General features: G+C 65.3%; 53 protein-coding genes (2 of these 53 running past the window's edge). 41 read left to right on the top strand and 12 right to left on the bottom strand.

Annotated elements, in window-relative coordinates:
* The 20 genes from sdhA to FFS62_RS11810 form a co-directional block, all read left to right on the top strand.
* Positions 1-1,418: the 3' portion of a succinate dehydrogenase flavoprotein subunit gene (sdhA, locus tag FFS62_RS11715; protein WP_137972990.1), read on the top strand. Its footprint begins 358 nt before the window's first position; 1,418 of the gene's 1,776 nt are visible here — the last part of the coding sequence; the start codon falls outside the window, past its left edge; it ends in the stop codon at positions 1,416-1,418.
* A gap of 11 nt (positions 1,419-1,429) precedes the next feature.
* A complete protein-coding gene (locus FFS62_RS11720) occupies positions 1,430-2,149 on the top strand; it encodes a succinate dehydrogenase iron-sulfur subunit (protein WP_137972991.1) in 720 nt (239 codons plus the stop codon).
* A 244-nt stretch (positions 2,150-2,393) separates the two neighbouring features.
* Positions 2,394-5,225 (top strand): 2-oxoglutarate dehydrogenase E1 component, encoded by a 2,832-nt coding sequence (locus FFS62_RS11725; RefSeq protein ID WP_137972992.1) that lies wholly within the window; start codon positions 2,394-2,396, stop codon positions 5,223-5,225.
* A 72-nt stretch (positions 5,226-5,297) separates the two neighbouring features.
* Positions 5,298-6,518: a 2-oxoglutarate dehydrogenase complex dihydrolipoyllysine-residue succinyltransferase gene (odhB, locus tag FFS62_RS11730; protein ID WP_137972993.1), complete on the top strand. Its 1,221-nt coding sequence runs from the start codon at positions 5,298-5,300 to the stop codon at positions 6,516-6,518.
* A gap of 68 nt (positions 6,519-6,586) precedes the next feature.
* The gene (gene lpdA / locus FFS62_RS11735) at positions 6,587-8,023 is read left to right on the top strand and encodes a dihydrolipoyl dehydrogenase (RefSeq protein WP_137972994.1); all 1,437 of its coding nucleotides are present in this window, start codon (positions 6,587-6,589) and stop codon (positions 8,021-8,023) included.
* A gap of 187 nt (positions 8,024-8,210) precedes the next feature.
* Positions 8,211-9,377 (top strand): ADP-forming succinate--CoA ligase subunit beta, encoded by a 1,167-nt coding sequence (gene sucC / locus FFS62_RS11740; protein WP_137972995.1) that lies wholly within the window; start codon positions 8,211-8,213, stop codon positions 9,375-9,377.
* Complete coding sequence (gene sucD / locus FFS62_RS11745; protein ID WP_137972996.1) at positions 9,377-10,264, top strand: succinate--CoA ligase subunit alpha; 888 nt, start codon at positions 9,377-9,379, stop codon at positions 10,262-10,264. Before sucC ends, sucD begins: the two co-directional genes overlap by 1 nt.
* A gap of 287 nt (positions 10,265-10,551) precedes the next feature.
* Entirely contained in the window at positions 10,552-11,865 is a 1,314-nt protein-coding gene (gene brnQ, locus FFS62_RS11750) for a branched-chain amino acid transport system II carrier protein (protein ID WP_137972997.1), read from the top strand.
* A gap of 152 nt (positions 11,866-12,017) precedes the next feature.
* Positions 12,018-12,824, top strand: coding sequence for an alpha/beta fold hydrolase (locus FFS62_RS11755; protein WP_137972998.1), 807 nt, complete (start codon positions 12,018-12,020; stop codon positions 12,822-12,824).
* The gene (locus tag FFS62_RS11760; RefSeq protein WP_137972999.1) at positions 12,821-13,684 is read left to right on the top strand and encodes an alpha/beta hydrolase; all 864 of its coding nucleotides are present in this window, start codon (positions 12,821-12,823) and stop codon (positions 13,682-13,684) included. The genes FFS62_RS11755 and FFS62_RS11760 overlap by 4 nt, the downstream gene beginning before the upstream one ends.
* Positions 13,685-13,733: 49 nt before the next feature.
* Complete coding sequence (locus tag FFS62_RS11765) at positions 13,734-14,387, top strand: glutathione S-transferase family protein (protein ID WP_137973000.1); 654 nt, start codon at positions 13,734-13,736, stop codon at positions 14,385-14,387.
* Positions 14,388-14,395: 8 nt separating this feature from the next.
* A complete protein-coding gene (locus FFS62_RS11770; RefSeq protein ID WP_137973001.1) occupies positions 14,396-15,193 on the top strand; it encodes a DUF4892 domain-containing protein in 798 nt (265 codons plus the stop codon).
* Positions 15,194-15,245: 52 nt separating this feature from the next.
* On the top strand, positions 15,246-16,319 hold the full coding sequence (locus tag FFS62_RS11775) for an AI-2E family transporter (protein WP_137973002.1): 1,074 nt from the start codon (positions 15,246-15,248) through the stop codon (positions 16,317-16,319).
* 200 nt (positions 16,320-16,519) lie between these two features.
* Positions 16,520-18,109 (top strand): YdgA family protein, encoded by a 1,590-nt coding sequence (locus FFS62_RS11780; RefSeq protein ID WP_137973003.1) that lies wholly within the window; start codon positions 16,520-16,522, stop codon positions 18,107-18,109.
* A 244-nt stretch (positions 18,110-18,353) separates the two neighbouring features.
* On the top strand, positions 18,354-18,443 hold the full coding sequence (kdpF, locus tag FFS62_RS11785; protein WP_081963146.1) for a K(+)-transporting ATPase subunit F: 90 nt from the start codon (positions 18,354-18,356) through the stop codon (positions 18,441-18,443).
* Between the two features lie 8 nt (positions 18,444-18,451).
* Positions 18,452-20,140: a potassium-transporting ATPase subunit KdpA gene (gene kdpA, locus FFS62_RS11790; protein WP_137973004.1), complete on the top strand. Its 1,689-nt coding sequence runs from the start codon at positions 18,452-18,454 to the stop codon at positions 20,138-20,140.
* A 153-nt stretch (positions 20,141-20,293) separates the two neighbouring features.
* Entirely contained in the window at positions 20,294-22,339 is a 2,046-nt protein-coding gene (kdpB, locus tag FFS62_RS11795; protein WP_137973005.1) for a potassium-transporting ATPase subunit KdpB, read from the top strand.
* Positions 22,340-22,480: 141 nt separating this feature from the next.
* Positions 22,481-23,056 (top strand): potassium-transporting ATPase subunit KdpC, encoded by a 576-nt coding sequence (kdpC, locus tag FFS62_RS11800; RefSeq protein ID WP_137973006.1) that lies wholly within the window; start codon positions 22,481-22,483, stop codon positions 23,054-23,056.
* Positions 23,053-25,704 carry a sensor histidine kinase KdpD gene (locus FFS62_RS11805; protein ID WP_137973007.1) on the top strand — a complete coding sequence of 884 codons (2,652 nt, stop codon included), beginning with the start codon at positions 23,053-23,055 and terminating at the stop codon, positions 25,702-25,704. Before kdpC ends, FFS62_RS11805 begins: the two co-directional genes overlap by 4 nt.
* A 4-nt stretch (positions 25,705-25,708) precedes the next feature.
* The gene (locus tag FFS62_RS11810; protein ID WP_137973008.1) at positions 25,709-26,404 is read left to right on the top strand and encodes a response regulator; all 696 of its coding nucleotides are present in this window, start codon (positions 25,709-25,711) and stop codon (positions 26,402-26,404) included.
* Between the two features lie 7 nt (positions 26,405-26,411).
* On the opposite strand, the gene FFS62_RS11815 is transcribed toward FFS62_RS11810, so the two are convergent.
* Positions 26,412-27,416: a patatin-like phospholipase family protein gene (locus FFS62_RS11815; RefSeq protein ID WP_137973009.1), complete on the bottom strand. Its 1,005-nt coding sequence runs from the start codon at positions 27,414-27,416 to the stop codon at positions 26,412-26,414.
* A 210-nt stretch (positions 27,417-27,626) separates the two neighbouring features.
* On the opposite strand from FFS62_RS11815, the gene FFS62_RS11820 reads away from it, so the two are divergent.
* The 7 genes from FFS62_RS11820 to FFS62_RS11850 all read left to right on the top strand — a co-directional run bounded on the left by FFS62_RS11820 (position 27,627) and on the right by FFS62_RS11850 (position 34,286).
* A complete protein-coding gene (locus tag FFS62_RS11820) occupies positions 27,627-27,905 on the top strand; it encodes a lipoprotein (RefSeq protein WP_137973010.1) in 279 nt (92 codons plus the stop codon).
* 1 nt (position 27,906) lies between these two features.
* Positions 27,907-28,515: a flavin reductase family protein gene (locus FFS62_RS11825; protein ID WP_137973011.1), complete on the top strand. Its 609-nt coding sequence runs from the start codon at positions 27,907-27,909 to the stop codon at positions 28,513-28,515.
* Between the two features lie 233 nt (positions 28,516-28,748).
* On the top strand, positions 28,749-29,666 hold the full coding sequence (locus FFS62_RS11830; RefSeq protein WP_137973012.1) for a MoxR family ATPase: 918 nt from the start codon (positions 28,749-28,751) through the stop codon (positions 29,664-29,666).
* Positions 29,666-30,625, top strand: coding sequence for a DUF58 domain-containing protein (locus tag FFS62_RS11835; protein WP_371920123.1), 960 nt, complete (start codon positions 29,666-29,668; stop codon positions 30,623-30,625). Before FFS62_RS11830 ends, FFS62_RS11835 begins: the two co-directional genes overlap by 1 nt.
* Positions 30,622-32,610, top strand: coding sequence for a DUF3488 and transglutaminase-like domain-containing protein (locus tag FFS62_RS11840; RefSeq protein WP_137973013.1), 1,989 nt, complete (start codon positions 30,622-30,624; stop codon positions 32,608-32,610). The genes FFS62_RS11835 and FFS62_RS11840 overlap by 4 nt, the downstream gene beginning before the upstream one ends.
* Positions 32,611-32,612: 2 nt before the next feature.
* The gene (locus FFS62_RS11845) at positions 32,613-33,416 is read left to right on the top strand and encodes a CHAD domain-containing protein (protein ID WP_137973014.1); all 804 of its coding nucleotides are present in this window, start codon (positions 32,613-32,615) and stop codon (positions 33,414-33,416) included.
* 72 nt (positions 33,417-33,488) lie between these two features.
* Entirely contained in the window at positions 33,489-34,286 is a 798-nt protein-coding gene (locus FFS62_RS11850; protein ID WP_137973015.1) for an acyl-CoA thioesterase II, read from the top strand.
* Here FFS62_RS11850 and FFS62_RS11855 read toward each other — a convergent pair.
* Positions 34,283-35,086, bottom strand: coding sequence for a TatD family hydrolase (locus FFS62_RS11855; RefSeq protein WP_137973016.1), 804 nt, complete (start codon positions 35,084-35,086; stop codon positions 34,283-34,285). The two genes, FFS62_RS11850 and FFS62_RS11855, sit on opposite strands and share 4 nt — an antisense overlap.
* A 230-nt stretch (positions 35,087-35,316) precedes the next feature.
* Here FFS62_RS11855 and FFS62_RS11860 point away from each other — a divergent pair, with 230 nt between their 5' ends.
* Positions 35,317-36,735 carry a transglycosylase SLT domain-containing protein gene (locus tag FFS62_RS11860; protein WP_137973017.1) on the top strand — a complete coding sequence of 473 codons (1,419 nt, stop codon included), beginning with the start codon at positions 35,317-35,319 and terminating at the stop codon, positions 36,733-36,735.
* Between the two features lie 107 nt (positions 36,736-36,842).
* Positions 36,843-37,277, top strand: coding sequence for a DoxX family protein (locus FFS62_RS11865; protein WP_137973018.1), 435 nt, complete (start codon positions 36,843-36,845; stop codon positions 37,275-37,277).
* A gap of 46 nt (positions 37,278-37,323) precedes the next feature.
* Here FFS62_RS11865 and FFS62_RS11870 read toward each other — a convergent pair whose 3' ends face one another.
* The 3 genes from FFS62_RS11870 to thpR all read right to left on the bottom strand — a co-directional run bounded on the left by FFS62_RS11870 (position 37,324) and on the right by thpR (position 40,124).
* Positions 37,324-38,358 (bottom strand): lipase secretion chaperone, encoded by a 1,035-nt coding sequence (locus FFS62_RS11870; RefSeq protein WP_137973019.1) that lies wholly within the window; start codon positions 38,356-38,358, stop codon positions 37,324-37,326.
* Between the two features lie 55 nt (positions 38,359-38,413).
* Positions 38,414-39,355, bottom strand: a complete 942-nt coding sequence (locus FFS62_RS11875) for a triacylglycerol lipase (RefSeq protein WP_137973020.1) — start codon at positions 39,353-39,355, stop codon at positions 38,414-38,416.
* A 271-nt stretch (positions 39,356-39,626) separates the two neighbouring features.
* Positions 39,627-40,124, bottom strand: a complete 498-nt coding sequence (gene thpR / locus FFS62_RS11880) for an RNA 2',3'-cyclic phosphodiesterase (RefSeq protein ID WP_137973021.1) — start codon at positions 40,122-40,124, stop codon at positions 39,627-39,629.
* A 166-nt stretch (positions 40,125-40,290) separates the two neighbouring features.
* On the opposite strand from thpR, the gene FFS62_RS11885 reads away from it, so the two are divergent.
* Complete coding sequence (locus FFS62_RS11885) at positions 40,291-40,602, top strand: class I SAM-dependent methyltransferase (RefSeq protein WP_137973022.1); 312 nt, start codon at positions 40,291-40,293, stop codon at positions 40,600-40,602.
* Here FFS62_RS11885 and greB read toward each other — a convergent pair.
* Genes greB through FFS62_RS11900 form a run of 3 tightly spaced genes read right to left on the bottom strand, consistent with a single transcriptional unit; the run spans position 40,589 to position 44,317 of the window.
* Positions 40,589-41,101 carry a transcription elongation factor GreB gene (greB, locus tag FFS62_RS11890; protein WP_137973023.1) on the bottom strand — a complete coding sequence of 171 codons (513 nt, stop codon included), beginning with the start codon at positions 41,099-41,101 and terminating at the stop codon, positions 40,589-40,591. The two genes, FFS62_RS11885 and greB, sit on opposite strands and share 14 nt — an antisense overlap.
* A gap of 40 nt (positions 41,102-41,141) precedes the next feature.
* Complete coding sequence (locus tag FFS62_RS11895; protein ID WP_137973024.1) at positions 41,142-43,634, bottom strand: ABC transporter permease; 2,493 nt, start codon at positions 43,632-43,634, stop codon at positions 41,142-41,144.
* Positions 43,634-44,317 (bottom strand): ABC transporter ATP-binding protein, encoded by a 684-nt coding sequence (locus tag FFS62_RS11900; RefSeq protein WP_137973025.1) that lies wholly within the window; start codon positions 44,315-44,317, stop codon positions 43,634-43,636. Before FFS62_RS11900 ends, FFS62_RS11895 begins: the two co-directional genes overlap by 1 nt.
* 10 nt (positions 44,318-44,327) lie before the next feature.
* Here FFS62_RS11900 and FFS62_RS11905 point away from each other — a divergent pair, with 10 nt between their 5' ends.
* The 3 genes from FFS62_RS11905 to FFS62_RS11915 all read left to right on the top strand — a co-directional run bounded on the left by FFS62_RS11905 (position 44,328) and on the right by FFS62_RS11915 (position 46,305).
* Complete coding sequence (locus FFS62_RS11905; protein ID WP_171016317.1) at positions 44,328-44,933, top strand: arylesterase; 606 nt, start codon at positions 44,328-44,330, stop codon at positions 44,931-44,933.
* Between the two features lie 56 nt (positions 44,934-44,989).
* Positions 44,990-45,271, top strand: coding sequence for a hypothetical protein (locus FFS62_RS11910; protein ID WP_137973026.1), 282 nt, complete (start codon positions 44,990-44,992; stop codon positions 45,269-45,271).
* Between the two features lie 74 nt (positions 45,272-45,345).
* Complete coding sequence (locus FFS62_RS11915) at positions 45,346-46,305, top strand: L,D-transpeptidase family protein (RefSeq protein ID WP_137973027.1); 960 nt, start codon at positions 45,346-45,348, stop codon at positions 46,303-46,305.
* A gap of 124 nt (positions 46,306-46,429) precedes the next feature.
* Here FFS62_RS11915 and oprI read toward each other — a convergent pair whose 3' ends face one another.
* Complete coding sequence (oprI, locus tag FFS62_RS11920; RefSeq protein ID WP_003448337.1) at positions 46,430-46,681, bottom strand: outer membrane lipoprotei OprI; 252 nt, start codon at positions 46,679-46,681, stop codon at positions 46,430-46,432.
* 336 nt (positions 46,682-47,017) lie between these two features.
* On the opposite strand from oprI, the gene FFS62_RS11925 reads away from it, so the two are divergent.
* Entirely contained in the window at positions 47,018-48,280 is a 1,263-nt protein-coding gene (locus FFS62_RS11925) for a hypothetical protein (RefSeq protein WP_137973028.1), read from the top strand.
* 20 nt (positions 48,281-48,300) lie between these two features.
* Positions 48,301-48,582: a GNAT family N-acetyltransferase gene (locus tag FFS62_RS11930; protein WP_137973029.1), complete on the top strand. Its 282-nt coding sequence runs from the start codon at positions 48,301-48,303 to the stop codon at positions 48,580-48,582.
* A gap of 57 nt (positions 48,583-48,639) precedes the next feature.
* On the opposite strand, the gene FFS62_RS11935 is transcribed toward FFS62_RS11930, so the two are convergent.
* On the bottom strand, positions 48,640-49,716 hold the full coding sequence (locus tag FFS62_RS11935) for a 3-deoxy-7-phosphoheptulonate synthase (RefSeq protein ID WP_137973030.1): 1,077 nt from the start codon (positions 49,714-49,716) through the stop codon (positions 48,640-48,642).
* A 121-nt stretch (positions 49,717-49,837) separates the two neighbouring features.
* Positions 49,838-50,257, bottom strand: coding sequence for a PilZ domain-containing protein (locus FFS62_RS11940; protein ID WP_137973031.1), 420 nt, complete (start codon positions 50,255-50,257; stop codon positions 49,838-49,840).
* A gap of 49 nt (positions 50,258-50,306) precedes the next feature.
* On the opposite strand from FFS62_RS11940, the gene FFS62_RS11945 reads away from it, so the two are divergent.
* The 5 genes from FFS62_RS11945 (at position 50,307) to cysB (ending at position 54,158) form a co-directional block, all read left to right on the top strand.
* A complete protein-coding gene (locus FFS62_RS11945; protein ID WP_256662202.1) occupies positions 50,307-50,642 on the top strand; it encodes a thioredoxin in 336 nt (111 codons plus the stop codon).
* On the top strand, positions 50,642-51,589 hold the full coding sequence (locus tag FFS62_RS11950) for a putative 2-dehydropantoate 2-reductase (RefSeq protein ID WP_137973033.1): 948 nt from the start codon (positions 50,642-50,644) through the stop codon (positions 51,587-51,589). Before FFS62_RS11945 ends, FFS62_RS11950 begins: the two co-directional genes overlap by 1 nt.
* Before the next feature lie 7 nt (positions 51,590-51,596).
* Complete coding sequence (locus FFS62_RS11955; protein ID WP_137973034.1) at positions 51,597-52,502, top strand: 5'-nucleotidase; 906 nt, start codon at positions 51,597-51,599, stop codon at positions 52,500-52,502.
* Positions 52,503-52,560: 58 nt separating this feature from the next.
* Positions 52,561-53,046: a universal stress protein gene (locus FFS62_RS11960; RefSeq protein ID WP_137973035.1), complete on the top strand. Its 486-nt coding sequence runs from the start codon at positions 52,561-52,563 to the stop codon at positions 53,044-53,046.
* 137 nt (positions 53,047-53,183) lie between these two features.
* The gene (gene cysB, locus FFS62_RS11965) at positions 53,184-54,158 is read left to right on the top strand and encodes an HTH-type transcriptional regulator CysB (protein ID WP_137973036.1); all 975 of its coding nucleotides are present in this window, start codon (positions 53,184-53,186) and stop codon (positions 54,156-54,158) included.
* Positions 54,159-54,212: 54 nt separating this feature from the next.
* Here cysB and FFS62_RS11970 read toward each other — a convergent pair whose 3' ends face one another.
* Positions 54,213-54,833 carry a phosphoadenosine phosphosulfate reductase family protein gene (locus FFS62_RS11970; protein ID WP_137973037.1) on the bottom strand — a complete coding sequence of 207 codons (621 nt, stop codon included), beginning with the start codon at positions 54,831-54,833 and terminating at the stop codon, positions 54,213-54,215.
* A 148-nt stretch (positions 54,834-54,981) separates the two neighbouring features.
* Here FFS62_RS11970 and thrH point away from each other — a divergent pair, with 148 nt between their 5' ends.
* Positions 54,982-55,382, top strand: partial view of a bifunctional phosphoserine phosphatase/homoserine phosphotransferase ThrH gene (gene thrH / locus FFS62_RS11975; RefSeq protein WP_137973038.1) — the 5' portion only. The gene runs 217 nt beyond the window's last position; only the first 401 of its 618 coding nucleotides appear in the window; it begins with the start codon at positions 54,982-54,984; its stop codon lies off the right edge, out of view.

The following is a 55,382-nucleotide window of genomic DNA, read 5'->3' on the forward strand; positions in this document are numbered from 1 at the left end:
CGTTCGGTGGCCAGTCCAAGGGCCCGGACAATCCGTCCGTCCAGGCTGCCCGTACCTGCGCCGCGGCTGACCGTACCGGTCACGCTCTGCTGCACACCCTGTACCAGGCCAACCTGAAGGCCGGCACCTCGTTCCTCAACGAGTGGTACGCCGTCGACCTGGTGAAGAACCAGGACGGCGCCATCGTCGGCATCATCGCCATCTGCATCGAGACCGGCGAAACTGTCTACATCCGCTCCAAGGCCGTGGTTCTGGCCACTGGCGGTGCTGGCCGTATCTACGCCTCCACCACCAACGCCCTGATCAATACCGGCGACGGCGTGGGCATGGCCCTGCGTGCTGGCGTGCCGGTACAGGACATCGAGATGTGGCAGTTCCACCCGACCGGCATCGCCGGCGCCGGTGTACTGGTCACCGAAGGCTGCCGTGGTGAGGGTGGTTACCTGATCAACGCCCATGGCGAGCGCTTCATGGAGCGCTACGCACCGAATGCCAAAGACCTGGCCGGCCGCGACGTGGTCGCGCGCTCCATGGTCAAGGAAGTGATCGCCGGCAACGGCTGTGGCCCGGACAAGGACCACGTGCTGCTGAAGCTCGACCACCTCGGCGAAGAAGTGCTGCACAGCCGTCTGCCGGGCATCTGCGAACTGTCCAAGACCTTCGCTCACGTCGACCCGGTGCTCGCTCCGGTTCCGGTGATCCCCACCTGCCACTACATGATGGGCGGCGTTGCCACCAACATTCATGGCCAGGCCATCACCCAGGACATCAACGGCAACGACAAGATCATCGAAGGCCTGTTCGCCGTGGGTGAAGTCGCCTGCGTATCGGTGCACGGTGCCAACCGTCTGGGCGGCAACTCGCTGCTCGACCTGGTGGTATTCGGCCGCGCCGCTGGCCTGCACCTGGAAAAAGCGCTGAAGGAAGGCGTGGAAGTCCGTGGCGCCAGCGAAACCGACATCGAGGCTTCCCTGAAGCGTCTGTCCGGCGTCAACGAGCGCAGCAGCGGCGAAGACGTGGCTCCGCTGCGTAAAGAGCTGCAACAGTGCATGCAGAACTACTTCGGCGTATTCCGTACCGGCGAATACATGAAGAAGGGCATCACTCAGCTGGCCGATCTGCGCGAGCGCATCGCCAACGTCAAGATTGCCGACAAGAGCCAGGCCTTCAATACCGCGCGTATCGAAGCGCTGGAGCTGCAGAACCTGCTGGAAGTGGCCGAAGCCACTGCCATCGCCGCCGACACCCGTACCGAGTCCCGTGGCGCCCACGCCCGCGAAGACTACGAGGACCGCGACGACACCAACTGGCTGTGCCACTCCCTGTACTTCCCGGGTGAGAAACGTGTTGCCAAGCGCGCTGTGAACTTCGCGCCGAAGACCGTTCCTGCATTTGAACCCAAAGTACGTACTTATTAAGGGTGGCCACCATGTCTCTTGGTAACACTTTGCAAGTCAGCGTTTATCGCTACAACCCGGAAAAAGACGCCGCGCCGTTCATGCAGGATTTCACCGTGCAGATCGACGGCAAGGACCTGATGGTTCTCGACGTGCTGGCCCTGATCAAGGAACAGGACGAAGGCTTCTCCTACCGTCGCTCCTGCCGTGAAGGCGTGTGCGGTTCCGACGGCATGAACATCAGCGGCAAGAACGGCCTGGCCTGCATCACCCCGATCTCCACCGTGGTGAAGGGCAACAAGCTGGTCATCCGTCCGCTGCCGGGTCTGCCGGTCATTCGTGACCTGGTCGTCGACATGAGCATCTTCTACAAGCAGTACGAGAAGGTGCAGCCGTTCCTGCAGAACGATACGCCGGCTCCGGCCATCGAGCGTCTGCAGAGCCCGGAAGAGCGCGAGAAGCTGGATGGTCTGTACGAGTGCATCCTGTGCGCGTGCTGCTCCACCAGTTGCCCGTCCTTCTGGTGGAACCCGGACAAGTTCCTCGGTCCCGCCGCGCTGCTGCAGGCCTATCGCTTCCTGGCCGACAGCCGCGACACCAAGACCGCCGAGCGTCTGGCGTCCCTGGATGACCCGTTCAGCGTGTTCCGCTGCCGCGGCATCATGAACTGCGTGAACGTGTGCCCCAAGGGTCTGAACCCGACCAAGGCCATCGGTCACGTACGTAACATGCTGCTGCAGAGCGGTACCTGATTCAGCGTTTCACGTTACACCTGCGTCGGCGGAACGATTCGCCGGCGCAGTAAAGCCAGAGCCCCAGCTCACAAAGCCAGGGCTCTTATTTGAAAGAAAAATGACGACCAGCAGGGGCATCCGGGCTGGTACCCGGACTATCTGCGGGATCCGTAGTGGCTTACCAGGTCGCTGCTTCAGGACTATGAATGGCCCAGCTACGGCTTCCACGCCGGTGGTGTCCCCTTACCGAGGGTGACCAAGCATGCAAGAAAGCGTGATGCAGCGCATGTGGGACAGCGCCCACCTATCCGGTGGCAACGCGGCCTACGTGGAAGAGCTCTATGAGCTCTACCTGCACGATCCCAACGCTGTGCCCGAAGAGTGGCGCACCTACTTCCAGAAACTGCCGGCCGACGGGAATACCGTCACCGACGTTTCGCACTCCACTGTCCGCGATCATTTCGTGCTGCTGGCCAAGAACCAGCGCCGTGCTCAACCGGTTTCCGCCGGGAGCGTGAGCAGCGAGCACGAGAAGAAGCAGGTGGAAGTTCTGCGTCTGATCCAGGCATATCGCATGCGCGGCCATCAGGCCTCCACGCTCGACCCGCTGGGTCTGTGGCAGCGTCCTGCGCCAGCCGATCTGGCGGTCCATCACTATGGGCTGACCAACGCCGACCTCGACACCACCTTCCGTACCGGTGAGCTTTACATCGGCAAGGAGGAGGCGACTCTACGGGAAATCCACGAGTCGTTGCAGCAGACATATTGCCGCACCATCGGCGCCGAGTTCACCCACATCGTCGATTCCGAGCAGCGCAAGTGGTTCCAGCAGCGTCTGGAAAGCGTGCGCGGCCGCCCGGCCTACTCGGTCGAGGTGCAGAGCCATCTGCTCGAGCGCCTGACCGCCGCCGAAGGCCTGGAAAAGTACCTGGGCACCAAGTACCCGGGCACCAAGCGCTTCGGTCTGGAAGGCGGCGAGAGCCTGATCCCGCTGCTGGACGAGATCATCCAGCGCTGTGGCTCCTACGGCACCAAGGAAATCGTCATCGGCATGGCCCACCGCGGCCGTCTGAACGTACTGGTCAACACCTTCGGCAAGAACCCGCGCGACCTGTTCGACGAGTTCGAAGGCAAGCAGGTCGAAGGCCTGTCGTCCGGCGACGTGAAGTACCACCAGGGCTTCTCCTCCAACGTCATGACCTCGGGTGGCGAAGTGCACCTGGCGCTGGCGTTCAACCCTTCGCACCTGGAGATCGTCTCTCCGGTGGTCGAGGGTTCGGTGCGTGCCCGTCAGGACCGCCGTCAGGACTCGACCGGTGACAAGGTGCTGCCAATTTCCATCCACGGTGACGCGGCGTTCGCCGGTCAGGGTGTGGTCATGGAAACCTTCCAGATGTCGCAGACCCGTGCTTACAAGACCGGCGGCACCATCCACATCGTGATCAACAACCAGGTCGGCTTCACCACCAGCCGTGCCGACGACTCGCGCTCCACCGAGTACGCCACCGACGTGGCGAAGATGATCCAGGCGCCGATCCTGCACGTGAACGGCGACGACCCGGAAGCGGTGCTGTTCGTCACCCAGCTGGCCGTCGACTACCGCATGCAGTTCAAGCGTGACGTGGTCATCGACCTGGTCTGCTACCGTCGCCGTGGCCACAACGAGGCCGACGAGCCGAGCGGCACCCAGCCGCTGATGTACCAGCAGATCGCCAAGCAGCGCACCACCCGGGAGCTGTACGCCGAGCGTCTGGTGCAGTCCGGCCGTGTCGCCGAAGACGCGGTCAACGCCCGCATCGAGGAATACCGCAGCGCGCTGGACAACGGCCAGCACGTGGTCAAGAGCCTGGTCAAGGAGCCGAACAAGGAACTGTTCGTCGACTGGCGTCCGTACCTGGGGCATGCCTGGACCGCGCGTCACGACACCCGTTGCGATCTGAAGACCCTGCAGGACCTGGCCGGCAAGCTGCTGGAAATCCCGGAAGGCTTCGTGCTCCAGCGTCAGGTCTCCAAGGTGCTGGAAGACCGCGCCAAGATGACCGCCGGCGCCATGCCGATCAACTGGGGCTACGCCGAGAACCTGGCGTACGCGACCCTGCTGTTCGAAGGCCACCCGGTGCGCATGACCGGCCAGGACGTCGGCCGCGGCACCTTCTCGCACCGCCATGCGGCGCTGCACAACCAGAAGGACGCGACCACCTACCTGCCGCTGCAGAACCTCTACGAGGGTCAGCCGCGCTTCCAGCTGTACGACTCCTTCCTCTCGGAAGAAGCGGTACTGGCCTTCGAATATGGCTACTCCACCACCATGCCCAACGCGCTGGTGATCTGGGAAGCCCAGTTCGGCGACTTCGCCAACGGCGCCCAGGTGGTGTTCGACCAGTTCATCTCCAGCGGCGAGCACAAGTGGGGACGTCTGTGCGGCCTGACCATGCTGCTGCCGCACGGCTATGAAGGGCAGGGCCCGGAGCACAGCTCCGCGCGTCTGGAGCGTTACCTGCAGCTGTGCGCCGAGCACAACATGCAGGTCTGCGTGCCGACCACCCCGGCGCAGGTCTACCACATGCTGCGTCGCCAGGTGATCCGCCCGCTGCGCAAGCCGCTGGTGGTACTGACGCCGAAGTCGCTGCTGCGCCACCCGCTGGCCATCTCGACCCTGGAAGAACTGGCCGAAGGCTCGTTCCAGACCGCCATCGGCGAGATCGATCAGATCGATCCGAAGAAGGTCGAACGTCTCGTGCTGTGCAGCGGCAAGGTGTACTACGACCTGCTGGCCAAGCGCCGTGCAGAGGGTCGCGAGGACATCGCCATCGTGCGTATCGAGCAGCTCTATCCGTTCCCGGAAGACGATCTGGCCGAGATTCTGGCGCCGTACAAGAACCTCAAGCACATCGTCTGGTGTCAGGAAGAGCCGATGAACCAGGGCGCCTGGTATTGCAGCCAGCACCACATGCGTCGTGTCGCTTCCGCGCACAAGAAGGAGCTGTTCCTTCAGTACGCCGGCCGCGATGCCTCGGCTGCCCCGGCCTGTGGTTACGCTTCGATGCACGCCGAACAGCAGGAAAAACTGCTGAACGACGCCTTTACTGTTTAACGCCTTCGCGTATCGAGGTGGCGGCACGGGCCGCCACCTCCTTGAAGAAAACGAATTTAAGGAACACAGAGAATGGCTATCGAGATCAAAGCCCCAACCTTCCCGGAATCGGTTGCCGACGGCACCGTCGCTACCTGGCACAAGAAGCCGGGCGATGCGGTCAAGCGCGATGAGCTGATCGTCGACATCGAAACCGACAAGGTGGTGATGGAAGTACTCGCCGAAGCCGACGGCGTTCTCGCCGAAATCGTCAAGAACGAGGGCGACACCGTCCTCTCCGGCGAACTGCTGGGCAAACTGGGTGACGCCGGCGCTGCCGTCGTCGCTCCGGCCGCTGCTCCTGCTGCCGCACCGGCCGCCGCTGCCGCTCCGGCTGCTGCCGCCGATGACGACGCCATCCTGTCGCCGGCCGCGCGCAAGATCGCCGAAGAGGGCGGTATCGACCCCAACAGTATCACCGGCACCGGCAAGGGTGGTCGCGTGACCAAGGAAGACGCCGTCGCTGCCGTCGCCGCCAAGAAGTCCGCTCCGGCCGCTGCCGCCAAGCCGGCCGCTCCGGCTGCCGAGGCTCCGGTATTCTCCGCCGGCGACCGCGTCGAGAAGCGCGTACCGATGACCCGCCTGCGTGCCAAGGTTGCCGAGCGTCTGGTCGAAGCCCAGTCCACCATGGCCATGCTGACCACCTTCAACGAAGTGGACATGCACGAAGTCATGGCCCTGCGTTCGAAGTACAAGGACCTGTTCGAGAAGACCCACAACGGCGTGCGCCTGGGCTTCATGTCCTTCTTCGTCAAGGCAGCAGTCGAGGCGCTGAAGCGCTTCCCGGCGGTCAACGCCTCGATCGATGGCAACGACATCGTCTACCACGGCTACCAGGACATCGGCGTTGCCGTATCCAGCGACCGTGGCCTGGTGGTTCCGGTGCTGCGCAACGCCGAGCTGATGAGCCTGGCCGAAGTCGAGAACGGCATCGCCACCTTCGGCAAGAAGGCTCGCGACGGCAAGCTGTCGATCGAAGAGATGACCGGTGGCACCTTCACCATCACCAACGGCGGTACCTTCGGTTCGATGATGTCGACCCCGATCGTCAACCCGCCGCAGGCCGCGATCCTCGGCATGCACAACATCATCCAGCGTCCGGTGGCCATCAATGGTCAGGTCGTCATCCGCCCGATGATGTACCTGGCACTGTCCTACGATCACCGCCTGATCGATGGCAAGGAAGCGGTCAGCTTCCTGGTGACCATCAAGAATCTGCTGGAAGACCCGGCTCGCCTGCTGCTGGACATCTGATCCCACGGCTGCGCAACGCGGTGGCCCCCACAAGGGGCCACCCGGTTTTATTCGAGAAGGAATGAGTTATGACCCAGAAATTCGACGTGGTAGTGATTGGCGCTGGCCCCGGGGGCTACGTGGCCGCCATCAAGGCCGCGCAACTCGGTCTGAAGACCGCCTGCATCGAGAAGTACCAGGACAAGGATGGCAAGGTCGCCCTGGGCGGCACCTGCCTGAACGTCGGCTGCATTCCGTCCAAGGCGCTGCTGGACAGCTCCTACAAGTACCATGAGGCCCACGAGGGCTTCAAAGTCCATGGCATCGAGGCCAAGGGTGTCACCATCGACGTGCCGCAGATGGTCGCGCGCAAGAACACCATCATCAAGAACCTGACCGGCGGCGTCGCCGGCCTGTTCAAGTCCAACGGCGTGACCCTGCTGGAAGGCCACGGCAAGCTGCTGGCCGGCAAGAAGGTCGAAGTCACCGGCCTGGACGGCAAGACCCAGATCGTCGAGGCCGACAACGTGATCCTGGCTTCCGGCTCCCGCCCCGTCGACATCCCGCCGGCTCCGGTCGATCAGGACGTCATCGTCGACTCCACCGGCGCCCTGGAATTCCAGGCCGTGCCGAAGAAGCTGGGCGTGATCGGCGCCGGTGTCATCGGCCTGGAGCTGGGCTCGGTATGGGCCCGCCTGGGTGCTGAAGTCACCGTGCTGGAGGCCATGGACAAGTTCCTCGCTTCCGCCGACGAGCAGATATCCAAGGAAGCCCTGAAGATCCTCGGCAAGCAGGGGCTGGACATCCGCCTGGGCGCCCGCGTCACCGGCAGCGAAGTGAAGAAGAAGCAGGTTACTGTGACCTTCACCGACGCCACCGGCGAGCAGAAGCTGACCTTCGACAAGCTGATCGTCGCCGTCGGCCGTCGCCCGGTGACCACCGACCTGCTGGCCGCCGACAGTGGCGTGACCCTGGACGAGCGTGGCTTCATCTTCGTCAACGACCAGTGCGAAACCAGCGTACCGGGCGTCTACGCCATCGGTGACGTGGTGCGTGGCGCGATGCTCGCGCACAAGGCCTCGGAAGAGGGCGTGATGGTTGCCGAGCGCATCAAGGGCCACAAGGCCCAGATGAACTACGACCTGATCCCGTCGGTCATCTACACACACCCGGAAATCGCCTGGGTCGGCAAGACCGAGCAGCAGCTCAAGGCCGAAGGCGTCGAGATCAACGTCGGCACCTTCCCGTTCGCCGCCAGCGGCCGCGCCATGGCTGCCAACGACACCGCCGGTCTGGTCAAGGTCATCGCCGATGCCAAGACCGACCGCGTGCTGGGCGTGCATGTGATCGGCCCGAGCGCGGCCGAGCTGGTCCAGCAGGGCGCCATCGGCATGGAATTCGGCACCAGTGCCGAAGACCTGGGCATGATGGTGTTCTCGCACCCGACCCTGTCCGAGGCGCTTCACGAAGCGGCCCTGGCGGTGAATGGCCACGCCATCCACATCGCCAATCGCAAGAAGCGCTGATGCGTGCCGCGCCCCGCCTAAACGCGGGGCGCTTCAGGAAAGACCACGGCGGACGGCCCGTGGCGGTTCGCAAGAACCAGTCGCAGGAATGTCCGTCGGACTGCTAACCAGTGCAGTCACAGGTGGCGCGGCGCCTCGAGCGCAGCGCCGAAATGCGCAATACCTAAACGAAGAACGGTAGATAAGCATGAATCTTCACGAGTATCAGGGTAAGCAGCTGTTCGCTGAATACGGCCTGCCGGTTTCCACTGGCTTCGCCGTTGACACCCCGGAAGAAGCGGCTGCGGCCTGCGAAAAGATCGGTGGCAGCGAGTGGGTTGTCAAAGCCCAGGTGCACGCCGGTGGCCGCGGTAAAGCGGGCGGCGTCAAGCTGGTCAAGAACAAGGAAGACGCCAAGGCGTTCGCCGCCAACTGGCTGGGCAAGCGTCTGGTGACCTACCAGACAGACGCCAACGGTCAGCCGGTCAGCAAGATCCTGGTTGAGTCCTGCACCGACATCGACAAGGAGCTGTACCTCGGCGCCGTCGTCGACCGTTCCAGCCGCCGTATCGTGTTCATGGCTTCCACCGAAGGTGGCGTGGACATCGAGAAAGTCGCTCACGAGACTCCCGAGAAGATTCTCAAGGCCACCATCGACCCGCTGGTCGGCGCTCAGCCGTACCAGGGCCGCGAGCTGGCCTTCCAGCTGGGCCTGCAAGGCGACCAGATCAAGCAGTTCACCCACATCTTCGTCAACCTGGGCAAGCTGTTCCAGGACTACGACCTGGCGCTGCTGGAAGTGAACCCGCTGGTGATCAAGAAAGACGGCAACCTGCACTGCCTGGACGCCAAGATCAACATCGACGCCAACGCCATGTACCGTCAGCCCAAGCTGCGCGCCATGCACGACCCGTCCCAGGACGACGCTCGTGAAGCCCATGCGCAGAAGTGGGAACTGAACTACGTCGCGCTGGAAGGCAACATCGGTTGCATGGTCAACGGTGCCGGCCTGGCCATGGGCACCATGGACATCGTCAACCTGCACGGCGGCAAGCCGGCCAACTTCCTCGACGTCGGCGGCGGCGCTACCAAAGAGCGCGTGACCGAGGCCTTCAAGATCATCCTGTCCGACAGCAACGTGGCTGCCGTTCTGGTGAACATCTTCGGCGGCATCGTGCGCTGCGACATGATCGCCGAAGGCATCATCGGCGCCGTGAAAGAAGTCGGCGTGAAGATCCCGGTCGTGGTTCGTCTGGAAGGTAACAATGCCGAGCTGGGCGCCAAGGTCCTGGCCGACAGCGGTCTGAACATCATCGCGGCTACCAGCCTCACCGACGCTGCCCAGCAGGTCGTCAAAGCCGCGGAGGGCAAGTAATGAGCGTCCTGATCAATAAAGACACCAAAGTCATCTGCCAGGGCTTCACCGGCTCGCAGGGTACTTTCCACTCCGAACAAGCCATCGCCTACGGCACCAAGATGGTTGGCGGCGTGACCCCGGGCAAGGGTGGCACCACTCACCTGGGCCTGCCGGTGTTCAACACCGTCAAGGAAGCCGTTGACGCCACCGGCGCCACCGCTTCGGTGATCTACGTTCCGGCTCCGTTCTGCAAGGACTCGATCCTGGAAGCGGCCTACGGCGGCATCAAGCTGATCGTGTGCATCACCGAAGGCATCCCGACCCTTGACATGCTGGACGCCAAGGTCAAGTGCGACGAGCTGGGCGTACGCCTGATCGGCCCGAACTGCCCGGGCGTGATCACTCCCGGCGAGTGCAAGATCGGCATCATGCCGGGTCACATCCACCTGCCGGGCAAGGTAGGCATCGTGTCGCGTTCCGGCACCCTGACCTATGAAGCCGTGAAGCAGACCACCGACGCCGGCTTCGGCCAGTCCACCTGCGTGGGCATCGGTGGTGACCCGATCCCGGGCTCCAACTTCATCGACATCCTGAAGCTGTTCCAGGAAGACCCGAAGACCGAAGCGATCGTCATGATCGGTGAAATCGGCGGTTCCGCTGAAGAAGAAGCTGCTGCCTACATCAAGGCCAACGTCACCAAGCCTGTAGTTTCCTACATCGCTGGTGTGACCGCTCCGCCCGGCAAGCGCATGGGCCACGCCGGCGCCATCATCTCCGGTGGTAAAGGCACCGCGGACGAGAAGTTCGCTGCCCTGCAGGACGCCGGTGTGAAAACCGTGCGTTCGCTGGCCGACATCGGCAAGGCCCTGGCCGAGCTGACCGGTTGGGAAGTCAAGAAAGCCTGAGGCTGACTTGATCGGAAAGAGGCCACCTACGGGTGGCCTTTTTCATTGCTGTCCAGACGGCCAGAAAATTGCCGCCAGGCGACAGATTGTTTCCGCTGTTCGACAGCTCGACCGCTGTCCGCCGCGGCCGGCGAGAAATTTCGTTAGGCTTGCAACTATCTACCCGCTCGCACCTCACAAGGGCGCGCAGCAGGAGCTTCGGCGATCGACCCGGACCGGGCAGAGAGCCTATTCCTAATCCAAGGGAACCCTCTGCTTTCCTTCTACTGCCAGTGGTAATTCCTCCTATGACTCGCTTGAAAGGCCCGGACCTGTTGGCTCTGGGATTCATGACTTTTGCCCTGTTCGTCGGGGCCGGCAACATCATCTTCCCGCCTATCGTCGGCCTGCAGGCCGGCCCGAGCGTGTGGATCGCCGCCCTGGGCTTCCTGATCACCGCAGTCGGTCTGCCGGTGATCACCGTGATCGCCCTGGCCAAGGTCGGTGGCGCCATGGACAGCCTGAGCAGCCCGATCGGCAAGACCGCCGGCACCATCCTCGCCGCCGTCTGCTACCTCGCCGTGGGCCCGCTGTTCGCCACCCCACGCACCGCCACAGTGTCCTTCGAAGTCGGCCTGGCGCCGCTGACCGGCAACGCGCCGCTGCCGCTGTTCCTCTACAGCCTGGTGTACTTCGCCGTGGTGCTGGCCGTGTCGCTCTATCCGGGCCGCCTGCTCGATAGCGTCGGCCGCGTGCTGGCGCCGCTGAAGATCATCGCCCTGGCCATCCTCGGCGTGGCCGCGTTCATGCTGCCGCTGGGCGAGATCGGCGAGGCGACCCCGGCCTACCAGGCCGCACCGTTCTCCCAGGGCTTCATCAATGGCTACCTGACCATGGATACCCTCGGCGCCCTGGTATTCGGCATCGTCATCGTCAACGCCATCCGCTCGCGCGGTGTCGAGTCGCCGCGCCTGATCACCCGCTACGCCATCATCGCCGGGCTGATCGCCGGCGTCGGCCTGGCACTGGTCTATATCAGCCTGTTCCGCCTGGGAGCCGGCAGCCACGGCATCGCCGGTGACGCCACCAATGGCGCGGCGGTGCTGCATGCCTATGTGCAGCACACCTTCGGTGACCTCGGCAGTACCTTCCTCGCCGCGCTGATCTCGCTGGCCTGCCTGGTCACCGCCGTGGGCCTGACCTGCGCCTGCGCCGAGTACTTCAGCCGCCTGCTGTCGCTGTCCTACCGCACCCTGGTGTTGCTGCTGGCCGGCTTCTCGCTGCTGGTGTCCAACCTCGGCCTGTCGACCCTGATCCAGGTCTCGGTGCCCGTGCTGACCGCGATCTACCCGCCGTGCATCGTGCTGGTGGCGCTGAGCTTCTGCTGGAACCTGTGGAACTCGCCGGGTCGCGTGGTTGCGCCGGTGATGCTGGTGGCGCTGCTGTTCGGCCTGGTCGATGCGGTCAACGCCGCCGGTTTCGCTGCCCAGCTGCCGCTGCTGCTCAAGCACCTGCCGCTGGCCGAGCAGGGCCTCGGCTGGCTGGTGCCCTCGGTGCTGACCCTGATCGCCGCGCTGATCTTCGACCGCCTGCGCGGCGAGCCGGCGACCCAGACCGCCTGATCCAGGACTCGGGGCTGCGCAATGCAGCCCCTCTGGCGCGCACGTTTTGGCGCGCTGCACCTGTTGTTTGGCGCTTCTGGCATCTTCTGCCGATTGCCGCCCGGCCGGGTGTGCCGGACAATCGCCGGGAATCCTTTTGCAGTCCGTCCGCCATGTCGCAAACCATCTTCTTCGCCCACGCCAACGGCTTCCCCTCGGCCACCTACGGCAAGCTGTTCGCCGCCCTGGCGCCGGACTACCAGGTGCAGCACCTGGAGCAGCACGGCCATGATCCGCGCTTTCCGGTGGACGACAACTGGAACAACCTGGTCGACGAGCTGATCCTGCACCTGGAGCAGGGCGCCGAACCGGTATGGGGCGTAGGCCACTCCCTTGGTGGCGTGCTGCACTATCACGCCGCGCTGCGCCACCCCGAGCTGTACCGCGGTGTGGTGATGCTGGATTCGCCGCTGCTGACCGGCGTCGATCGCCTGGTGATCCGCGCGGCCAAGCGCTTCGGCTTTATCGACAAGATCACTCCGGCCGGGCGTACCGTCGGCCGCCGCGAGGCCTTCGGCAACTTCAGCGAGGCCCGCGACTACTTCGCCGGCAAGACCCTGTTCCGTCGTTTCGACCCCGATTGCCTGGACGCCTACGTGCGCCACGGCCTGCGTGAGGAGGGGCAGGGGCTGCGTCTGCGCTTCGATCCGGTCACCGAGATCACTATCTACCGCAGCGTGCCGCACACCGTACCGGGCCGCCCGCAGCAACTCGCCGTACCGCTGGCCGTGGTGCGTGGCCGGCACAGCAAGGTGGTACTGCCGCACCATGCGCGTCAGGTCAGCCGCATTCGTCAGGGCGAATACTTGAGCCTGCCCGGCGGGCACATGTTCCCGCTGGAGCGTCCGCAGGACACCGCACGCCTGCTGCGCGAGCTGTTCGGCCGCTGGCAGGGGCAGGGCATGGAGCGTTCGGCATGAGCCTGAGAGTCGAGGAAACCCGTTTCAGCCTGCCGCACGTGGAGCTGGCCGCGCACCTGTTCGGCCCCGAAGACGGCATCCCGGTCATCGCACTGCACGGCTGGCTGGACAATGCCATGACCTTCGCGCGCCTGGCGCCGAAGCTGGAAGGGCTGCGCATCGTCGCCCTGGATTTCCCCGGCCACGGCCATTCCGGGCACTACGCCAGCAACTCCAGCTACAGCATGTGGGAGTACCTGGAGGATGTGCTGCTGGTGGCCGAGCAGCTCGGCTGGGAGCGTTTCAATCTGCTCGGGCATTCCATGGGGGCGATCATTTCGACCCTGCTGGCGGCCGCGTTGCCGGAGCGGGTCGAGCGCCTGGCGCTGATCGACGGCCTGGTGCCGTACACGGCGGAGGCCGACAGTGCGCCCAAGCGCCTGGGCGATGCACTGCGTTCGCGCCTGGCGGTGCGCGACAAGCAGAAGCCGGTCTACCCGAACCTGGACAAGGCCGTCGAGGCGCGCATGCGTGGCGTGGTCGCGGTCAGCCGCGAGGCCGCCGAGCTGCTGGCCCAGCGCGGCCTGGAGCCTGTGCCGGGTGGCTACACCTGGCGCACCGATATCCGCCTGACCCTGCCGTCGGTGATGCGCCTGACCTTCGCCCATGTCGAGCAGTTCATCGGCGCCGTGCAGTGCCCGGTCAGCCTGATCCTCGCCGAGGGTGGGCAGATGAACGTCGAGCCGCGCCTGAAGAGCCTGGTCGAGGGCACCGCCTTCGAGACCCACATCCTGCCCGGCGGCCATCACCTGCACCTCAACGACGAGGCCGGTGCGCAGCAGGTCGCAGACTGTTTCAATCCATTCTTCCGCCGCGCTTGACGCGGCCCCGGCAACTGCCGAGGCTGTGCAGGTCGTATCGGAGATTGCCATGATCGATCTGTACACCGCCGCCACGCCGAACGGACACAAGGTGTCCATCGCGCTGGAGGAGCTGGGCCTGCCTTACCAGGTACACGCGCTGTCCTTCGACAAGAAGGAGCAGAAGGCCCCCGAGTTCCTGCGCATCAACCCCAACGGCCGCATCCCGGCCATCGTCGACGACGGCTTCGCCGTGTTCGAGTCCGGCGCCATCCTCATCTACCTGGCCGAGAAGACCGGCAAGCTGCTGCCCAGCGACGCCAAGGGCCGCTCGCTGGCGATCCAGTGGCTGATGCTCCAGATGGGCGGAGTAGGGCCCATGCAGGGCCAGGCCAACGTGTTCTTCCGCTATTTCCCGGAGAAGCTGCAGGGCGCCATCGACCGCTACCAGCACGAGACCCGCCGCCTCTACGAGGTGCTCGACAGTCGCCTGGGCGAGGCCGAGTACCTGGCCGGCGACTACGGTATCGCCGACATCGCCACCTATCCCTGGGTGCGTGTGCACGACTGGGCCGGTGTCTCGGTGGATGGCCTGGAGCATCTGCAGCGCTGGATGGCGGCGCTCGACGCGCGCCCGGCAGTGCAGCGCGGCCTGCTGATACCGGAGCGGGCCAAGGACGATGATCGCGTGGTGAAAACCGCGCAGAGCATGCTGACACGCTAAGGAGCCGAATGCGTTATTTCGCTTTCTGTCTGAGCCTGATCTGTACGCCACTGCTGGCCGCCGATGTGCCCGGTAGCCAGGATCTGGACAGCCTGCCGCGCTTCCCGCGCGCCGAGATCGTCGACTATCGCGATCAACCCAACGCGGAGAAGCGTTACCCGCAGGACAGCCTGCGCCGCATCAGCGGCCAGCTGCGTGCCACCGAAGTGCTGGCTGAGGGGCACCTGCGCGCGCTGACCTATCGCTTGCCGGAGGAGCACTCGCCGCGCGAGGCGCTGACGCTGGCGCGTGAGCACCTGCAAGGGCAAGGTGCCCAGTTGCTGTTCTGGTGCGAGGGCCGTGACTGCGGCTCCAGCAGCCTGTTCGCCAACGCCATCTTCGGCAACGCCAAGCTGTATGGTCCCGAGGAGCGGCAGAGCTACCTGCTGCTGCGCCTGGCCGCGCCGCGACAGGACAGCCTGCTGGCCCTGTACGGCATCACCCGCGGCAATCGCCGTTCCTATCTGCACGTGGAGCAGCTGGACGCCGGCGCGGCGCTGCCGGCACTGCTGCCCACCGCCGGCACCCTGCTGCGTCAGCTCAAGGGCAGTGGCGAGCTGAACCTGCCGCAGCTGGGCGCGCCGGACGAACAGTGGGGCGACCTGCTGGCCCGCATCCTGAGCCTGGACAGCACCCTGCGCGTCGGCCTGGCCGGTGCGCAAGCCGAGGCCTGGCGCGCGGAGCTGGAGCGTCGCGGCGTTCGCGGCAACCGTCTGCAGGTGGTGGCTGCCGAGGGCGCGGGCCTGCGTCTGCAACAACTACGCTGAACAATGAGGCGTGCCGGGCCGCTTTCCGCCCGGGTTCTGGGAATATCGAACCATGCTGAACAATGATCGCCTGCTGGTGCAGATCCTTCTGCTGGCGCTGCTCGGCGCCTGCGTCTGGGTGCTGGCACCGTTCTTCTCGGCGCTGTTCTGGGCCGCCGTGCTGGCCTTTGCCAGCTGGCCGCTGATGCGCCTGCTGACCCGCGCCCTCAATGGCCGGGAAAACACCGCCGCGGCCATTCTCACCGCCGGCTGGATGGTGCTGGTGGCGGTGCCGCTGGTGTGGCTGGGCTTCAACCTGGCCGACCATATCCGCGACGCCACCGAGCTGTTCAAGGACTTCCAGGGCGACGGCCTGCCGGACCCGCCCAGCTGGCTGGGCGGCCTGCCGCTGGTGGGCGATCGCCTGGTCAACCTATGGATGCGCATCGACGAGGAGGGCGCGGCCCTGCTCGCCACCGTGCGGCCTTATCTGGGCCAGGTCGGAAACTGGCTGCTGGCGCGCAGCGCACAGATCGGTGGCGGCATGCTGGAATTGGCCCTGAGCCTGGTGCTGGTGTTCTTCTTCTACCGTGACGGTCCGCGCATGGCGGCCTTCGTCCACAGCCTGCTGGAGCGCCTGATCGGCGACCGTGCCGAGCACTACCTGAGCCTGGTGGCTGGCACCGTGCAGCGGGTGGTCAACGGCGTGATCGGCACCGCTGCCGCCCAGGCCCTGCTGGCGCTGATAGGTTTCTACATCGCCGGTGTGCCAGGGGCCCTGGTGCTGGGCATCATCACCTTCATCCTCAGCCTGATCCCCATGGGCCCGCCGCTGGTGTGGATTCCCGCCACCGCCTGGCTGGTCAGCCAGGAGCATTACGGCATGGCGGTGTTCCTCGGCATCTGGGGCATGTTCGTCATCAGCGGCGTGGACAACGTGCTCAAGCCCTACCTGATCAGCCGCGGCGGCAACCTGCCGCTGGTGGTGGTGCTGCTCGGCGTGTTCGGCGGCATCCTGGCCTTCGGCTTCATGGGCCTGTTCCTCGGCCCGACCCTGCTGGCCGTGGCCTACAGCCTGCTCGGCGACTGGGTCGGCAACACGCCGCGGGTCGCCGCGGTGGATGCCGAGCGCAAGGACGGGGAGTAGTTGGCATCCTGTGCAGAATTCTGCTCACCGTCCTTGGTGAGCGGAATCCACGGTGATAGCCTTGTCCGGCTTTTCGGCTGGCATGGCCGAAGCCGGGCACCAGCCCCGCCTCAGACCGTGATGATCGGGTCCACAGAGGCCTCGCGCGGTTCAGGGAAGAAAGACCAACACAACACAACGGACAATTTGTGAGTCATCCCATGAAAAAATCTGCAGGTATCGCAGTAGGCGTCATCGTGGCCGTCGGCGCCCTCGGCACGGCCGGAGCCTGGTACACCGGCAACCAGCTGCCGACTGTGCTGGACGCATCGATCAAGCAGGTCAACGCCGACATGGCCAAGACGCTGCCGGCACTCGGTCTCGACGTTTCCGTCGAGCTGCTCTCGCTGGATCGCCACTTCTTCAACAGCGACGCGCGCTACCGCGTCAAGTTCAACGGCTCGCTGGACGGCGAGACCGCGCAGCAGCTGGAGTGGGTGATCACCGACCGCATCGAGCACGGTCCCTTCCCGCTGTCGCGCCTCAAGGCGTTCAAGCTGATGCCGGTAATGGCCACCAGCAACTACGCCCTGGAAGCCAACCCGGCCCTGGAAAAATGGTTCGCCGCCAGCAAGGGCGTCTCGCCGCTGGAAGGCCAGGCCAGCCTCGGTTACGACCAGTCCGTGGAAGGCACCGTACGCCTGAACCCGCTGCAGCTGGCCCTGGATGAAGACAGCAACCTGGACTTCAGCGGCCTTACCGTCGACTTCGATACGTCTGCCGGCGCCAAGGAAATCGACGCCAGCGGCCTGATGGAAAGTGTCAAGGTCAGCTCCAAGCTGCCGTCCAGCGGCGAGCCGATGACCATCGAGTTCAAGGGCCTGACCCTGAACAGCCAGACCGCCAAGAGCGCCAGCGATTTCTACCTGGGCCAGAACGAGGTCAAGCTGCAGGTCGTCGAGGTCAAGGTCGGCGAAGCCGCTCCGGTGCTGCTGAAGGACTTCGTACAGCGCGACGAAACCAGCGAAGCCGATGGCAAGCTGGCCGGCCGCTCCACCTACAACGTCGGCATGGTCAGCTACCAGGGCCACGATATCGGCGGCCTGGAAATGATTTCCAGCGTGAAGAACGTCGACGCCGCTGCCCTGCAGTCGATGCTCGCCCTGTACAGCGACATCATCAAGAACACCGGCCAGCTGCAACAGGCCAGCCTGGAAGACGAGGCCAACCTGCCGGAGCTGAGCGAAGCGCAGCAGGCCCAACTGATGGTCGACGTGGATAAGCTGCTGGCCGCCAAGCCGAGCGTTGCCCTGGAGAAACTGGCGTTCAAGACCGCCAACGGCGAAAGCAGCCTGAGCCTGGCCGTGGACCTGAACAAGCCCGAGTCCTTCGAGCTGCCGCCGGATCAACTGGCCAAGCAGCTGATCGCTCAGCTGGACGCCAAGGTCAGCGTTTCCAAGGCCATGATCGGCGACGTGATCGGCCTGCAGGCCACCATCGGCGGCGAGACCGACAAGGAAGCCGTCGCCCAGCAGGCCTCGATGATGACCGAGATGGCCAGCGGCATGGCCCTGTCCACCGAGCTGGCCAAGCTGGAAGGTGACAACATCGTCACCAGCCTGCACTACGCCAACGACAAGGTCGACTTCAACGGCAAGCAGATGTCCGTCGAGGAGTTCGTCGCCATGGCCTTCGCCAGCGGCGCCGGCCTGGGTGGCATGGGCGGTGCGGACCTGGGCGCGGAAGAGCCAGAGATGGAAGGTCTGCAGCTGGAAGAAGAAGTCACCGAGGAAGAGGCTCCGGCCGAGTAACCTTCGCAGGTGCCGAGAGGCCCGCATTTCCACTGGAGATGCGGGCCTTTTTGTTTTCAGGTGCAAATGTTCGGCTGCTAGCGCTGGCCTGACATCTCCAGTGTGTCGGTCATGTCTCGGCCGCTGCGAACCGCGATCTTTACGCATTCTTTATCGCCCGCACCCCGTTGCGGAATCGCTCCTTTACGCCGCCCAGACGAAGAATTCGCCCAAGGCGGCGTAGCCCGCATTACGGAGCGATCACATGAGCATTCTCGACGGGGTGTCCCTGGGCCTGGCCCTGGGGCTGTTCATCTACCTGCTGGTGGCGCTACTGCGCGCCGAGCGCGGCTAGGAGGCCCCATGCAACTTCAAGACTACGGCCTGATCCTGGCCTTCTTCGTCCTGGTGCTGGCGCCCGCGCCCTGGCTGGGACGCTATCTGTACCGCGCCATGGAGGGCGAGCGAACTCTGCTGACACCGTTGCTGCGTCCTCTGGAGCGGCTCTGCTACAAGGTCGCCGGCGTCGACGCCAAGTCCGAGCAGGACTGGAAGACCTACGCCGTGGCGCTGCTGGCGTTCAGCCTGGCCAGCCTGGTGCTGCTGTTCGCCATCCTCCTGCTGCAGGGCCTGCTGCCGCTCAACCCGCAGCAGCTGCCAGGATTGGAATGGACTCTGGCGTTCAACACCGCGGTGAGTTTCGTCGCCAACACCAACTGGCAGGCCTACAGCGGCGAGGCGGCCCTGAGCTACTTCAGCCAGATGGTCGGCCTGACCGTGCAGAACTTCGTCAGCCCGGCGGTGGGCCTGGCCATCCTGGTGGCCTTCGCCCGCGGCATCTCGCGCAAGTCCAGCGCCGGCATCGGCAACTTCTGGGTCGACCTGACCCGCGCCACTCTCTACGGCCTGCTGCCGTTCTGCGTGATCCTGGCGCTGCTGCTGGTCTGGCAGGGTGTGCCGCAGACCTTCATGGACTACGCCCAGGCCAAGACCCTGATGGGCGCGGATCAGACCATCCCGCTCGGTCCTGCGGCCAGCCAGATCGCCATCAAGCAGCTCGGTACCAACGGTGGCGGCTTCTTCGGGGTGAACTCGGCGCATCCGTTCGAGAACCCCACGGCGCTGAGCAACCTGTTGGAGCTGGCGGCGATCATCCTGATTCCGGTGGCGCTGGTGTTCAGCTTCGGCCACTACGTCAAGGACCTGCGCCAGAGCCGCGCGATCCTGGCCAGCATGCTGATCCTGTTCGTTATCGGCCTGGGTATCACCCTGTGGGCCGAGTACCAGCCGAACCCGGCGCTGGCGGCGTTGCCGATCGAGCAGGCCGGCTCGCTGGAAGGCAAGGAAAGCCGCTTCGGCATCGCCGCCTCGGCGCTCTGGGCGGTGACTACCACGGCCGCGTCCAACGGCTCGGTCAACGCCATGCACGACAGCTTCAGCGCCATCGGCGGCATGATCCCGATGTTCAACATGATGTTCGGCGAGGTGATCTTCGGCGGCGTCGGCGCCGGCCTCTACGGCATGCTGCTGTTCGTGTTGATCGCCGTGTTCCTCGCCGGCCTGATGATCGGCCGTACCCCGGAATACCTGGGCAAGAAGCTGGAGGCCCGCGAGGTGCGCCTGCTGGTGGCGACCCTGCTGGTGATGCCGGTCGGCGTGCTGGTGTTCTGCGCCCTGGCGGTGAGCCTGCCGGGTCCTGCGGCCTCGATCAGCAACCCCGGCCCGCACGGTTTCAGCCAGGCGCTGTACGCCTACACCTCGGGCACTGCCAACAACGGTTCGGCCTTCGGTGGTTTCGGTGCCAACACGGCGTTCCACAACCTGCTGATCGGCCTGGCCATGCTGCTCGGGCGATTCGGCTACATCCTGCCGATTCTCGCCATCGCCGGCAGCCTGGCGGCGAAGAAGCGTGCGCCGCTGGGCGACAACAGCTTCCCCACCCATGGCCCGCTGTTCGTCACCCTGCTGACCCTGACCATCCTGCTGGTCGGCGGCCTGACCTTCCTGCCCGCGCTGGCCCTGGGCCCGCTGGCTGAACAACTGGCGTTCTAGAGCCCGTTTACGACCTTTTTAGCTAGAGCCAGGCAAGGCGAAGGTGCGCGAGGGCGCGGAGTTTACAGGCAGTAAATGAGCAGCCCGAGCGCACCTTCAACGCAGCATGGCCGACGATCAAAAGATCGTAGGCGGGCTCTAAGGAGAACCAAGATGAATGCCCCCACCCGCGCGCCTAGTAGTGCGCAAACCTCCAAGACCAGCTTCCAGGCGCTGTGGCAACCGGCGCTGAAGCAGGCCTTTGTCAAACTCGATCCACGCCAGCTCAAGCGGGCGCCGGTGATGCTGGTGGTCGAGCTGACCGCCATCCTCACCACCGTGCTGTGCTTCATTCCCAACCCGGCGGTGAGCGTCGGCCTGGCCCTGCAGATCGCCCTGTGGCTGTGGTTCACCGTGCTCTTCGCCAACTTCGCCGAGGCCCTGGCCGAAGGCCGCGGCAAGGCCCGCGCCGACAGCCTCAAGGCCGGTAGTCAGGGCCTGACCGCGCGGCGCAAGGTCGGCGCGCAGTTCCAGGCAGTGGCCGCCAGCCAGCTGCGTCGTGGCGATATCGTGCGCGTCGAAGCCGGCGAGCTGATTCCCGGTGACGGCGAGGTGATTGAAGGTATCGCCGCGGTCAACGAGGCGGCCATCACCGGTGAATCCGCACCGGTGATCCGTGAGTCCGGAGGCGACCGCTCGGCGGTCACCGGTAACACCCGCGTGGTGTCGGACTGGCTGCTGGTGCAGATCACCGCCAACCCGGGCGAGTCGACCCTGGACCGCATGATCGCCCTGGTCGAGGGCGCCAAGCGGCAGAAGACGCCGAACGAAGTGGCGCTGGACATCCTGCTGATCGGTCTGACCCTGATCTTCCTGCTGGTGGTGGCCACGCTGCAGCCGTTCGCCCGCTACGCCGGCGGCGACCTGCCACTGGTGTACCTGGTGGCGCTGCTGGTGACGCTGATTCCGACCACCATCGGCGGCCTGCTCTCGGCCATCGGTATCGCCGGCATGGACCGCCTGGTGCGCCTCAACGTGATCGCCAAGTCCGGGCGCGCCGTGGAAGCGGCGGGGGACGTGCATACCCTGCTGCTGGACAAGACCGGCACCATCACCTTCGGCAACCGCCGCTGCAGCGCGCTGGTCAAGGCGCCGGGCGTCAACGGTCGCGACCTAGCCGAGGCGGCGCTGTTGGCCTCGCTGGCCGACGACACGGCCGAGGGCAAGTCCATTGTTGAGTACCTGCGCGGTCTCAGTCCGGTCGAGGCGCCGGGGCGTGGTTCGGTACGCGGCATCGCCTTCAGCGCCGAGACGCGCCTGTCCGGTGCCGACTGGAATGGTCGCAGCTTCCGCAAGGGTGCGGTGGACGCCGTGCTGCTGTACCTGGGCATGAGCCGCGAGCAGATGCCCGAGCACCTGGCGCGCGAGATCGACAAGATCGCCCAGAGGGGCGGTACGCCGCTGCTGGTGGCCGGCGACAATCGCCTGCTCGGCGCCATCCACCTCAAGGACGTGGTCAAGCCGGGCATCCGCGAGCGCTTCGCCGAGCTGCGCCAGCTGGGCATTCGTACCGTGATGGTCACCGGCGACAACCCGCTGACCGCCGCGGCCATCGCTGCCGAGGCGGGCGTGGATGACGTGATCGCTGAAGCCACCCCGGAGAAGAAACTGCAGCGCATCCGCAGCGAGCAGGCCGACGGCAAGCTGGTGGCCATGTGCGGCGACGGCGCCAACGACGCCCCGGCACTGGCCCAGGCCGACGTCGGCCTGGCGATGAACGACGGCACCCAGGCCGCCCGCGAGGCTGCCAACCTGGTGGACCTGGACAGCGACCCGACCAAGCTGCTCGATGTAGTGCAGGTGGGCAAGGAGCTGCTGGTGACCCGTGGCGCGCTGACCACCTTCTCGGTGGCCAACGACGTGGCCAAGTACTTCGCCATCCTGCCGGCGCTGTTCGCCGGCATCTACCCGCAGCTCGGCATGCTCAACGTCATGCAGCTGCACAGCCCGCAGAGCGCCATTCTCTCGGCCATCGTGTTCAACGCGCTGATCATCATCGCGCTGATCCCTCTGGCTCTGCGCGGCGTACGCGTAGAAGCGGCCGACGCTGCCAGCCTGCTGCGGCGCAACCTGCTGATCTACGGCCTGGGCGGCATCCTTGCGCCCTTCGTGGGCATCAAGCTGATCGACGTGCTGCTGGTGGCCGTGGGGCTGGTGTAAAGCTTGTCTCCCTCTCCCTCCGGGAGAGGGTTGTGGCGGCCCGCGTAGGGTGAGGGGACTTCGAGTTGGCAATGGCATCCCTCACCCCTAGCCCCTCTCCCTGAGGGAGAGGGGAACAGTCAACGAATCTGGAGAAACGACATGCTCAAGCAACTCCGTCCGGCCCTCGGCATTCTCGGTCTGATGACCCTGATCACCGGCGTGGCCTATCCGCTGCTGGTCACCACCGTGGCCCAGGTGGCCTTCCCCGAGCAGGCCAACGGCAGCCTGCTGCGTGACGAACAGGGCAAGCTGCTCGGCAGCGCGCTGCTGGCGCAGAACTTCGAAGGCGCGCAGTGGTTCCAGCCACGCCCCTCGGCCGCCGGTTTCGCCACCGTGGCCAGCGGTGCCAGCAACCTGGCGCAGAGCAACCCGGCCCTGGCCGAGCGCATCGCCAAGGATGCCCAGCGCCTGTTGGGCGAGGGCAGTGCGCCGGTGCCGCTGGAGTTGGTCACCACCTCGGCCAGCGGTCTCGACCCGCATCTGTCACCGGCCGCCGCGCGCTGGCAGGTGGCGCGTATCGCCGCCGCCCGGCATCTGCCGAGTGCCAGTCTTGAGCGGTTGATCGAGCAACACACCGAGCGCTCGCTGGTCGGTCCCGACGTGGTCAACGTGCTGGCGCTGAACCTGGCCCTGGCGGACAATCGCGCCTTCGCCTTCAACGAGAGCACCCCATGAGTGACGCGCTACGCGCCGATGCATTGCTGGCCGAGATGCCCCGTGAGGGCCGCGGCCGGCTGAAGGTCTTCCTCGGCGCGGCACCTGGCGTAGGCAAGACCTACGCCATGCTGCAGGCGGCCCAGACCCAGTTGCGTCAGGGTATCGACCTGCGCGTCGGCGTGGTCGAGACCCACGGCCGCGCGGAGACCGAGGCGATGCTCCACGGCCTGCCGCAGCAACCGCTCAAACGCCTGGAATACCGCGAGCGGCCGCTGCAGGAGATGGACCTCGATGGCCTGCTGGCCAGGCCGCCACAGCTGGTATTGGTGGACGAGCTGGCCCACAGCAACGCTCCCGGCAGCCGTCACGCCAAGCGCTGGCAGGACGTGCAGGAGCTGCTCGGCGCCGGTATCGACGTGTACACCACGGTCAACGTGCAGCACCTTGAGGCGCTCAACGATCAGGTCCGCGACATTACCGGTGTGCAGGTGCGCGAGACCCTACCGGACTGGGTGCTGCAGGAGGCCGACGAGATCCTGCTGATCGACCTGCCGCCGCGCGAGCTGCTTGAGCGCCTGCGCGAGGGCAAGGTGTACGTGCCGGAGCAGGCCCGTGCGGCCATCGACGCGTTCTTTTCGCAGACCAACCTCACCGCATTGCGCGAACTGGCCATGCACACCGCCGCCGCGCGGGTGGACGCCGACCTCAACCGCCGCTATCGCCAGCAGGGCCAGGAGGCGCCGAGCGTGCGCGGCCGCCTGCTGGTCGGCATCGACGGCGATGGCCAGGCCGAGCGCCTGGTGCGCCACGCCAGCCGGGTGGCCGAACGTCGCCACCTGCCCTGGTCGGTGGTGCATGTGGACACCGGTGGCCCACGTAACGAGGAGCGCCTGGGCAACCTGCAGGCGGCCCAGCAGCTGGCCGAGCGCCTGGGCGGCGAGGTGGTAAACCTGCGTGCCGGCGAAGTGGCCAGCACCCTGATCGCCCATGCCCAGGAGCGCCGCGCCAGCCTGATCCTGGTCGGTCGCAGCCGCCAGCGCCTGCGTCGTCGCTGGCATGTCGGCCGAGGTCTGGCCGAGCGCCTGCTGGCCGCCGGCAAGGGCCTGGAGATCAGCGTGCTGGACACCGAGGTGGAGCTGGCTCCGGCCCAGCCACGAGCCCGCGAGTCGCTGGCCTGGCGCGACTATCTGCTGGCGGCGCTGGCGACTGCCGTGGCCAGCAGCGCGGCGCTGGGCCTGGCGCACTTCATCCAGTTGCCCAACATCTCGCTGGTCTTCCTCGCCGCCGTGCTGGTGGTGGCGGTGCGCAGTTCCCTGGGCCCGGCGCTGCTCTGCGCCGGCCTGTCGTTTCTTGCCTACAACCTGCTGTTCATCGAGCCGCTGCTGTCGCTGAAGATTGCTCGCCAGCAGGACGTGCTGACCCTGCTGTTCTTCCTGCTGATGGCCGGCCTGACCGGCAACCTGGCCAGCCGCCAGCGCCGCCAGCTGCAGGCCCTGCGCCAGACCCAGGCGGAGACCACGGCGCTGCTCGAGCTGTCGCGCAAGCTCACCGTGGCCACCGACCGCCAGGCGGTGTTCTCCGCCGCCACCCAGCAGTTCGGCCTGTGGCAGGAGATCGAGATCAGCCTGCAGTCGCGTGATCGCGACGGTGTGTGGAAGGTCGAGGCCGGTGGGCAGCGCCTGCTCACCGAACAGGAGCGCGCCGCCGCCGACTGGTCCTGGCAGCAGTTGCAGCCGTCCGGGCTGGGTACCGGCACCTTGCCGGGCGGGCGCTGGTGGTGGTGGCCGCTGGCCGGCGAGGAGGGCCCGCTAGCCCTGCTCGGCGTGGCGCCGAAGGATGGGCGGCCGCTGAGCCCCGAACAGCGCCGCCTGATCGCCGCCCTTGGCCAGCCGCTGGCCCAGGCCCTGGAGCGCGCCCAACTGGCGGCGGACCTGGAGGCGGCGCGTCTGCATGGGCAGACCGAGGAGCTGCGCAGTGCGCTGCTGGCCTCGGTGTCCCACGACCTGCGCACGCCGTTGACGGCCATGCGCGGCTCCATCGACAGCCTGCTGGCCCTGGGCGAGCAGATTCCCTTGGCCGACCGCCGCGAGCTGCTGGAAGGCACCCGCGACGAGGCCGAACGTTTGGATCGCTATATCCAGAACCTGCTCGACATGACCCGCCTCGGCCACGGCGGCCTCAAGCTGGCGCGCGACTGGGTGGCGCCAGCGGACATCGTCGCCAGCGCCGTGCAGCGCCTGCGTCCGGTGCTGGCGCCGCTGCAGGTGGAGCTGCAGGTGCCGGCCGAGCTGCCGCTGCTGTATGCCCACGCGGCGCTGATCGAGCAGGCGCTGATCAACGTGCTGGAGAACGCCGCGCGCTTCTCGCCGGCCCAGGGCCGCCTGCGGGTGAGCATCGCCAGCGACGAGGGCGAGCTGCGCTTCGCCGTCAGCGACCAGGGCCCCGGTATTCCGCAGGCCGAGCGGGAGAAGATCTTCGATATGTTCTACACGGCGGCGCGTGGCGACCGTGGCGGCCAGGGCACCGGCCTGGGCCTGGCGATCTGCCAGGGCATGGTCGGTGCCCACGGCGGCAAGGTGACGGTAGGCGAGGGGCTGGATGGGCGCGGCGCGACCCTGACCCTGCACCTGCCGTTACATGCGCAACCGCAGCTCGAGGAAGAGTAGGGTGATGGCGAGCAACGCAACGACCATCCTGGTGATCGACGACGAAGCGCAGATCCGCAAGTTCCTGCGCATCAGCCTCAGCGCCCATGGCTATCGGGTGCTCGAAGCCGGCAACGGCGGCGAGGGCCTGGCCCAGGCAGCGCTGGAGCGCCCGGACCTGGTGGTGCTTGATCTCGGCCTGCCGGACATGGATGGCCAGCAGGTACTGAACGAACTGCGCGAGTGGTCGCAGGTGCCGGTGCTGGTGCTCTCGGTGCGGGCCAGCGAGGGAGAGAAGGTCAAGGCCCTGGACGGCGGCGCTAACGACTACGTGACCAAGCCCTTCGGCATCCAGGAATTCCTCGCCCGGGTGCGCGCGCTGCTGCGCCAGGGCAATGGCGGCGAACCCCAGGAAGCCTCCGCGCAGAGCGGCTCGTTGCAGGTGGACTTCGCCTATCGGCGGGTGACGCTGGAGGGCGCCGAGGTGGCGCTGACCCGCAAGGAGTACGCGGTGCTGGCCATGCTCGCGCGGCATCTGGGCCGGGTGGTGACCCAGCAGCAGTTGCTCAAGGACATCTGGGGGCCGACCCATGTCGAGGACAGCCACTACCTGCGCGTGGTGGTCGGTCATCTGCGGCAGAAGCTCGGCGACGATCCGGCGGCGCCGCGCTTCATCGTCACTGAGGCGGGGGTCGGCTACCGCCTGCTGGAGGTGCAGTGACCACGCGTCAGGCGTGGTCGCGCTCGTACTTGTCCAGGGTGTCGCTGGCGATCTGCCGGCCGAGCTGGATCAGCTCCGGCGCCTTGTGGAACTCGAAGAAGCGGCAGACCCGCTTGGGCACGTTGATCAGGATGTCCGGCGGGTAGCCGGCGATCTTGTACTGGGCCAGCGAGGTCTGCATGGTCTCGAAGCTCTGGTTGACCAGCTCCAGCAGCGAGGCTGGGCCGACATTGCCGAGCACCTGGGAATCGCTGGCCGACTTGGGTGCGGCTTCCTCGGTGGCCTTGGGCACGCGGCTGTCATCCAGCCAGGGGTTGGGCGCCGCGGGCTCGGCCCGCAGTTCGTCTTCGTCCTCGTCGTCGCGCCGCAGGAACGGCAGCTTCGCGCTGATCGAGCCCATCAGCTGGTCGATCTTGCCCTTGATCGCCGCCGGCCGCTCGATCACCGGCAGGCTGTACTGCTTCTGGTTCAGGGCGTTGAGGTTGACCGCGACGATCAAGTCGCAGTGACTGGAGACCACCGGCACGATCGGCAACGGGTTGAGGAGGCCGCCGTCGACCAGCATGCGCGAGCCCTGGATGACCGGGGTGAACAGGCTGGGGATGGCTGCCGAGGCGCGCATGGCCTTGTGCAGACAGCCTTCCTGGAACCAGATTTCCTGCTGGTTGGTGAGGTCGGTGGCGACCGCCGTGTAGGGGATCGCCAGTTGCTCGATGTCGATCTCGCCGACTATCTCGTGGATCTTGCCGAACACCTTCTCCCCGCGGATGGCGCCGAGGCGGAAGCTGACGTCGAGTAGGCGCAGCACGTCCAGGTAGTCCAGGCTCTCCGTCCACTCGCGGTATTCGCTGAGCTTGCCGGCGGCGTAGATGCCGCCGATCACCGCGCCCATGGAGCAGCCGGCGATGCAGCCGATCTCGTAGCCACGGGCTTCCAGTTCCTCGATCACGCCGATATGCGCATAACCCCGTGCGCCGCCGGAGCCCAGTACCAGGGCCACTCTCTTGCTCATTGCCGATCTCCCCACCAATGCCGCGAACATACCCGTCCAGAGCGGTTGCGCCAAGCTGGCATTTACTCTGTTCGGCGTGCGGGGAGCGTGCGCAGGAGCAGAATTGAACGGCTAATTTTTCGCGGCCGCACTAGAATCCAGACTCCTTGTGACCGGGCACTTTGCCGTTGCGCTGACGTCCAAGCCGGTACCAGCATTCAGGAGAACATCATGCAAAAGACCATCCTCATCGCCTCGTTGCTGCTGGCCCTGACCGGTTGCGCGGCCAAGACCGCCTACCGCGACAGCTGCGCCAGCCAATCGAACGCCGCCTGGCGCGAACTGGACCTGGCCAAGGCCGAAGGTTTCGCCGGCACGGTCAGCTACTCCAAGGCGCTGACCCTGCTGACCGGGGCCAAGACCTCGCAGCAGTTCGAGGGCTACGAGAGCTGCACCAAGAACGCCGAGAAGGCGCGCTTCTATATCCGCGAATCGCGCGCCGGGCGCTGACATGCAGCTGGACTTCACCGCACTGACCCCGTTGGAGGCCTATCGCTGGCTGGCCTCCACCGTCACCCCGCGACCGATCGCCTGGGTTTCCACTCGCTCGCGGGAGGGCGTCGACAACCTGGCTCCGTTCAGCTTCTTCCAGGTGATCAGCGACGAGCCGCCGACCCTGATGGTGAATGTCGGCAACCGCGCCGACGGCAACCTCAAGGACACACTGCGCAATGCCCAGGAAACCGGCGAGCTGGTGATCCAGCTGGTCGGCATGGCCCAGGCCGAAGCGATGAACGCCTCATCGGCCAGCCTGGCGCATGGGCACAGCGAGTTCCTGCATTGCGCTATCGCCACGCAGCCGTCGCTGCGGGTGGCGCCGCCGCGGGTGCTGGGCGCACCGGTGGCCTTCGAGTGCCGGGTGGCGGAGATCCAGCCCTATCCTCGGCAGGCGCCGAGCTGCCACCTAATCTTCGCCGAGGTGCTGCTGGCCCACGTCGACGACGGTGTGCTCGACGCCAATGGCCGTATCGACCCCGCCAGGCTCGACCTGGTCGGCCGCCTCGCCGGCAGCGGCTATATCCGCACCCGTGATGTCTTCCATATGCAGCGCCCGGCCTGAGAATCTGCGCAAAGTCGCTGCGCGTCGGCCATGCGTCGTTAAACACAGGCTCGGACTGCTCATTTACCACTCGTAAACTCCGCGTCCTCGCCTGTGTTTGCCTAGCCTGGCTCTAGCTCGCGTGACTTTGCACAGGTTCTAAACTGCCGCACAGTTTCATGAGCAACTGTTTCGCGGTGCTTTGCCCGGTCCGTGTTGACCAGTAGCATCGACGGATCGAACAGGAGCGAATGATGCGGACGAAACTGGATGCGGTGCTGCATGAAGTGAATCAGGTGCTGCTGGGCAAGGAGCCGCAGGTGCGCCTGGCCCTGACCTGCCTGCTGGCCCGCGGGCACCTGCTGATCGAAGACCTGCCTGGTATGGGCAAGACCACGCTCAGCCAGGCCCTGGCTCGGGTGCTGGGGCTGAGCTTCCAGCGTATCCAGTTCACTTCCGACCTGCTGCCCGGCGACATCCTCGGTACCTCGGTGTTCGACAAGGACAACGGGCAGTTCGTCTTCCACCCCGGGCCGATCTTCGCCGAGCTGGTGCTGGCCGACGAGATCAACCGTGCCACGCCGAAGAGCCAGAGTGCGCTGCTGGAGGCGATGGAGGAGGGCCAGGTAACCATCGAGGGCGCGACCCGGCCACTGCCGGAGCCGTTCTTCGTCATCGCCACGCAGAACCCGGTCAGCTCCGGCGGCACCTTCGCCTTGCCGGAGTCGCAGCTGGACCGTTTTCTCATGCGCCTGTCGCTGGGCTATCCGGCCAAGGCGGCGGAGAAAGCCCTGTTGTTGGGCGAGGCGCGGCGTGAGCTGTTGCCCAAGCTGGAGCCCCTACTCGACCATAGCGAACTGGCGGCCATCCAGGCGTTGATTCCTCAGGTGCGCGCCAGCGATGCCCTGGTCGACTATGTGCTGCGCCTGGTCGAGGCCACCCGCAGCGAGCCGCAGTTCGCCTGGGGCCTGTCGCCACGGGCTAGCCTGGCGCTGCTGGCGGCGGCACGCGCCTGGGCCTTCCTGGCCAACCGTGAGTACGTGATTCCCGAAGATGTGCAGGCGGTGCTGCCGGCCGTGGTCGGTCACCGTCTGCGCGAGCGCGCCGACCCGGCCGGGCATGGCGGCGGCGCGCTGGTGCAATGGCTGCTGCGCGAAGTCTCGGCGGTGTGATGCTGCCGATTTCGCTCAAGGCCCGCTGGCGGCGCTGGGTGGTCCGGCGCATCCCGGCGGCGTCGCAGGTGCAGCTCAACCAGCGGCGCATTTTCATCATGCCCGACCGCGTCGGGGCCGCGTTCTCGCTCGCCCTGGTGCTGATGCTGCTGGCCGGCATCAACTACGAGAACAGCCTGGCCTACGGCCTGACCTTCCTGCTGGCGGCCGTGTTCGTGGTCGCCATCCTGCATACCTACCGCAATTTCGCCGGCCTGATCCTCAAGGCGGGGGCCAGCGGCGCGGTGTTCGCTGGCGAGCAGGCGCGCTTCAAGGTGCGCCTGGAAAGCGATGGCCGCGCCCACCAGGCCGTTGGCCTTGGCTGGCCGCCGCAGCCGTTGCAGATCATGGATGTACCGGCCAATGGTCAGCGCGAGTGCGAGCTGAGCCTGCCGGCTGTGCGTCGCGGCTGGCTGCGCCCGGAACGCATGCGGGTAGAGAGCCACTTCCCCCTGGGAATTCTGGTGGCGTGGAGCTGGGTCGATCTGGATCAGACGGTGCTGGTCTATCCGCGCCCACTCGAGGGTGACCTGCCGCTAGCCGTTGGCGGTGATGCCGATGAGGAGGACGAGGGGCGCAAGGCTGCGGGGCAGGGCGCTGATGACTATCAGGGCTTGCGCAGCTATCAGCCCGGCGACTCGAAGCGCCGTCTGCACTGGAAGGCCTTCTCACGGGGCCAGGGTTTGCTGGTCAAGGACTTCGCCGCACTGGCCGGGCGCGATCTGTGGCTGGATTTCCAGGCCCTCGGTGGCGATGCCGAGGAGCGCCTGTCGCGCCTGTGCTACTGGGTGCTGCAGCTCGACGGCCGCCAGCAGCCCTACGGGTTGCGCTTGCCGGCTGTGGAATTGGCGCCGGACTTCGGCGATGCCCATCGCGAGGCGTGCCTGCGGGCCTTGGCGCTCTATGGTGAGCGGTCATGACGGCAATCCAACCCATCCCGCGTATCGCCCTGACCTGGCTGCTGGTGGCTCAGGTGCTGGTGATACTGCCCCATCTGCTGCACCTGCCGCTGTGGATCATCGGTCTATGGCTGGCCTGCGCCGGCTGGCGAGTGCAGGTGTTCCGCATGCGGGCGCGCTTCCCGACCGGACTGGAAAGAGGCGTGTTGGTGGTTGCGACCGGCGCCGCGGCGTTTTTCTCCCGTGGCAGTCTGATCGGGCTGGACGGTGGCGTGCTGCTGCTGGTGGCCACCTTCATTCTCAAGCTGGTAGAGCTGCGTAGCCGGCGCGATGCGTTGGTGCTGATCTTCCTTGGCTTCTTCGTGGTGGTCACCGGCTACCTGTTCGACGATGGCCTGCTCTCGGCGCTCTACAGCCTGTTACCGGTCACGGCGCTGCTGGCTGCCTTGATCGGCATGCAGCAGAGCAGTTTGGCCGAGCGACCTGCTGCGACGGTCAAGCTTGCAGCATCGGTGATGCTGCAAGCCGTACCCTTGATGCTCTTGATGTTCCTGTTCTTTCCGCGACTGGGGCCGCTATGGAGCCTGCCCAATCCACAACAAGGCAAGACTGGTCTTTCCGATAGCATGGCTCCTGCGGATATCGCCGAGCTGAGCCGCTCTCCAGCGCTAGCCTTTCGCGCCAGTTTCGACGGGGTAATGCCTGAGCGCAGCGAGCTGTACTGGCGGGCCCTGACGCTGGAGTCTTTCGATGGCCGGCGCTGGTCTCAGTCCCGAGGCGCGCAGCAGTGGGGTAAGCCAGCCTGGTCGGGCCGCGGGGAATCGCTGAGCTACAGCATTGTCATGCAGCCCAGTGGCAGACCGTGGCTGTTCACCCTGGATGTGGGGTTGATCGACGAACCGAACATCGTGCAGCGCAACGATTTCCGCCAGGAGTCCCGTCGGCCGGTGACGCAGAGCCTGATGTATCGGGCGCAATCGTGGCCTCAGGCTTTGCGGGAGCTGGAGCTTCCCGAAACTATTCGCCGTCGCACGCTACAACTGCCAGAGCTGGGAGACCCGCGGAGCAGGGCATGGGCGCAGCAGCTCAGACGCGAGCACGCCAATCCCACTGAGTTGGTCAGGGTGTTGCTGCAGCACTTCAATCGCGAGCCGTATGGCTACACTCTGAAGCCGCCGCAAGTGGGTGCCAACAGCATCGATGACTTTCTCTTTCAGACCCGCCAGGGCTTTTGCGCGCATTACGCCGGAGCCATGGTTTTCGTACTTCGGGCTGCCGGTATTCCCTCGCGGGTCGTTGCCGGCTACCAGGGCGGCGAGTTGAACGCCGCTGGAAATTACCTGTCGGTTCGACAGCTGGACGCACACGCGTGGGTAGAGTATTGGCAGCAGGGCAAGGGCTGGGTCAGTGTTGATCCAACTTTCCAGGTGGCCCCTGAGCGTATCGATTTGGGCGCTCAGGATGCTTTTGCTACTGACGAGAGCTTTCTTGAGGATTCGCCTTTCTCTCCATTGCGATACCGCAATATAGGCTGGATCAATGAGCTTCGCCTGGCCTGGGACAATATCAACTACAACTGGCAACGCTGGGTGCTGGGTTACCGCAGCGAACAGCAGTTGGGGCTGCTGCAGCGCTGGTTCGGCTCTCTCGATTGGCAGCGTCTGGCCCTAGTGATAGTTGGCAGCGGTGGACTGCTTCTGGGCCTGCTGGCGCTCTGGTTGTTCAAACCCTGGCAGCGCGAGCGCGATCCGCAGCAGCGGTTGCTGCGGCGCTATGAGGCCTTGCTGTTGCGGCACGGTGTGCGTCGTGACAAGGGAGAGGGCGTGCACGCTTTTGCTGCACGGGCGTCGGGGCTGATGCCGTTACAGGCTCAGGCAATTAACGACTTTGCTCAGGCCTTCGAGGCTCAGCGCTATGCGGGGCAGGCGCAGTCGACGGAAAAGCTAAAAGCTCTGCTGCGGCGCCTGCGTCGCGAGCTGCCCTGGCGTATGCGGAGGAATAGCTAGGTATGGCGAAACTCCAGCGAGAGCTGCGCGAGCGAATCATCGAATTGCAGGTACGCCTGTTCGTTTGTGTCGCCCGACTGCAGAGCCAGTCAGACGACGAGGCCCTGCATGACCTGCGCATCGCCCTGCGCCGCCTACGCAGCCTGTTGCGGCCATTGCGCAGCGAGAAACTATGCTCAGCCCTGGAACAGGCAGCCGGGGAGCTGGGTGATGCCAGTGGCCCGCTGCGGGATCTCGAGGTATTGGCGAGCGAACTGCAGCGGCGCGGTCAACCACTCGCCGCTCGGCGCCGGCGAGCTCATCTGGCGCATGGCTACGTGCGCTTGCTGGAAGGTCTGCCGCTAAGGCGGCTGCTGATCCTGCTCGACGACTGGCCCGAGGAGCAGCGCCAGGCCGTGCGCAGCGGCGAGTGGCAGGTCCGGGGCAAGGCGGTTTGCAAATACATGCGCAAGCAGGGCTGGCAGCTCGCCGAGGCATTGCGCGACCCCGCGCACGACCGGCACCGTCTGCGCCTGCTGATCAAGCGCCTGCGCTACTGCAACGAGGCCTGGCCGCAACGTGCGAATCTGCATTCCGCGGTACCCAAGGCGCTGCGTAACGCCCAGAGCGCCCTTGGCGACTGGCATGACCACTGGCAATGGCTGCAACGCCTGCACACCGAGCCGGACCTGGCGCCCTGCGCCGAAGTCTGGCGCCAGCGCCTGCAGCAGGCCGAGGCCGACGCCGATCTGGCCCTGCAGGCGCTGCTGGAGCATTTCCCCCCAAGCCCCGGCGCAGAGCTGAATGCTCGGCAATATCGCCGCTGAATTGGCCGCTCAGTCCCTCCCGCGGCGGCGCGCTTTTCTCTAAGCTTCAGTCTGTATGAAAGGAGATTGCGCATGACCTTCGCTGAACTGATCCACGCGGTGCACACCCATCCGCAGCACGTCGTCGTTCCCGGCCTGTGGGGCCAGGGGCGCGCCACCTTTGGCGGCCTGGTAGCGGCCATGGTCTACGAGGCGATGCGCCTCAAGGTGCCGGCGGGGCGTCCGGTGCGCTCGCTGTCCATCACCTTCGTCGGCCCCATGCTGATGGGCGAGCCGGTGGCGTTCGAGGTGGAGATCCTGCGCGAGGGCAAGTCGGTCAGCCAGGTGGTGGGGCGCGCGGTACAGAACGGCGCGGTAGTGGCCATGGCCCAGGGCAGCTTCGGCGCCTCGCGTGCCTCTGCCGTGCGCGTGGAAGCTGAGGCGGCGCCGGCCATGAAGGCGGTGGAAGAATGCCAGGAGCTGCCCTATCTGGCCGGTGTCACGCCGGAGTTCACCCGCTTCCTGGCCATGCGCTGGGGCGAGGGCGGCATGCCCTTCACCAACAACCCGTCGCGCCATATGGGCGGCTGGGTGCGCCTGCGCAGCGACGTGAGTCACGACAAGGTCAGCGAGGCCCACCTGCTGGCTCTGGTGGATGCCTGGCCGCCGGCGGTGCTGTCGCACCTGAGCACACCGGCCCCCGGCAGCTCGCTGACCTGGACCATCGAGTTCGTTCACCCGATCCCCAGCCTGACCACCCATGACTGGTGCCTGTACCGGGCCGAGATCGAACATGCCCTCGACGGCTATGGCCATATCGCCGCTCGGCTGTGGACGCCCGACGGCCAGCTGCTGGCCCTGAGCCGGCAGACCACGACGGTATTCGATTAAACCTCCGGTAACCCGAAGAAGGCCCGAGCTGCGGCGGTGGTGTGCGCCGCCAGCGCCTCCTGGCTCTCGCCACGGTGCAGGGCCACCTCGCGCAGCACCTCGGTGAGGAAGGCCGGCTCGTTGTGCCCACTCTTCGGCTTCGGCCGCAGGCTGCGTGGCAGCAGATAGGGCGCATCGCTCTCCAGCATCAGGCGGCCGGCCGGAATGTCACGCATCAGCGGGTGCAGGTGAGTGCCGCGGCGCTCGTCGCAGATCCAGCCGGTGATGCCGATATGCAGGTCCAAGTCCAGGTAGCTGTACAGCGTGGCCTTCTCGCCGGTGAAGCAGTGCACCACCGCGGCCGGCAGCTGGTCGCGGAACTGGCGCAGGATGGCGATCAGGCGCTCGCCGGCCTCGCGCTCGTGCAGGAATACCGGCATCTGCAGCTCCACGGCCAGCGCCAGCTGTTCCTCCAGGGCTTTTTCCTGCTGCGGGCGCGGCGAGAAATCACGGTTGAAGTCCAGCCCGCATTCACCCACGGCACGCACCGGCGCTTCCGCCAGCAGGGCGCGCAGCTGGCGGGCACTGTCGGCGTCCCACTGGCTGGCATCGTGGGGGTGCACGCCTGCCGTGCTGAACAGCTGCAGGCCGCTTTCGTCCAGATCCCGGCAGAAGTTCAGCGCCTGTTCGCTCTCTTCCAGGCTGGTGCCGGTCAGCACCAACTGGCAAATGCCGGCCGCGCGGGCGCGAGCGAGTACCGCGTCACGCTCCCGAGCGAGGCTGGGGTGGGTCAGATTGACGCCGATGTCGATGAGTTGCATGGTGCTACCCTCACAAGCCGAGCGGGGCAGCATACCAGAGCCTTGCTTCCCGTAATAAAGCAAGTAATTACAGGTAGTTATGTATGCTTGTTAATGTTTATTACCAGCTCGAGCTGGCGGATTGAAAGCCGCTGTGCCAACCTCCGCGCCCCTCGCGGCGGAACCATCCGTCGCCGGGATGCTCTCAGACGACCGGGCCAAGCCGTGACCCGGTTTCACCCGGAGGTCCGATGACGCGAGCGTTGCTGTTCCTGCTCTGCTGCCTGGCAATTGTCCCGGCCCATGCTCGTCTGAGCGGCCTGGGAGGCAATCTGCCGCATGCGGGTAGCCAGCGCGACCTCGCCGAGATCCGCAAGAGCGGCGAACTGCGTGTGCTGGTCAACCAGAGCCGCAACAGTTCCGCCGAGATCAAGGGCCAGGCGATCGGCCTCGAATACCAGCGCCTGCGTGCCTTCGGTCAGTACCTCAACCGCAATGCCCGTGATGGCCGTGAACTGCGTTTGAAGATCATCCCCAAGCCCAAGGATCAGCTGGTCGCCGCTCTGCAGAAGGGCGAGGGCGATCTAGTGGCTCCCGGCGAGTTGCTCGATGCCCACCCAGGGCTCGGCATCAGCGCCAGCGCGGCGATCCGCAGTGACGTGCCGCTGGTGGTGGTGGGCAATCGGCGTAACCGCCACTACAAGCAGCTGCAGGACATGTCCGGGCGCAGCCTGACGCTGCCGGTGGGCAGCGCCGTCAGCGATGCCCTGCGCGAGGTCAATCAGCAACTGGCCCAGCACAAGAAGCCGCCGATAGTGGTGGAGTGGGCCGACTCCAGCCTGGCCGTCGAGGATGTGCTGGAGATGGTGCAGGCCGGCATCTATCCCTGGACGGCAGTGGAGCTGCCGATCGCCGAGCGCTGGCAGAAGGTCATGCCGGGGCTGCGTATCGAACGGCAGCTGGTGGTGGGCGAGAAGGGCGACATGAGCTGGTTCGTGCGCCGTGAATCACCCATGCTGCGCGCCAGCGTCGACCGTTTCCTTGCCGGTTACCGGGCGCCGAGCGATCAGGATTCGGCGTTCCAGCGCGTCTATCGGCGTTCCTACAAGGTGCGCAACCCGATAGTGACCCGGGCCGACCGGCAACGTCTGGAGCGAGTGCGCAGCGTGCTGCAGAAGCACGGCGAGAAGCAAGACCTGGACTGGCTGCAGCTGGCCGCCGTGGCCTACAAGGAGTCCACCCTCAATCCGGCGGCGCGGGGTGCCTCGGGTGCCACCGGACTGATGCAGATCACTCCGGCGGCGGCGCGCAGCGTGGGCGTCGGCAATATTCAGGCGCTGGACAACAACGTGCTGGCCGCCACCCGCTACATGGCGCGCATTCGCCGCGAGTTCTTCTCCAGCCGACAGATCGCCGAGGCCGAGCGCATGGCCTTCGTCCTGGCCGCCTACAACATGGGGCCGCAACGCGTGCAGGGCCTGCGTGCCGAAGCCCGGCGCCGCGGGTTGAACCCCAATCGCTGGTTCTTCCAGGTGGAACGGGTGGCCATGGAGCAGATGGGCATGGGCGTGGTCAGCTACGTCAACGCGGTGAACAAGTATTACCTTGCCTATGACCGGGAACGCTTTCTGCTGGAGCCGCAGAAGCAAAAGCTCAGCAGCAGTGATTGATCGAATTATCTGATTTTTATAAGCGCAAATTTGCGCTTTCATGATCGTTAAATTCGAATAATATGTGCCTCACCAACCCAAACAACTCCTCCACAAGGAACTGGCACATGAACAAGCTGATCACCACCCTGATGTCCTCCAACGCCGGCTACGGCATCACCCTGCTGCGCATCGTCACCGGCCTGACCTTCGCCGCTCACGGCGCACAGAAGCTGTTCGGCTGGTTCGGTGGCTACGGCCTGGAAGGCGTCGCTCAGTGGATGGAAAGCATCGGCATCACCCCTGGCTACCTGATGGCCGCGCTGGCCGGTAGCGCCGAGTTCTTCGGCGGCCTGGCCCTGGTGGTCGGTCTGCTGGTTCGCCCGGCTGCTGTTTCCCTGCTGGTTTCCATGGTGGTTGCCGCGGTGACCGTGCACTGGGCCAACGGCTTCTTCATCACCAACAACGGCTTCGAGTACGCCATGATCCTCGGCCTGATCAGCGCCGTGCTGATCATCGAAGGTGCCGGCAAGCTGTCCCTGGATCGCGCCATCGCTCGCTGATCCGACCCACCAGTAAGGAGGCCCGCGATTGCGGGCCTTTTTGCGTTCAGAGCTTTTTCTCCCGACTCTCGGCCAGTTGCTCGGCGGCTTCCAGGCGCAGACGCTCACGCTCGTCGAAACGCTCCGCCGCCAGGCTGGCGATGGCGCTCTGCCTATCCGCTTCGCTGAGCCCGCTGTTGGCTTCGATGCGGGCCTTCTCCTGGCGATAGCCGTTGAGCCGCTGTTGCCATTGCTGGCGCTGCTGGTCCAGCGCCTCCAGGCGTGCGGTGGCTTCGGCGCCGACCAGCTGCAGGCGCAGCTGCTGGATCTGCGCCGGGCTGGCGCCTTCGGCCTGCAGGGCGGCCGTCTGCTGGCGCAGCTCGGCCTGCAGCTGCGGCACCACCATTTCCTGCAGCTCTTCCGGCAGCCCGGCGCGCAGGCGGTCCATGGCCTCGGCTTTCTGCTGGTCGTTCAGCGACTGGTCGTGGCGTATCGCCAGGCGCTGCAGAGTGAACTGGTTGTAGGCCTCTTCCTGGGCGAAGAAGGCCTGGTGCGCCTCGGCGCTGAACAGGCTGACGCGCAGGTTCTGCACCGCCTGCTCACGCTGGCGCATGGCGTCCAGGCTGGCCATCTGCGGCAGGTCCTTCTCCAACTGGATCAGTTGGCGCTTGTAGTCCAGGTACTGGGCCAGCAAGGCCAGGGCCTGGCCCTCCGCCGGCTCGTCGAGCTGGCTGCGCACGTAGGCCTGCAGGCGCTCGATGCTGACCTTGATGCTCTCTTCGCCATAGGCGCTGAGGAAATAATCGAAGATGCGTCGGATATCGATGCTGATCAGCAGATTGCCGTTGGCGTCGACGCGGAACTGGCCGTCCACCTGGGTGCCGGCGAAGGAGGGCGGTAGCGGGGCGATACCGGCGGTCAGTGCCGGCGGCTGTTGGGCTGCCTGCTCCGGTTGTGGCGGCGCCAGCGGTGCGGGGGCCTCGGCCGGCGTCTGTTGCGGCGCAGGCGGCTGGCCTTGTGGATCAAGCGGATTGAAATAGAGGGTAGCGGCGACGCCCGCCCCGATCAGCAGGGGCACGGCCAATAGCAGTGGCTTGTTCACGGCGAGACTCGGCAGGAGAAAAACATCGGGGCCCGAGCGGGCCCCGATCGATGGCTCAGAGGCCGGCCAGCTTGAGGCGGTTGGCCTGCTGGCGGTACACGGTGACCGGGTCGGTCTCGAACAGGCTGGTCAGGCCGAAGGTCTGGTTGACCTCGTCGAGGTGGTTCATCCGGTAGTTGTCGCGGATCACCTTGCCCAGGTGCGAGCTGCAGCGGCCGACCAGGCCATCGTTGGCCTCGTCGAAAGTCAGCGAGCTGGCGCCCATCAGCACGTCGCTGACGTCCAGGATGTTGGTCAGCGGGCTGGTGCCGCTCCAGGAGTAGTAGCTGACGCCGTTGACCTTGTAGGCGCCTTCGCCACAGGAGCTGGTCGGAATGCCCTGCGGGTACTTGGCGTTGAATGCCGCCGCGCCCTGGCTGTTGAGCGACTCGAGGGCGCCCAGAGCATTCTGCGGGGTGGTGCTGGGGCTGCCGGAGAGGAAGTTGATCAGCGCGCCCAGGCCGTTGACGATACCGGCGACCAGGGCCTCACCGGCCGAGCCCGGCGGGATCTGGCGCAGGAAGTCGGCGGTGTCGGAGCCCTTGTGCGGCGCACCGACGCTGGTGACCGAGGCGATCAGGTCCGGGCGGATGGCGGCGACGTAGCGGATGGTCGGGCCGCCATGGCTGTGGCCGACCAGATTGACCTTGCCCTTGCCGCTGATGGCGGCGATTTCTTCCACCTGGTCGAGCAGCTCTTCGCCGCGCAGCTCGGAGGTGTTCAGCTGGCTGACTTCGGTGATGTAGACGCTGGCACCGTCCGAACGCAGGGACGACGGGATGCCGTACCAGTAATCGATGCCGAGGATGCTGTCGAAACCGAGCATGCCGTGGGTGAGGACGATCGGGTATTTGGTCTTGGTGTAGCCGGTGGAGCCGAACAGGCCGGCGTCGGCCTGGCCGGACAGCAGCAGGCTGCTTCCGACAAAGAGGGCGAGCAGAGTCTTCTTATTATTCATGGGGTGCTCTCGAACGGTGAGATAGGCAGTGATCCGTCCTTGCGTCAGCCACCCGCTTCCCTCCTGGATGCGGTACTGCAGCAGGAGCTGAAGGGCATGATCTGTGCCAATAAGGGCATATTTAGAACAAAGGCTCTAAACGGGCGTTTGCGGCGCAGGCCGCATGGCTCAAAGGCTGCCGCTTCGGTTAAGTATTGTTACCTAGGGAAACAGGCGCTCCCCCTCCCAGGGAGGGTGACCGTTGCCGGCGGCTCTGTTGGGGCTGACCGGATCAGCCCAGTGGCGATGTCGCCAATGGCAGATAGCGACCCTGCTCGGACCGGTACAGCACCAGTTCCTCCGCCCGCCAGGCAAAGCGCGGCGAGCCGATCTGCCCCGGCAGGCAGCTATCGCGCGCCAGCGTCAGATGTGGGCGGTAGGTGCGAGGCTCGCTGGGCAGTCCAACTTCACCGAGTAACCGAGCGAGACCGCTGGCCAGTGCCAGCAGCTCGGCAGGCGGCTGGCTGGGCGCCAGGTGCAGCAGGCCGCCATGCCAGCAGTCGAGGCGGTCCAGCTGCAGGTCGAAGGCCAGTTCGCGCAATGGCAGCCGCGGCGGCAGTTCTTCCAACAGCGCCAGCGCGCTCTCGGGCAGATGGCCGAGAAAGGCCAGGGTCAGGTGCAGGTTGGCGCTCGGAACCGGTCTGCCTGGGATGGCCAGCTGCAGGCGCCAGGCATCGATCTGGGCGACGATCGACGGTGGACAGGGCAGGGCGAAGAACAGTCGCAGCATGAGCTTACCTTGACAGCCTCGGACGGCATTTTTAGGATCACACCCCATAGCGCCGATTTAAGAGCAACTTGCGGGGCGCTGCCCGGTTGGGCGAATACCGCTAAAGCGCTGGCCGGTGTCGCCTCCCACCGCAGTCCGGCAGGACTATGAGGCTGAGACTGCATCCATGAGCTGCCCGCGCACCCATCTGTATTTTTCCCCCTTGCCGCGTACCGCGGTCAATCGCCATCCGCATGTGTTGCTGGTCGGCAGCCATCAACCGCGTCTGCTCAAGAGCCTGGAAGGCTGGCCCAAGCAGTGGTCCGGGGCACGCAATTTCCTGATCCGTTTCGCCGGCGCCAGCGCGCAGGATCTGGCCCGTCTGCCGGCGGATGCCTTCGATCTGGTGGTGGTCGGCGTAGAGGCGCAGCCGGTCAACAACGAGCTGATTGGCCAGTTGGTGCGGGTCGCGCGCCAGGGGCTGATCAGCCTGCGCTGAGCGCCGGATAGTCGATGGCGGTGATGTAGAACTCCTGCTCGCCGCCGGGTGTCTGCACCCGCACCTCGGCGTCCAGCGCCTTGCCGACCAGGGCACGGGCCAGGGGCGAGTCGATGCTGATCAGCCCCAGCTTCAGGTCCAGCTCGTCGGGGCCGACGATGCGGTAGCGCGCCTCGTTGCCGTCCTCGTCCTCCAGCGTCACCCAGGCACCGAAGTAGACCTTGTTCGGATCGGCCGGCTGGGTGCCGACCACCTTGAGGTTCTCCAGGCGCTTGGTGAGGAAGCGCACGCGGCTGTCGATCTCGCGCAGCATCTTCTTGCCGTAGATGTACTCGGCGTTCTCCGAGCGATCGCCGAGGGCGGCCGCCTCGCTGACCGCCTGGGTCACCTGGGGGCGGCGCACGTGCCACAGTTCGTGCAGCTCGACGCGCAGACGCGCCTCGCCTTCGGGGGTGATCAGCGGGGTTCCGGCGGTGCGGGGTGGTCGATAACGGCTCATGCTGTTTGCGAAGTCTGGAGGTCGGGCGATTCTAGCAAGCTCAGACTTCGCGCAGCACGGTCAGCGGCGAGGCATTCAAAGCCCTGCGCGTGCCCCACACGCCGGCACCACCCACCAGCAAGGCGCCGATCACTGGCAGCAGCAGCAACCAGGGGTGCGGCTGCCATTCCAGCTCCAGCGCATAGCGGTACAGCAGGAAGCTGGCCAGTTCGCAGCCAACGGCGGCCAGCAGCCCGCTGCCGGCGCCGAGCAGGCCGAACTCGGCGCGGCGGGCGCGCAACAGCAGGCGTCGCTCGGCGCCGAGGGCGCGCAGCAGGGCGCCTTGGCGCAGACGCTCATCGAGGGTGGCCTGCAGGCCGGCGAACAGCACCGTCAGGCCGGCCGCCAGGACGAACAGCAGCACGTACTCAATCGCCAGGCTGACCTGGGCCATGATGCTGCGCAGCTGCTCCAGCAGCGCTTCGACCTGCAGCAGGGTGACGGCGGGAAACTCGCGCGACAGCTCGACCAGGCGCTTCTCGCTCTTTGGCGGCAGGTAGAAGCTGGTCAGGTAGGTGGCGGGCAGGTCCTGCAGGGTGTCGGGCTCGAAGATCATGTAGAAGTTCGGCTGGAAGCTGTCCCACTTCACCTGGCGCAGGCTGGTGACGCGGGCCTGTTTCTCCATGCCGCCGACACTGAAGGTAAGCGCATCACCCAGCTTGAGACCAAGGCTTTCCGCCAGCTCCGACTCCACCGACACGCCAGGCTGCTCGCCTTGCGGCTGGGGCTGCCACCACTGGCCGTCCAGCAGCACATTGCCTGCGGGCAGCTCGGCCGCCCAGGTCAGGCTGAGGTCGCGCTGGATGGCGCGCTCGCCCTGGCTGTCCTTGCTGACGATGCCCTGCACCGGCTCGCCGTTGATCAGGGTCAGGCGGCCGGCGACTATCGGGTACAACGGCGCCGGGTGCGGCGACAGCTGAGCGAGGCGGGCGGCGAAGGCTTCGCGCTCGTCCGGCAGCACATTGAGGGCGAAGTGATTGGGCGCTTCGGCCGGTAGCTGATCCTGCCAGGTGTCGAGCAGTTCGCCGCGCAGCAGGGCGATCAGGCTCATGGCCAGCAGAATCAGGCCGAAGGCCAGCGATTGTCCGGCCGCCGCCAGCGGGTGGCGCAGCAGCTGGCCCAGGCCCAGGCGCCAGGGCAGGGAGGCACGGGCCAGCAGGCGGCGCAGGGCGTTCAGGCCGAACAGCAGGGCGCCACCGAGCAGCAGCGTGGCGAGCAGACCGCCACCGAGCAGACCCAGGGTCAGTTTCAGATCCAGGCTCAGGCGCCACATGATCAGGCCCAGGGCGAACAGCGCGGCGCCGTAGACCAGCCAGGAGCTGGGCGGCACCGGCAGCAGGTCGCGGCGCAATACGCGCAGCGGCGGCACGCGGCCGAGGGCCGCCAGGGGCGGCAGGGCGAAACCGGCCAGCGCCACCAGTCCGGTGGCCATCCCGGCCAGCGCCGGCAGCAGTCCCCCAGGCGGCACGCCCGGAGGAAGCAAGCCCTGCAGCAACTTGAACAGCACCAGCTGACCGACCCAGCCGAGCAAGGCACCGCTCAGGCTGGCGAGCAGGCCGAGCATCGCCAGTTGCAGGCCGAACAGGCTCAGGGCCTCGCGCCGTGACAGGCCCAGGCAGCGCAGCAGGGCGCTGGCGTCGAAGCGGCGAGCGGCGAAACGTGCGGCCGAGAGCGCCACGGCGACGCCAGCCAGCAGCACGGCGGCCAGGCTGGCCAGGTTCAGGTAGCGCTCGGCGCGGCCCAGGGCGCCACCGATCTGCCGGTTGCCGTCGCGGGCGTCTTCCAGGCGCTGGTGGGCGGCCAGTCCTTTCTCGGTCTCTGCACGATAGTTAGCCAGGATCTCGGTATCGCCACGCCAGAGGTCGCGGTAGCGTACCCGGCTGCCTGGCTGGACCACCCCGGTGGAGGCCAGGTCGTCCAGGTTGATCAGTACCCGCGGAGTGAGGCTATAGAAGTCGCCAGCGCGATCGGGCTCGTGGGTCAACACGCGGGTCAGGCGCAGTTGCCGGCTGCCGACTTCGATGCTCTGTCCGACCTTGAGGTCCAGCGCCGCAAACAGCCGCGCCTCGGCCCAGGCTTCGCCCGGCTGTGGGCCGCCACCTGGCTGGTCGGCGGCATAGGGCTCGGCGGCGCTTTTCAGCTCGCCGCGTAGCGGATAGCCGCTGCCGGCGGCCTTGATGCTGGCCAGCTGAATGCCCTGCTCGCCAGCGATCACGCTGGCGAATTCGACCACCTGAGCGTGTTGCAGGCCCAGCTTGCGGCCGGCTTCAATCTGCCCGGGCGCGGCGGGGGCGCTGCCGTTCAGGACCAGGTCTGCGCCGAGAAACTCGGTCGCGCGCAGCAGCATGGCGCCATTCAGGCGGGCGCCGAAGTAGCCGATGGCGGTACTGGCCGCCACGGCCACCAGCAGGGCGAAGAACAGCACGCGCAGCTCGCCGGCGCGGGCATCGCGCAGCAGCTGGCGCCAGGCGAGGACGAACAGGCGGGCGAACATCAGGGCTCCACGCTGTCGACCAGGCGGCCGGCTTCCAGGCGGATCAGGCGACGGCAGCGGTGGGCCAGACGCTCGTCATGGGTGACCAGGACCAGGGTAGTGCCGCGCTCCTGGTTCAGCTCGAAGAGGAGGTCGCTGATGCGCTCGCCGGTATGGCTGTCGAGATTGCCGGTGGGCTCGTCGGCGAACAGGATTGCCGGCTCGGCGGCAAAGGCGCGGGCGATGGCCACGCGCTGCTGTTCGCCACCGGAGAGCTGGCGCGGGTAGTGACCGAAGCGCTGGCCCAAGCCAACCCGCTCCAGCAGCGAGGCGGCGCGCTGGCGGGCATCGCCGCGGCCCTCCAGCTCCAGCGGCAGCATGACGTTTTCCAGGGCGTTGAGATTGTCCAGCAGCTGGAAGGACTGGAAGACGAAACCGACATGCTCGGCGCGCACCCGTGCCCGGCGATCCTCGTCCAGCGACTGCAGGGCATTGCCGGCCAGTTCGACTTCGCCCGCGCTGGGCAGGTCGAGGCCGGCGAGCAGGCCGAGGAGGGTGGATTTGCCGGAGCCGGAGCTGCCGACGATGGCCAGGCTGTCGCCGTGGGCCAGATCGAGGGAGAGGTCGTGGAGGATGGCCAGTTCGCCTTCCGTGCTGGGAACCACTTTGCTAAGGTGCCGCGCAGTAAGAATGCTTGCGCTCATGGAGAGTCCGATGCGTGCATTGTGGATGAGCGGTGCGCTGACGCTGATGTTGTGGGCTCAGGGCGCACTGGCCGGCACCGTACTGGTCGTCGGCGATAGTATCAGCGCCGCTTTGGGCCTGGATACACGACAGGGCTGGGTGTCCCTGCTGCAAAACCGCCTGCAGGAGGGTGGTTTCGCGCACCAGGTGGTCAATGCATCGATCAGTGGCGATACCAGCTCAGGTGGCCTGGCGCGCCTGCCGGCGTTGCTTTCACAGCATCGGCCGCAGCTGGTGATCATCGAGCTGGGCGGCAATGATGGCCTCCGTGGACAGCCACCGGCGCAATTGCAACAGAATCTTGCTCACATGGTGGATGCGTCCACCGCTGCGGGGGCAAAAGTGCTGCTGTTGGGCATGCGTCTGCCGCCGAACTATGGCCAGCGCTATACCCAGGCCTTCGCTCAGGTGTTCAGCGATGTGGCGGCGGATAAACAGGTGCCGCTGGTGCCGTTTCTGCTCGAAGGCGTCGGCGGTGTGCCGGGCATGATGCAGGCCGATGGCATCCACCCGGCAGTAGCGGCCCAGCCGCAGTTGCTGGAGAACGTCTGGCCGACGCTGGAGCCGCTGCTCTGAGCCTTCCCCGGCTGCTGGCTTTCGGCTATCGTGGCGCCCCCGCCTCGGAGCCCTGAATGCCGCGTCCCGCCTGGTCCCTGTACGCCTACCAACTGATCGTGCCCGACGAGCAGCTCGACCTGTTCGCCTGCCGCGAGGCAAAGGTGCATCTGGTGGCCAAACAGCTGGAGTTGGGTGGCTTTGCCGATCGCACCCTGTGTGGCGGCCTGTTGCCGGCGTTACCGGTGATGCGTGATGTGGACAAGGCTGGCTTGCGCGACAAGCGCCTGTGCCCGGCCTGCCGTCAGGCGCTGGAAGCCCAGCGCCGCGGCGAACGGCTACTGTGGCCCGACGCCTGAACCCTCCCGGCCCGCTTGCTGCCGGTGTACAATCCCGAGTCTTTCCATCAGCCATTCTTGCCAAGGATTAACGGATGTTGTCGCTGTCGCGCGTTCCTGCCGTCGCCCTCGCCAGCCTGATCATGGCCGGCCCTGCCGCCGCCCTCGAGCTGCCCCTGCCGCCCCCGGGCGAAGATATCGTCGGCCAGATCCAGGTGGTCAAGGCCAAGTACGAGGACACCTTCGCCGACATCGCCACCTCCAGCGATCTGGGCTATCTGGAGATGGTCGCGGCCAACCCGGGTGTCGATCCCTGGCTGCCGGGCGAGGGCGCCGAGATCATTCTGCCGACCCGCTACATTCTGCCGCCGGGCCCGCGCGAAGGCATCGTGATCAACCTGGCCGAGTACCGCATGTACTACTTCCCGAAAGGGCAGAACGTGGTACACACCTTCCCGCTGGGTATTGGCCGTGAGGGCTGGGGCTCGCCAATCGCGCACACCACCATCACCGCCAAGACGCCGAACCCGGGCTGGACGCCGCCGGCGTCGATCCGCGCCGAGCACGCCGCCGATGGCGATCCGCTGCCGGCATACGTGCCGCCAGGACCGGACAACCCGCTGGGGCCGTTCAAGTTCACTCTCGGCACGCCGGGCTACCTGATCCATGGTTCCAACAAGAAGTTCGGCATCGGCATGCGCGTCAGCCACGGTTGCTTCCGCATGCTGAACAACAACGTGCTGGAGCTGGCCAAGATGGCTCCGGTGGGCACTTCCGTACGCATCGTCAACGAGCCATACAAGTTCGGTGTCAGTGGCGGCAAGGTCTATCTGGAGGCCCATGCGCCGCTGACCGACGGCGAAGAGCCGTCGGTAGTGGACAAGCACACTGCCGTGATCAATGCGCTGCTGAAGAACGACGCGCTGGGCGGCAGCATGCGCCTGGACTGGGAGATGGTGCGCGAGGTGGTGGCGTCGGAAGATGGCATGCCCATCGAGATCGCCATACCGCAGGAAGCCGTGGCCAATCATGAGGCCGCTCCGCTGGAGCTCTAGGTCTCTACTTTAAAGAGCCCGCCCGCAGCGATGCCGGCGGGTTTTTTGTTGCTGTGAGAAATCGCAGGCATTAAAAAAGCCGACCCGGTGAACCGGATCGGCTTCTTCAAAGCCTTGGCAAGAATTACTTGCGGCTGGCTTTTTCCAGCATGCGCAGAGCGCGCTCGTTGGCTTCGTCAGCGGTCTGCTGAGCCTTCTGAGCAGCGGCCAGAGCCTCGTCAGCCTTACGGTAGGCTTCGTCGGCACGAGCTTGAGCGCGGGCAGCGGCGTCTTCGGTAGCGGTCAGACGGGCTTCGGTTTCTTTGGATACGCTGCTGCAACCGGTGGCCAGAACGGCGGCCAGAGCCAGAGCAGAGAATTTCAGAACGTTGTTCATCGTGTTCCCCTTAAGGTGGACTTTCCATGAAAAGCAATTTCCCGAGCTCGGGAAATTAGCCGGGCTACATACTACCCATTACTTTTAGTAAGTAAACCGACCTGAAGCAAGTGAAGCAAAAAAAAGCCGCATCTGTTCAAGTTTTAATCTTTTCTGTTTAAAAAACATGCAGTTCGAGTGCTCGGGCGGCTGCCAGCAAGTCCAATTCGCGACACTTGCAGTTGGTACGTCGGTGCATTTCTGCCACATGGCGTCCGGGCGCGTGCGTGCAGTTGATAATATTGTGCTCGCCGTATCCGGCAGGATGCATTCCGGACAATTCCAAGGACGTTAAAGATGTCGAAACTCATCAAGTGGGGACTGTTGGCCATAGTGGCCGTGGCGATACTGATCAAGGTCTCGCTGTGGTTGTCGGTGCGCTCGATCATGAATGATGCGATCGCCCAGATGTCTCCCTTCATGAACTTGAGTTATCAAGGCATCACCTCTTCCTTCGATGGCCGCATCGGCGTTGAAGGTATCGAGGTCCAGGTGCCGATGTTCAACGACGAGTTTCATATCGCCCACGCGGAACTCAAGTTCAAGGATTTGATGGGCCTGTTGTCGTTCAAGGAGCGTCTGGCCGAGGGCAAATTTCCCGAGCAGATAGCAGTGAATATCAAGGGGCTCACGCTCGATGTGCATGGCCCTTTCATGGAGCTGATCCATCAGGCCCCGGAGCAACCTGATCTGGAAACCGCGCTGACCAGCGCGCCCTGTGGCAGTAGCAGCCGCATCGGGGTCGATGAGCTGCTGGAAATGGGATATCACACTTTCGAGACCGACGCCCAGTTCTCCTACCTGTTCCAGCCAGGGGCGCAGACCCTGAGCTTCAACCTCGCTGCGGATATGCGAGGCATGGGTGATTACCGTGTCAGCTTCTCCCTGGCCAACATGTCGGAGAAGCCGGGCGATCTGCGGGTCAACCCGCCGCGGGTATCCACCGTCACCGTGGAGATCAATGACAACCAGTACCAGCGCAAGGTCAGCAGCTACTGCGCCGGCAAGCTGGGCCTGTCGGATGAGGCCTATCTGCAGGCTTCGCTGGACAATCTGGACAGTTCGTTGCGAGCCCAACGCATCGCCCTGGATCCAGCGCTACTGGAGTCGCTGAAGGCCTATTACAAGGATCCTCAGGCGCTACGCGTCGAGCTGGCGCCGACCGAAGGCATGACCTGGGACGGCCTGCAGTTCTTCGAGGCCAAGGATGTACTGGCCATGCTGCGTCCGGCCGTACTGATCAACCAGCAGGCGGTGGAACCTCTGGCCTTTTCCTGGGTCGATCCCCAAGCGGCGCCGATTCCGGCGGCGAACGAACTTGTGCGTGCCGAAGAGAGCGAGCAGGTGCAGGTTTCGCAGTACGAGTTCGTCAATGTGGAAAGCCTACCCAGTCATGCTGGCAAGCGGCTACAGTTCATTACTTATGACGGCACCTATTATCAGGGCGTGCTGCACAAGATCGAGAATGGCAAGGTGTTCCTCAGCGTGCAGATGGGTACCGGGTCGGCCGAGATGTTTCTTCGTCTGGAAAAGATCGATAAGGTAAGGGTTCTGTTCTAGAGCCCCATTGAGGAGATGAAATGAGCCAAGGGTTGTCCATCCACCATGACCAGGCGGGTCATCAGTTCGAGGCCGTCATCGACGGCCACCGCGCCTATCTGGCCTATATGGATCTGGGCAAACAGACGCTCGACATCTACCGTACCTTCGTGCCGAACGCCCTGCGTGGGCGTGGCATTGCGGCGGCGCTGACCGAGCAGGCGCTGGAGTATGCCGAGTCCATGGGCTACACGGTGATTCCGTCATGCTCCTATGTAGAGCGTTACCTCGAGCGCCGTCAGCGCCAGCAGCTCAAGCACTGAATCGAGCTACAAACAAAAACGCCGGGCAATGCCCGGCGTTTTCGTTTCTGCAGACGATCAGCCGCGCTGGCGCTTGGGCAGCACGTCCTTGAGTTTGGCGTGCATGCTGCGCAGGGTCTTCTCGGTGGTGTCCCAGTCGATGCAGGCGTCGGTGATGGAGACGCCGTACTTCAGATCGCCCAGATCTTTCGGTATCGACTGGCTACCCCAGCCCAGGTGGCTCTCGACCATCAGGCCAACGATCGAGTTGTTGCCTTCGAGAATCTGGTTGGCCACGTTCTCCATGACCAGTGGCTGCAAGGCCGGGTCCTTGTTGGAGTTCGCGTGGCTGCAGTCGACCATGATGTTCGCGCTGATCTTGGCCTTGGCCAGCTCCTGCTCGCAGATGGCGACGCTGACCGAGTCATAGTTGGGCTTGCCGTTGCCACCGCGCAGCACCACATGGCCATAGGCGTTGCCCTTGGTGGTGACGATGGAGACGCCACCCTCCTGGTTGATGCCGAGGAAGCGGTGTGGGCTGGAAACGGACTGCAGGGCGTTGATCGCCACGGTCAGGCCGCCGTCGGTGCCATTCTTGAAGCCCACCGCCGAGGATAGGCCGGAGGCCATCTCGCGGTGGGTCTGGGATTCGGTGGTGCGGGCGCCGATGGCCGACCAGCTGATCAGGTCCTGCAGGTATTGCGGAGAGATCGGGTCGAGCGCCTCGGTGGCGGTCGGCAGGCCCATTTCGGCCAGATCGCGCAGCAGCTGACGACCGATGTGCAGGCCATCCTGGATCTTGAACGAGTCATCCAGATAGGGATCGTTGATCAGGCCTTTCCAGCCGACCGTGGTGCGCGGCTTCTCGAAGTACACGCGCATGACCAGGAAAAGGCTGTCGGACACCTCGGCGGCCAGCACCTTGAGGCGCTCGGCGTACTCGTGGGCGGCCTTGATATCGTGGATGGAGCAGGGGCCGACCACCACGAACAGGCGATGATCCTTGCCATCGAGAATGTCTCGAACGACCTGGCGGCCATTGGCAACAGTGCGCTGGGCGGCTTCTGTAAGGGGGATTTCGCGCTTGAGCTGCGCCGGGGTGATCAGGGTTTCATTGGACGAAACGTTAAGATCGTCAATTGGTAAATCAGCCATCGTGGTACTCGTCAGGTCACGGGAGCCGAGCGCCTCTTCAGGCGGAATCATGGGGCGCAGCGGGGGACAGGCACCTTAACGCGTTCCAGGCCGCCTAGACAATGGGCGGAACCGCTCGGTATCAGTGGATTTGCGTGCTGGGGAACTCGGCGGCGTGCAGGGCTATCCATTCGCGGGCGACGGTTTCTACTTCCAGCGGCGCCCCCAGTTCCTGCTCGCGCTGATGACGATAATGTTCGATCTGGCAGACCTGCTCGACCATACGGGCGCGGAACAACGTGTCCTCATCGATGAAGGCGATGCCGACCAGGTAGTTCTCCGCCTGCTTGCGACACCAGGCCACCACCCCAGGATAGCGGGCCTGTTCGCCCAGCACCGGGATACGTAGCTCCACGGCCGTGCCTTTGCGGAAGCCCTTGCTGGAATTGCACGCCACGCCACCCAGGCTGATATTGTTCAGCCTCTGTCGCGGCAAGAAGGCATGTTTGCGCTGGACCAGTTCCACTGGCATGTCGCTTGGGTGACGCAGAAAACGACGCATTGTGACCACTCCGGATGCCATCCATTTGACATCACACGTGAACAGTATAGTGCCCAGCCTGGAGCTGACCGATTTTGATGCAGACCGTCAGTTGCTGGATCTGCCGGGGAGCTCCCTGCTGATATTTACCAGCATAGGTTGTGCCAGTTGCCGCTGGGCCCGTCACGCACTGCCAGGTATGCGGCTTCCGATCGAGCGCCTTTGCTGGGTGGACGCGGGCCACAACGGCGGTTTGGTCCAGCGTTATGGCGTTTTTCACCTGCCAAGCCTGTTTCTCATTCGTGACGGCCAATTTCTTGGCAGTTTGCAATCCCAGCTGAATCCGACCGGGCTTTCTGCAGTGCTGGAGCAGGCGCTGGGTCGTCAACCCGAGGAGCTACCCTGATGTCGGATCCGCAACGCCCACGCATCGGCATCGTTGGTACCGGTGCCATTGGTGGTTTCTACGGCCTGATGCTGGCCCGCGCTGGTCATGATGTGCATTTTCTGCTGCGCAGCGAATATGCAGCGGTTGTGGAACAGGGGCTGCGGCTGAACAGCGCCGTGCATGGCCAGCTGCATCTGCAGCCGGTACAGGCCTGGAGTAGCGCAGCCGAGATGCCAGCCTGCGACTGGTTGCTGGTGGGAGCCAAGACCACCAGTAATGCGGAGTTGGCACCTGTCATCGCGCAGCTTGCCGCACCAGGCGCCAAGGTAGTCCTGCTGCAGAATGGTTTGGCCGTCGAGGAGCAGCTGCGACCTCTGCTACCGGACTCGCTGCACCTGCTAGGCGGGCTGTGCTTTATCTGCACCCATCGCGCCGCGGCAGGAGTGATCGAACATCAATCCCTGGGTGCGGTAAACCTGGGCTATCACTCCGGACCGGTGGATTCGCTCGAAGCTCGGCAGGCATTGGTCGAGGAGGGCGCCGAGTTGTTTCGTTCGGCCGGCCTGGAGTCCACTGCCATGGCTGATCTGCAGCAGGCGCGCTGGCAGAAACTGGTGTGGAACGTGCCCTACAACGGCCTCTCCGTGCTGCTCAATGCCGGCACCACTCGGCTCATGGCCAGCGCCGACAGCCGCGGGCTGATCCTGGATCTGATGCAGGAGGTGGTGCAGGGCGCCGCGGCTTGCGGGCATGTCCTGCCGGAAGGCTATGCGCAGAAGCTGCTGGCGGTGACCGAGCGCATGCCGGACTACCTGCCCAGCATGTACCATGACTTCAAACACAAGCGCCCGTTGGAGCTGCAGGCTATCTACGCCGCACCTCTGGCGGCTGCCGCGGCAGCCGGCTGCGAGCTGCCGAAAATGCGCATGCTGCACCAGGCATTGCGCTTCCTCGACGCGAGCTGAGACCACTATGGGCAAGGGACTGGGTGACAAACTGGTATTGGCGATCTCCTCGCGTGCACTGTTCGACCTGCGCGAGAGCCACCGCATCTATGAGAGCGAAGGGGTCGAAGCCTATCGCCAATACCAGATCGACCATGAGGATGAAATTCTCGCCCCCGGCGATGCCTTTCCCCTGGTGGAGAAGCTGCTCAGCCTGAACGGCAACCTGGGCCAGGCGCGGGTCGAGGTGATCCTGGTGTCGCGTAACAGCGCCGATACGGGGCTGCGCATTTTCAATTCCATCACCCACCATGGCCTGGGTATCTCCCGCGCCGCGTTCGTCGGTGGCCGCAGTCCTTATCCCTATCTGGCGGCCTTTGGCAGCCACCTGTTCCTCTCTACTCATGCCGAAGATGTGCGCGGCGCGTTGGGGGCTGGTTTCGCCGCCGCCACCATCCTCTCCGGTGGTCCGCGCCGCGCGGCGAGCACCGAGCTGCGCATCGCCTTCGATGGTGATGCCGTGCTGTTCTCCGATGAATCCGAGCGGGTCTATCAGCAGGCGGGGCTGGAGGCTTTCCAGCAGCATGAGAAGGACTCGGCCCGCGAGCTGCTCGGCGGCGGGCCGTTCAAGCCCTTCCTGGCGGCGCTGAACCGCCTGCAGCGCGAGTTTCCCGAAGAGCACTGCCCGATTCGCACGGCGTTGGTCACCGCCCGCTCGGCGCCGGCCCACGAGCGGGTGATCCGCACTCTGCGCAATTGGGATATCCGTCTGGACGAGTCGCTGTTCCTCGGTGGTCTGGACAAGTCGGCCTTCCTCGAAGCCTTCGCCGCCGACGTGTTCTTCGACGACCAGACCGGCCATTGCGAGCGTGCCAGCCAGGTGGTCGCCACCGGCCACGTTCCGCACGGCGTGAGCAACGAACTGCAACCCTGACGCTGGCGCCAGCACTGCTAAGCTCAGAGAGGCCCTAGCAGGAAGTCAGGGAGGCCGCATGTTGCGTTCCATTCTCTATGCCACCGATCTCGGGCTCTATGCGCCCTATGTGCTGCAGCACGCCCTGTCGTTGGCCAAGGCGTTCCAGTCCGAGCTGCACGTGGTGCATGCCGTCGAGCCGCTGGGGTTGTTCGCCGAGTCGGTGCTGAACACCTATCTGGATGAGCAGACCCTGCAGGAGCTGCGCAGCAAGGGCCTGACCACGGTGATGGCGAGTATCGAACAACGTGTGCTGGAGGGCTTTCGCGACGAGATGGGCGAGGCCCAGCAGGACATGCAGATAGTCCGCAGCGTAAGGGTGGTGCAGGGCGACCCGGCCCAGGTGATTCTCGACGAGGCGCGGAAACTCGGGGTCGATCTGCTGGTCGTAGGCAGTCACAGCCACGGCGCTGCGCATGACATCCCTCTGGGCAGAACGGCGGCGCGTCTGCTGCAGCTGTCGGAGACTCCCGTCTACCTGGTGCCCATGCTGCAGCACCGTTAGCGGTGCTTATCGCCAACCGTTAGACGAACGGCATGCATAACTCAGAAAATCGTCTAGTTTTATCTTTAAACCGTTAATATGGTTATATCGCTGCGTTGGCAAATTCAGGCAGCGTCTATCTGCTTTGAGGGATATCTATGAAGCTGCAGCAACTGCGCTACATCTGGGAAGTGGCGCACCATGATCTCAACGTCTCTGCCACTGCGCAGAGCCTCTATACCTCACAGCCCGGCATCAGCAAGCAGATCCGCCTGCTGGAAGACGAGCTGGGCGTCGAGGTCTTCGCCCGTAGCGGCAAGCACCTGACGCGCGTCACGCCAGCCGGCGAGCGCATCATCACCACCGCCGGGGAAATCCTACGCAAGGTGGAGAGCATTAAGCAGATCGCCCAGGAATTCTCCAACGAGAAGAAGGGCACCCTGTCCATCGCCACCACCCACACCCAGGCGCGCTATGCGCTGCCACCGGTGATCAGCGGCTTTATCAAGCAGTACCCGGAAGTGGCTCTGCACATGCACCAGGGCTCGCCGACCCAGATCGCCGAGATGGCGGCCGACGGCACCGTGGACTTCGCCATCGCCACCGAAGGCCTGGAGCTGTTCAACGACCTGGTGATGATGCCCTGCTACCGCTGGAACCGTTGCGTGATCGTGCCCCAGGGCCACCCGCTGACCAAGCTGCCGAAGCTGACTCTGGAAGCGCTGGCCGAACACCCGATCGTCACCTACGTGTTCGGTTTCACCGGCCGCTCCAAGCTGGACGAGGCCTTCAGCCACAAGGGCCTGACGCCCAAGGTGGTGTTCACCGCGGCCGACGCCGACGTGATCAAGACCTACGTGCGCCTGGGCCTGGGCGTCGGCATCGTGGCGCGTATGGCGGTCGATACCAAGCTCGACAATGACCTGGTGATCCTCGACGCCAGCGAGCTGTTCGAGTCCAGCATCACTAAGATCGGTTTCCGTCGTGGCACCTTCTTGCGCGGCTTCATGTGCGACTTCATCGAGAAGTTCGCCCCGCACCTGACCCGCGACGTATTGGCCAAGGCCGTGCAGTGCCACACCAAGGCCGAGTTGGACGAGCTGTTCGACGGTGTTGAGCTGCCGGTGCACTGATTCTTGCCGGTATGAAAAAGGGCGCCTTCCGGCGCCCTTTTTCGTTCTGCGGCATCAATGGCTGATGTGCAGGCCGCACTCGCGGTTGTCTTCGCCCTTGGTCGGGTCGAAGTAGTCGAAGTTGTTCGGCAGGTTGTGCTTCACCAGGTACTCGTACAGTTCCTTGGAGCTCCAGTGCAGCAGCGGGGCGACCTTGATCAGGCCGTCTGGGTTGACGCTCACCGGGTCCATCTGGGCGCGTACGGCGGTGTCGCTGGCGCGCAGGGCGGTGAACCAGACTTCTGGCGCGGCTTCGCGCAGGGCGCGGGCGAAGGGCTCCAGCTTCACTTCTTCGGTGAAGGCGGCGTGACGCGGATCGTCCAGCGCCGGCACCGGGCCATCGATGGCCTCGCGATGGGCCCGTGAGCGCAGCGGCAGGTAGGTCTTCAGGTTGAGGTTGAGCTGCTTGCTCACTTCGTCGGCGAACTTGTAGGTCGCCTCGGTGTTGTAACCGCTGTCCATCCAGATCACCTGGGTGTCCGGCTTGACGCGGGTGACCATGTGCAGGATGACCGCCTCGAAGGGGCGGAAGTTGGTGGTGCAGATCGCCGTCTTGCCCAGGCTCAGGGCCCATTCCACGAGTTTTTCGGCGTCTTTCCCGAGTTCGGCGTTGATAGTGGCCAGATCGAACGTCATCTGAGCGGTCCTGTGGGCAGTGAATTCAAGGGCGACGATGTTACCAGTCCGAGACAGTCGCAACCACCGGCACCGCCGGTTTACCAGCGCCCGGCCATGCTGCTAGAGTGCCGGCCCTCGAACAGCCCAACGCATTTAGGAGACGCCCGTGGAAATCGCCTGCCTCGACCTCGAAGGTGTACTGGTTCCGGAAATCTGGATCGCCTTCGCCGAAAAAACCGGCATCGACGCGCTCAAGGCGACCACCCGTGACATCCCTGACTACGACGTGCTGATGAAGCAGCGTCTGCGCATCCTCGACGAGCATGGCCTCAAGCTGCGCGATATCCAGGAAGTGATCGCCACCCTCAAGCCGCTGGAAGGTGCCGTGGAGTTCGTCGACTGGCTGCGCGAGCGCTTCCAGGTGGTGATCCTGTCCGACACCTTCTACGAGTTCTCCCAGCCGCTGATGCGTCAGCTGGGCTTCCCGGCGCTGCTGTGCCACAAGCTGATCACCGACGAGACCGATCGCGTGGTGGGCTACCAGCTGCGCCAGAAGGACCCCAAGCG

The organism is Pseudomonas sp. F(2018), from assembly GCF_005508865.1.
GTDB lineage: Bacteria > Pseudomonadota > Gammaproteobacteria > Pseudomonadales > Pseudomonadaceae > Aquipseudomonas.

What these genes read in the sequence shown, in the direction of transcription:
- FFS62_RS11720 (WP_137972991.1), top strand. Translation starts at nt 1,430, where the DNA reads ATGTCTCTTGGTAACACTTTGCAAGTCAGCGTTTATCGCTACAACCCG.
- FFS62_RS11725 (WP_137972992.1), top strand. Translation starts at nt 2,394, where the DNA reads ATGCAAGAAAGCGTGATGCAGCGCATGTGGGACAGCGCCCACCTATCC.
- odhB (WP_137972993.1), top strand. Translation starts at nt 5,298, where the DNA reads ATGGCTATCGAGATCAAAGCCCCAACCTTCCCGGAATCGGTTGCCGAC.
- lpdA (WP_137972994.1), top strand. Translation starts at nt 6,587, where the DNA reads ATGACCCAGAAATTCGACGTGGTAGTGATTGGCGCTGGCCCCGGGGGC.
- sucC (WP_137972995.1), top strand. Translation starts at nt 8,211, where the DNA reads ATGAATCTTCACGAGTATCAGGGTAAGCAGCTGTTCGCTGAATACGGC.
- sucD (WP_137972996.1), top strand. Translation starts at nt 9,377, where the DNA reads ATGAGCGTCCTGATCAATAAAGACACCAAAGTCATCTGCCAGGGCTTC.
- brnQ (WP_137972997.1), top strand. Translation starts at nt 10,552, where the DNA reads ATGACTCGCTTGAAAGGCCCGGACCTGTTGGCTCTGGGATTCATGACT.
- FFS62_RS11755 (WP_137972998.1), top strand. Translation starts at nt 12,018, where the DNA reads ATGTCGCAAACCATCTTCTTCGCCCACGCCAACGGCTTCCCCTCGGCC.
- FFS62_RS11760 (WP_137972999.1), top strand. Translation starts at nt 12,821, where the DNA reads ATGAGCCTGAGAGTCGAGGAAACCCGTTTCAGCCTGCCGCACGTGGAG.
- FFS62_RS11765 (WP_137973000.1), top strand. Translation starts at nt 13,734, where the DNA reads ATGATCGATCTGTACACCGCCGCCACGCCGAACGGACACAAGGTGTCC.
- FFS62_RS11770 (WP_137973001.1), top strand. Translation starts at nt 14,396, where the DNA reads ATGCGTTATTTCGCTTTCTGTCTGAGCCTGATCTGTACGCCACTGCTG.
- FFS62_RS11775 (WP_137973002.1), top strand. Translation starts at nt 15,246, where the DNA reads ATGCTGAACAATGATCGCCTGCTGGTGCAGATCCTTCTGCTGGCGCTG.
- FFS62_RS11780 (WP_137973003.1), top strand. Translation starts at nt 16,520, where the DNA reads ATGAAAAAATCTGCAGGTATCGCAGTAGGCGTCATCGTGGCCGTCGGC.
- kdpF (WP_081963146.1), top strand. Translation starts at nt 18,354, where the DNA reads ATGAGCATTCTCGACGGGGTGTCCCTGGGCCTGGCCCTGGGGCTGTTC.
- kdpA (WP_137973004.1), top strand. Translation starts at nt 18,452, where the DNA reads ATGCAACTTCAAGACTACGGCCTGATCCTGGCCTTCTTCGTCCTGGTG.
- kdpB (WP_137973005.1), top strand. Translation starts at nt 20,294, where the DNA reads ATGAATGCCCCCACCCGCGCGCCTAGTAGTGCGCAAACCTCCAAGACC.
- kdpC (WP_137973006.1), top strand. Translation starts at nt 22,481, where the DNA reads ATGCTCAAGCAACTCCGTCCGGCCCTCGGCATTCTCGGTCTGATGACC.
- FFS62_RS11805 (WP_137973007.1), top strand. Translation starts at nt 23,053, where the DNA reads ATGAGTGACGCGCTACGCGCCGATGCATTGCTGGCCGAGATGCCCCGT.
- FFS62_RS11810 (WP_137973008.1), top strand. Translation starts at nt 25,709, where the DNA reads ATGGCGAGCAACGCAACGACCATCCTGGTGATCGACGACGAAGCGCAG.
- FFS62_RS11815 (WP_137973009.1), bottom strand. Translation starts at nt 27,416, where the DNA reads ATGAGCAAGAGAGTGGCCCTGGTACTGGGCTCCGGCGGCGCACGGGGT.
- FFS62_RS11820 (WP_137973010.1), top strand. Translation starts at nt 27,627, where the DNA reads ATGCAAAAGACCATCCTCATCGCCTCGTTGCTGCTGGCCCTGACCGGT.
- FFS62_RS11825 (WP_137973011.1), top strand. Translation starts at nt 27,907, where the DNA reads ATGCAGCTGGACTTCACCGCACTGACCCCGTTGGAGGCCTATCGCTGG.
- FFS62_RS11830 (WP_137973012.1), top strand. Translation starts at nt 28,749, where the DNA reads ATGCGGACGAAACTGGATGCGGTGCTGCATGAAGTGAATCAGGTGCTG.
- FFS62_RS11835 (WP_371920123.1), top strand. Translation starts at nt 29,666, where the DNA reads ATGCTGCCGATTTCGCTCAAGGCCCGCTGGCGGCGCTGGGTGGTCCGG.
- FFS62_RS11840 (WP_137973013.1), top strand. Translation starts at nt 30,622, where the DNA reads ATGACGGCAATCCAACCCATCCCGCGTATCGCCCTGACCTGGCTGCTG.
- FFS62_RS11845 (WP_137973014.1), top strand. Translation starts at nt 32,613, where the DNA reads ATGGCGAAACTCCAGCGAGAGCTGCGCGAGCGAATCATCGAATTGCAG.
- FFS62_RS11850 (WP_137973015.1), top strand. Translation starts at nt 33,489, where the DNA reads ATGACCTTCGCTGAACTGATCCACGCGGTGCACACCCATCCGCAGCAC.
- FFS62_RS11855 (WP_137973016.1), bottom strand. Translation starts at nt 35,086, where the DNA reads ATGCAACTCATCGACATCGGCGTCAATCTGACCCACCCCAGCCTCGCT.
- FFS62_RS11860 (WP_137973017.1), top strand. Translation starts at nt 35,317, where the DNA reads ATGACGCGAGCGTTGCTGTTCCTGCTCTGCTGCCTGGCAATTGTCCCG.
- FFS62_RS11865 (WP_137973018.1), top strand. Translation starts at nt 36,843, where the DNA reads ATGAACAAGCTGATCACCACCCTGATGTCCTCCAACGCCGGCTACGGC.
- FFS62_RS11875 (WP_137973020.1), bottom strand. Translation starts at nt 39,355, where the DNA reads ATGAATAATAAGAAGACTCTGCTCGCCCTCTTTGTCGGAAGCAGCCTG.
- thpR (WP_137973021.1), bottom strand. Translation starts at nt 40,124, where the DNA reads ATGCTGCGACTGTTCTTCGCCCTGCCCTGTCCACCGTCGATCGTCGCC.
- FFS62_RS11885 (WP_137973022.1), top strand. Translation starts at nt 40,291, where the DNA reads ATGAGCTGCCCGCGCACCCATCTGTATTTTTCCCCCTTGCCGCGTACC.
- greB (WP_137973023.1), bottom strand. Translation starts at nt 41,101, where the DNA reads ATGAGCCGTTATCGACCACCCCGCACCGCCGGAACCCCGCTGATCACC.
- FFS62_RS11895 (WP_137973024.1), bottom strand. Translation starts at nt 43,634, where the DNA reads ATGTTCGCCCGCCTGTTCGTCCTCGCCTGGCGCCAGCTGCTGCGCGAT.
- FFS62_RS11900 (WP_137973025.1), bottom strand. Translation starts at nt 44,317, where the DNA reads ATGAGCGCAAGCATTCTTACTGCGCGGCACCTTAGCAAAGTGGTTCCC.
- FFS62_RS11905 (WP_171016317.1), top strand. Translation starts at nt 44,328, where the DNA reads ATGCGTGCATTGTGGATGAGCGGTGCGCTGACGCTGATGTTGTGGGCT.
- FFS62_RS11910 (WP_137973026.1), top strand. Translation starts at nt 44,990, where the DNA reads ATGCCGCGTCCCGCCTGGTCCCTGTACGCCTACCAACTGATCGTGCCC.
- FFS62_RS11915 (WP_137973027.1), top strand. Translation starts at nt 45,346, where the DNA reads ATGTTGTCGCTGTCGCGCGTTCCTGCCGTCGCCCTCGCCAGCCTGATC.
- oprI (WP_003448337.1), bottom strand. Translation starts at nt 46,681, where the DNA reads ATGAACAACGTTCTGAAATTCTCTGCTCTGGCTCTGGCCGCCGTTCTG.
- FFS62_RS11925 (WP_137973028.1), top strand. Translation starts at nt 47,018, where the DNA reads ATGTCGAAACTCATCAAGTGGGGACTGTTGGCCATAGTGGCCGTGGCG.
- FFS62_RS11930 (WP_137973029.1), top strand. Translation starts at nt 48,301, where the DNA reads ATGAGCCAAGGGTTGTCCATCCACCATGACCAGGCGGGTCATCAGTTC.
- FFS62_RS11935 (WP_137973030.1), bottom strand. Translation starts at nt 49,716, where the DNA reads ATGGCTGATTTACCAATTGACGATCTTAACGTTTCGTCCAATGAAACC.
- FFS62_RS11940 (WP_137973031.1), bottom strand. Translation starts at nt 50,257, where the DNA reads ATGCGTCGTTTTCTGCGTCACCCAAGCGACATGCCAGTGGAACTGGTC.
- FFS62_RS11950 (WP_137973033.1), top strand. Translation starts at nt 50,642, where the DNA reads ATGTCGGATCCGCAACGCCCACGCATCGGCATCGTTGGTACCGGTGCC.
- FFS62_RS11955 (WP_137973034.1), top strand. Translation starts at nt 51,597, where the DNA reads ATGGGCAAGGGACTGGGTGACAAACTGGTATTGGCGATCTCCTCGCGT.
- FFS62_RS11960 (WP_137973035.1), top strand. Translation starts at nt 52,561, where the DNA reads ATGTTGCGTTCCATTCTCTATGCCACCGATCTCGGGCTCTATGCGCCC.
- cysB (WP_137973036.1), top strand. Translation starts at nt 53,184, where the DNA reads ATGAAGCTGCAGCAACTGCGCTACATCTGGGAAGTGGCGCACCATGAT.
- FFS62_RS11970 (WP_137973037.1), bottom strand. Translation starts at nt 54,833, where the DNA reads ATGACGTTCGATCTGGCCACTATCAACGCCGAACTCGGGAAAGACGCC.